Origin of the sequence: Shewanella sp. SM32 (assembly GCF_025654235.1) — a bacterium.
Lineage (GTDB): Bacteria > Pseudomonadota > Gammaproteobacteria > Enterobacterales > Shewanellaceae > Shewanella > Shewanella oncorhynchi.
Genome location: NZ_JAKKRO010000039.1, coordinates 1 through 48,895, shown reverse-complemented (window position 1 = coordinate 48,895; position 48,895 = coordinate 1). Strand labels below are relative to the sequence as shown.

Here is a 48,895-nt window from a genome sequence, read left to right as displayed (position 1 = left end):
TCTGGGCCGTGTCTCAGTCCCAGTGTGGCTGATCATCCTCTCAGAACAGCTAGGGATCGTCGCCTTGGTGAGCCATTACCTCACCAACTAGCTAATCCCACCTAGGTTCATCCAATCGCGGAAGGCCCGAAGGTCCCCTCCTTTCCCCCGTAGGGCGTATGCGGTATTAGCAGTCGTTTCCAACTGTTATCCCCCTCGACTGGGCAGATCCCTAGGCATTACTCACCCGTCCGCCGCTCGCCRCCTCAGRAGTAAACTCCCTTGYGCTGCCGCTCGACTTGCATGTGTTAGGCCTGCCGCCAGCGTTCAATCTGAGCCATGATCAAACTCTTCAATTAAAGTTTTGTTGCTTCCGTCTTACGACTTCAGCGGCTCAATGAATTCTGATTTTTTGTTCCCACTTAAAAGCAGAAACAAACTGTACATATTGTTATGAACACTCATTGTTACATTGATTTAAATTTTTGACTGCCAACCCAAAGGTTAAGCAGTTTCGATTAACTCAACACCTGTGAGTGTCCACACAGATTTGCTTGATAAATTGTTAAAGAGCGTTGACCACACACTGAGTTTTCAGCGGGTCAGGGCTGCGTATTCTACGCATTCCCGTTAGTGCGTCAAGTAGTTTTTTCAACTTTCTCAACACTCATCGTTTAGCTCGCTAACCGATGAACTGCTTGGCTTTCTTTGCTTAACTTGCGTTACGCTGTCTGCCGTGTCAGTGGATGCGCATTATAGGGAGATTGAGAAAGTCCGCAAGGGCTTTTTTGAGAAAAATGGATCTTTTTTTAACACTTTCAGTTAGTCACACAATACCCCCACTTTATCCTCAGACTTATCCACAAAATGGGTTTTAACGGTTAAATTTGCTACAGCGGCGGGTTAACTTTAGTGGCTATAGATAAGAGTGAAATGATGTTCAATGGGGAATAACGACGATTAGCTATATAAAGAAGAGTAAGAATGTAATCCGGATGACACGAGAGTAAGCGCTAGGCTTATTAAAGAGGAAATAAAAAGGCAACTTAAATAAGTTGCCTTTAGTGTACGTTTTATTCTACTTATTCAGTAGGCTTAATCTGTCAGCAGATTAACTTAACTTGCCGTGACATTGTTTGTACTTACGACCAGAGCCACAAGGACAAGGATCGTTGCGACCCACTTTGTCACCATCACGGATCATAGGTGCTTGCGCAGTGACAGCTTCATGCTCATCATCACCGCCAACAAGCGACTCTGCCGCTGCGTGTTGATAGTCGCGCTGGATCTTGGCATCTTCTTCACGACGACGCGCTTCCATTTCTTCCACATCTGACTGAGCTTGCACTTGTACTTTCGACAGCACACTGATGACGTCGTGTTTCAAGGTGTTCAGCAGTTGTTGGAATAACTCAAACGACTCACGCTTATATTCTTGCTTTGGATTCTTCTGCGCGTAACCACGTAAGTGGATACCTTGACGCAGATGGTCCATCGCCGCTAAGTGTTCTTTCCACAGACCATCGAGCGTTTGCAGCATAACGGCTTTCTCGAACTGGCGTAGCACTTGTGCGCCAACCATTTCTTCTTTTGCCTTATACGCATCGCCCCAAGCAGTGATAATACGCTCACGTAGACTCTCTTCATGCAGATCGTCTTCTTTATCTAACCATTCTTGGATAGGTAATTTGAGCATAAATTCTTGGTGTAGACGTTGCTCTAAACCCGGGATATCCCACAACTCTTCTACCGATTGCGGCGGAATATATTGATCGATTACCGCGCCAATTACATCGTCTTGGATGTTTTGGATAGTATCTTCAATACTTTCGGCATCCATCAACTCATTGCGCTGGGCGTAAACCACTTGGCGTTGATCGTTAGCGACGTCATCAAATTCGAGTAATTGCTTACGGATATCGAAGTTACGGGCTTCAACTTTACGTTGAGCGTTTTCAATTGCGCGAGACACCCATGGATGCTCGATCGCTTCGCCTTCTTCCATACCCAGCTTTTTCATCATGCCAGAGACACGATCCGAGGCGAAGATACGCATTAAGCTATCTTCCATCGACAGGTAGAAGCGTGATGAACCCGCGTCACCTTGACGACCCGCACGACCACGTAACTGGTTATCGATACGGCGTGATTCGTGACGTTCTGTGCCTAGGATATGTAAACCACCCGCAGCAACGACTTCATCATGACGAATTTGCCAATCGGCTTTGATCTTAGCTTTTTGCTCTGCTGTTGGATTATCGAGTTCATCGATTTCCATGTTCCAGTTGCCGCCAAGCACGATATCGGTACCACGACCTGCCATGTTCGTCGCAATAGTCACAGAGCCAGTACGGCCAGCTTGCGCGACGATTTCAGCTTCTCGTTCGTGGAATTTAGCATTTAAAACTTCGTGCGGGATCTTTTCCTGCACCATTAAGCGCGCTAACAGTTCAGACTGTTCGATTGATACTGTACCCACCAATACTGGCTGACCACGTTCACGGCAATCTTTAATGTCTTTAATCAAATAAACTAAATCCGCCATATCCTTACGCACCATTGGACGGTTAGTCGGCACAACGACTGTGTCTAATCCATAGATGTGTTGGAATTCAAACGCTTCAGTATCGGCTGTACCTGTCATACCTGCCAGCTTCTCGTATTGACGGAAGTAGTTCTGGAAAGTGATCGAAGCCAATGTTTGGTTTTCGTTTTGAATGTGTACGCCTTCTTTGGCTTCGACAGCTTGATGTAAGCCTTCTGACCAACGACGACCCGGCATAGTACGACCCGTGTGTTCATCGACTATGATGACTTCGTTGTCTTGTACTATGTAATCCACATCACGCTCAAACAGCGTGTGCGCACGAAGCGCCGCGTTGACGTGGTGTAATAGGGAAATATTTGCAGCAGAATAGAGTGAGTCGCCTTCGGCTAACATGCCGCGCTCGATCAGCAGGTTTTCTACTTTTTCTTGGCCACGCTCGGTGAAATGCACTTGTTTGGCTTTTTCATCAATGCTGTAGTCGCCCTCACCCACAAACTCTTCCGTATCTTCTTTATCTTGACGGGTAAGATTAGGGATCAAGGTGTTGATCTTGATGTATAGCTCAGAGCTATCTTCGGCGGCGCCAGAGATGATCAGCGGCGTACGCGCCTCGTCGATTAAGATTGAATCCACTTCATCGATTAGGGCGTAGTGCAACGGACGTTGGACCCGTTCTTGCGGTGAAAACGCCATGTTATCGCGCAGATAATCGAAACCAAACTCGTTGTTGGTCCCGTAAGTGATATCGGCGTTATAGGCCGATTTCTTCTCATGTTGGCCAATACCAGCGACGTTGATTCCTACGGTTAAACCAAGGAACTCAAACAGTGGGCGGTTATTCTCGGCATCACGACGTGCCAAGTAATCGTTCACTGTAATCACGTGAACGCCTTTGCCTGTCAATGCGTTTAAGTAAGCGGGTAAGGTTGCCGTTAAGGTTTTACCTTCACCCGTACGCATTTCAGCAATACGGTTGCTGTCGAGTACCATACCGCCGAGTAACTGTACGTCGAAATGACGCATATCAAATACACGCTTAGACGCTTCACGCACTGTCGCAAAGGCTTCAGCCATGATGCTATCTAATGAAGCTCCAGCAGCTAAACGCTCACGGAACTCTGCGGTTTTCGCCTTTAATGCTTCATCGGTTAATTTTTCATAATCAGCTTCTAATGCGTTAATGCTAATAACGATCTTTTGAAGCCCTTTAAGGGTGCGGTCGTTGCGACTACCAAATACTTTTGTCAGTAATTTACCAAACATCTGAATCACTTATTCTCTGTAGGCCAAGTCCATGATGGAAACTAGAAGCCAATGTTTCAATTAACTTGCTTTGCGGTAGACAAATTTTTGTGGATCTATCTGCTGTCCGCCGCGCAACACTTCATAATGCACATGAGCCCCAGTTGAGCGCCCAGTGCTTCCCATACTGGCGATAGCATCGCCTTTTGCGACCACATCACCTACAGTCACTGACAAAGCTTTATTATGGCCATAACGCGTATGCAAACCGTTACCATGGTCGATTTCAACCAATTCGCCATAACCGAACATATTTCCAGCAAAAGTCACCACGCCTGCAGCAGTCGCAACAACTTTAGCTCCTTCTCGACCGGTAAAATCAATCCCCTTATGCACAGACCTGCGACCGTTGAAAGGGTCATTACGTAATCCGTAGGGCGACGATAACCAACCTTTATCGAGCGGGATACCTGATATATAACGTTCATCATCTATATGGTGGTTAGATGACACTGTTTCAAGTAGTGAAAGCTGAACATTATTATTGTCAATTCGTGATGCCAACTTATCCATATCGTCGATAAGCTGTCCGAGCTCGATGTTAGTGCCTAGTTCGCTCAAACCACCCACACCAACCTCGGATGAAAAATCAAAATCTTCATCCAACTTATTCTGCTGGGCGACCTGTTGACCTAAAGCTTCGAGACGGGTGATCTTGGCTTGCATACGTGCAACATGAGTCACAAGCATAGCCAGTTGAGACTCAGTAGCACTTTTAAGCTCTAAGACTTGTTTCTTTTGTTGTTCGCGCACGAGACGATCGTTATCGACACTGGCTTGCTGATCTTGAAATCGAGCGGAGTTGTGTTGATAAATACCGGACCCAGTGGCCAACAATAGTATTGGAAGTAGCAACCAGCGTTTACTGGGCTGCCAGCGTGTGACGCCATTCCGACCTTGAATAAATACTGTTACACTCATAGCCTAATTCAGCCATCTTATTATCATATGAAAAAGCCCCCTCAAGATCTCAGCCAATTACTGCATCAATCGGGAAAATTACCCGACCTTGCTGAGAAAGCGGAACTACTTATGTATCTGGATCAGCATGTGAAGCAGATTATTGCAGGTCCTGTTGCGGAGCAACTAAAAGTCGCTAATTTCCGCCAGGGTGTTCTTGTGGTTGAAACCACTTCGGCAGCTTGGGCTGCGCGAATTAATTTCCAAAAGCCGAAGCTATTAACCCAGCTTCAAGCAGAAACGCTCCCAATCCTTACCGCAATTGAAGTTAAAGTCAACCCGAGATTAGCAATGTATGACGCAAAGCCTAAACAGGGACATAAAGAATTAAGCCCAGCAGCAGCAGAGCACATTGCAGCATTAGCGGAAAATATTGGCGGTTCACTGGGTGAAAAACTAAAACGGCTGGCCTCATTGGCCAGCCGTAATAAATAATCTTATCGCTTTTTAAGCAAATACAGCGCCACCTGGTACGGTAAAGCTGACTGGGACATCGGCTTCTTTTTCGAAGCTGACCAACTCCCACGCATCTTGTTGCGCGAGTAAAGCACGCACCAATTGGTTGTTCAACGCATGACCGGTTTTATACGCAGTGAACTCACCTAAAATAGCGTGCCCAGCCACATATAAATCACCAAACGCATCTAGAATTTTGTGCTTAACAAATTCGTCCTCATAACGCAGGCCGTCGGGATTAAGGACGCGATATTCATCAAGTACAACAGCGTTTTCCATGCTGCCGCCCAACGCTAGGTTGTTGGCTCGCAAATATTCGATATCACGCATAAACCCAAAAGTACGTGCGCGGCTGATATCTTTCACGAAAGCAGAAGTTGAAAAGTCCATCACCACATGCTGTTGGCTACGAGCGATTTCTGGATGCGCAAAATCAATTTTAAAATTGACTCTAAAACCTTTAAACGGTTTTAACTCGGCCCATTTATCGCCATCTTCAACGCGCACAGGGCGCTTAATCTTTAAGTACTTCTTAGGCGCGGCCTGCTCTTTAATACCCGCAGACTGCAACAAGAAGACGAATGGGCTTGCACTGCCATCCATAATAGGAATTTCAGGCGCGTCCACTTCGATTACAGCGTTATCTATGCCTAAACCCGCAAGTGCTGCAAATAAATGCTCAATGGTCGAGATACGAATACCTTCGTCATTGACAAGTGCCGTACACATAGTGGTTTCACGAACTTGCTCCGCCTTCGCTGGGATGGCGACGGCAGGACTCAAATCGGTGCGCACGAGTACGATCCCTGAATTAACGGGCGCGGGCATAATGCTCAAAGTGACCTTGTTGCCAGAATGCAATCCGACACCAGTTGTTTTCACCATTTTCTGAACAGTTCGTTGAAATATCATTCAGTTACCCGTTTATATGCCAATTATAAAGCCTAATATTTGTACACTCAGCGTCGGCAAATCGAGCCGCACTGGTCCAACATAATAACATAACTTTATTATGTCACACAAATGCAGCTATGTTGTGGTATTGCCCAAAACGAACAACACCTCACATATTACGCTGGACTCAAACGCTCTCGCTAGTCGGCTTGCTTACGCAAAAATGCTGGAATATCAAGATAATCCAATTCATGCTTTGTCGATGGTGCAGGCGTAGGAGCTGGCTGCGGAGCCGCTGGCAACACGTTGCCTTTTGGCGCTGCATAGTTCACATGTGCAGCTTCTTCGACATAGGCTTCGACTTTTGGTTCAACAACTACAGGCTCTGGACGAGGTGCAGGTTTAGAAACCAATTGGATATCTGGACGCTTTTCAGCACCAATACCAGTCGCAACAACCGTTACACGCAACTCATCACTCATTTCAGGGTCGATGACAGCGCCAACAACCACAGTCGCGTTGTCAGAGGCATAAGCCTTAACATGATTACCGACAGTTTCGAATTCTTCGATACTCATGTCCATACCCGCAGTAATGTTAACTAACACACCACGCGCACCGGCTAAGTCGATGTCTTCTAATAATGGGCTGGCAACAGCAGCTTCGGCCGCTTCTTCTGCACGGTCTTCACCGCGAGCGACGCCTGTACCCATCATGGCATTACCCATTTCAGACATCACAGTCTTCACGTCGGCGAAGTCGACGTTAATCAGACCAGGACGAGTGATAAGCTCGGCAATACCTTGTACCGCACCAAGTAACACGTTATTCGCTGCGGCGAACGCATCGAGTAAAGAAGTACCACGGCCCAATACTTTTAATAATTTTTCGTTCGGGATCGTGATTAACGAATCCACGTGTTTAGCCAGCTCAGCAATACCTTGCTCAGCGTAAGCCATACGTTTTTTCCCTTCGAATGGGAAAGGCTTAGTCACAACCGCAACGGTCAGAATACCTTCTTCACGTGCGATTTGAGCCACAACAGGTGCAGCACCTGTACCTGTACCACCGCCCATACCGGCAGCGATAAAGATCATGTCAGAACCTTTGATTGCCGCGCGAATGTTTTCGCGGTCTTCTTCAGCTGCAGCACGACCCACATCTGGGTTTGCCCCTGCTCCAAGACCTTTAGTGACATCGCGTCCTAATTGAATTGTTGAGCCAGCGCCTGATTTTCTCAGGGCCTGAGCGTCTGTATTGGTAACGATAAACTCAACACCTTCAATGTTGTGTTTGACCATATGTTCGACAGCGTTACCGCCGCCGCCGCCAACGCCGATGACTTTAATCACCGCGTCGTCTGAGTGAGTATCCATGATCTCAAACATTGTCTGATCTCCGTGTTGCCTGCGTTATGAAAATTAAAATTCGCCCTTAAACCAGCTTTGGACCCGATTCCAAGCGCTAGTTACCCCTTGGCGCTCAGGACGTTCGAACTGACGTTCGATCACCCGTCGTGCGCCGTAATGAAGCAGTCCGACTCCAGTGGAGTAAATAGACTGGTCCACGTATTCATATAAACCTTTGATCGGTAGCGGTGACGCTACGCGAACTGGCATGCCAAAAGTCGCTTCCGCAATATCGACCACACCTTGAATCGACGCTGTGCCACCTGTGAGCACAATACCTGCGGCGATTTGATCTTCTAACCCACTGTCTTTCAACTCTTTAAGCACAAGCTCAAACAGCTCTTGGTATCTTGGTTCAACCACTTCGGCGAGCGTGTGACGTGACATACTACGCGATGGACGACCACCTACCGATGGCACTTCAATACTGTCTTCGCGGCTCACCATAGAACTGCGCGCACAGGCGAACTGCACTTTAATTTGTTCAGCATGCGACGACGGCGTGCGGAAAATCTTTGCGATGTCGTTCGTCACTTGGTTACCTGCAACCGGTACAACCGCACAATGACGCAAGGCGCCATTGGTATATACCGCGATATCCGTAGTGCCACCGCCGATATCGACGATACATACACCTAAATCTTTCTCATCGAAGGTCAACACAGCATCTGCCGAGGCAATCCCCGAGAACACTAAGTCGTCGACCTTAAGGCCACAACGCTCAACGCTCTTAGTAATATTCTTCGCCATATCATTGGCGCAGGTCACTATGTGTACCTTGGCCTCCATACGCATACCGGACATACCGATTGGGCTGCGAATACCGTCCTGAACGTCGATTGCATATTCCTGCGGCAGCACGTGTAAAATGCGACGTTCGGTCGGGATCTTCACCGAGCGAGCCGTATGGATCACGTTATCAACATCTTCCTGTGTCACTTCTTCATCATTGATCGATACCATGCCGTTTTCATTTTGGCAGGCGATGTGTTTACCCGAAATACTCAAGTAAACCGATGACACTTGGCAATCCGCCATTAATTCCGCTTGATCGAGCGCGCGTTGCACACTACGAACTATCGAATCTAAATCGTTCACGCCACCTTTATCCATGCCCCTTGAGGGATGGTTACCAAGGCCGACTATGCTAATTTCGCCATCGGGCAGAACTTCGCCTATGATCACTGCGACCTTAGAGGTTCCTATGTCCAATCCGACGATAAGGTTTCTATCTTGGTTTTTGATCATTAATTATCGGCTCTCTTGTTTGTGCATCGCCCCAGCCTACGGCCAACCCTGTGTCGTAGCGCAAATCTACTCTGGCAACGGATTTCTCTTGTTTCGCCAAAACCGGATAAACAGTAATAAATCGTTGTATCCGTGCAATTTTATCTTCTCGACCCAAATCTAAAACGATACCGTTTCCAAGGGTCGCGTGCCACGCATGTCGTGGCGTTAAATTCAAACTGGCTAAGGTAAAGCCGTTAATCTTTAGTAGGGAGTTGATCTGTGCATAGACAGTCAACACCTCAAGGCCCATATCATTTGGTCCAGATAACTGCGGTAAATGCTCAAGCTCTGGGTGCGATGGCGCTTCGAATACTTCTCCATGCACGTTCAACCACAAGTCACCATTCCAATGGGCTGCGGGTTGTTGCTCTTGCAAATACACCCTGAGTTTCGCTGGCCACTCACGCCTTACCGATGCGCGATACACCCAAGGTAAAGCTTCTAACGCCTGCTGCACTAAGGTAATGTCAGCACTAAAAAAACTGCGCTGCATTAAATGCTGTAGTGCTACTTGTATATCTTTATCTGTGGTGTAAACCCGCTCACCTTTGATGGCAACGGCCTCAATCGGCAAGTTGCTGGCATCATTCAAAAATTTATGTAACTGATAGCCACCAAATACAAAACTGGCTACGATGAAGAATAAAAAGCCAGCCCCGCTCCATTGATACCAATTAAACCGTGACATTCTTGCCCGCCAGTGCCGCCTCTTATCACTCCAAGACACGCTTCATCCCACCTTTAACGACACCCATTAAAAACCACAGAAAACCGGCCATTATATAGACCAAAATCCTTTGGTCAAAATTTCCTTTTTCTCGCAGATCAAGCGCTAAAGATCAGCTTGCTTGCGCAGGTAATTCCACCACAGCAAACCCTAATCCAGACGACGCTAACTGTCGTGACAGGGCGCCAATATTACCCGCACCTTGGGTGAGTAATAAATCCCCGTCCTGCAATACATCGGGCAACACTTCTGCAAGCAGATCTGGGCTTGCGATAAAGATCGGATCTAGCTGACCACGCAAGCGAATTGAACGACATAATGCGCGACCATCCGCACCTGTGATCGGCGCTTCACCCGCACTATAAATATCGAGTAACAATAAGCAATCCACTTGCGATAACACTTCCACAAAATCCTCATACAAATCACGGGTACGAGTGTATCTGTGCGGCTGATACGCCATGACTAAACGTCTATCAGGCCATCCTGCACGCGCAGCTTTAATGGTCGCCGCAACTTCGCTGGGATGATGACCATAATCATCCACTAACATGACTTCGCCCTTCGGCGTGGCAAATTTGCCTAAATGCTGGAAACGACGCCCTATACCTTGGAACTCCACTAGAGCCTGAGTAATAGCGTTATCGTCGATTTCATCTTCAGTCGCCACCGCAATGGCAGCTAACGCATTGAGCACATTATGTTGGCCCGGTAAATTCAACACCAGATCGAGATCTTCTTTAGCTTTACGTCTGACAGTAAAACGGCACTGATGACCTTGCTGGCTAAAATTAAGTGCTTGCACGTCCGCATCGTCACTGAAACCATAGGTCACGTGTTTACGGCCAATACGCGGCAGAATCTCACGCACGACGGCATCATCAATGCACACCACAGCGACACCGTAGAACGGCAAGTTGTGTAGAAAATCCACAAAAGTCGATTTCAGTTTTTCAAAATCACCGCCATAAGTATCCATATGATCAGCTTCGATGTTGGTCACCACACTGACCATAGGCTGCAAATGCAAAAAGCTCGCATCACTCTCATCGGCTTCGGCAATCAAATAACGGCTGGTGCCTAATCTGGCATTGGTACCGGCACTGTTGAGCAAGCCACCAATCACAAAGGTTGGGTCCCGCCCAGCTTGGCCATAAACGCTGGCGATAAGGCTCGTTGTCGTGGTTTTACCATGGGTGCCCGCAATCGCCACACCATGTCGATAACGCATCAACTCGGCTAACATCTCAGCACGACGCACAATAGGAATACGTAATTCTTTAGCGGCAAGGATTTCTGGATTTTCCAGATTAATCGCGGTTGATATAACGACCACATCCACTTGCTGCACGTTTTCAGCGGCATGACCAATTTGGATCTTGGCTCCGAGTAAACATAATCTGTCGGTCACGGCATTTTGCGCAATATCCGAACCACTCACCTGATAGCCTTCGTTCACTAACACTTCGGCGATCCCGCCCATGCCCGCGCCGCCAATGCCGACGAAGTGAATACGCTTAATACGGCGCATTTCTGGGATCATGCTTCTCAGTTGTGCGTATCTTTCTGTCTTAGTCATGCTTATCCTTTCTCAGCAAGGCTGATGCACACTGCGGCAACTTGTTCAGTCGCATCCAGTACAGCAACGTCTCTCGCTCTTTGGCCCATAAGGGCTAATTCTGTTCTGTCATTGGCGAGCAACTGTAATTTGTTCGCCAGTTTATTCACGTCCAAGATGGCCTGTGGCAATAGGAAAGCTGCGCCAGCCTCAACCAATACTTGAGCGTTACGGGTTTGATGATCATCCACTGCATGGGGATAAGGTACCAGAATACTCGGTAGCCCCACCGCCGCTAACTCAGACACAGTCAAGGCGCCAGCTCGGCACAATACCACATCAGCCCAGCGATAGGCGGCTTCCATATCGTCGATAAACTCAGCGATATTCACGCCACCATCTTGTCCTTGTTGCTGATATGCCGCCTTCACGCCCGTAAGATTATCTTTTCCCACTTGATGCCAAACCGTCACTGACTGCTGCTGACTCAGTATCGCGACCGCTTCTGGCATAAGATCGTTAAATACTTTGGCGCCAAGGCTGCCACCGACCACGAGCACTTTTAAAGCTTTATCAGCCTCATGCTTAGGTTCTGCACCTAAGGCAATCAGTTCTTGGCGAATCGGATTACCAACAACCTTGGCCTTCACTGTGGTAAAGGTATTTTTAAAGGCACATAACACTTGCGTCGCAATCCGCGACAACAACTTGTTCGTCATCCCTGGAATGGCATTTTGCTCATGCAGCACCAGTGGAATACCGGCTAATCTTGCCGCAACACCACCTGGGCCACTGGCGAATCCGCCCATGCCAAGGACCACATCGGGTTTAAACTCAGCAATCACGGCCTTAGCCTGCAATATTGAACGAACCACTTTAAAGGGCGCCGCAAGTTTTCGGATCAAACCATTACCGCGCACACCTTTGATATCGATGAAATCAATATCAAATCCATACTGGGGCACTAAACGCGCCTCCATACGATCGGCCGTGCCTAACCAACGCACTTGCCAACCCTGTTGAGCTAAATACTTAGCCACCGCCAGTGCCGGGAACACATGTCCTCCCGTACCACCCGCCATGACTAAAATACGTTTTCCTGTTGGAGTCATCACTTCAATCTCCCTTGCACGGCCTGAACTAATGTCATGCGCCGCTCGTAATCAATGCGCAGCAACATCATCGCTGCCGCAGTCATGACCCATAAACTACTACCACCGTAACTGATAAAAGGTAATGTCAGCCCTTTGGTTGGTAACATGCCGATACTCGCGCCGACATTCACCACAGTCTGGAAACAAATCCAAATACCGATGGCATAACCTAAATAACCTTCAAATGGCTTATCCATGGCTAAACACAAATTACCTAAACGAATCGATCTCAGCGCCACAAATAGCAGCACAGATAACACGGCGATAATGCCGATAAAGCCCAATTCTTCCCCGATCACGGCAAAGATAAAGTCAGTGTGCGCTTCGGGTAAATATTCTAATTTTTGAATACTATTTCCGAGCCCTTGGCCGAACCAATCACCTCGACCATAGGCCATCAAAGATTGAGTCAACTGGTAACCGCTACCGAAGGGATCTTGCCAAGGATCCATAAAGGAGGTCACTCGGCGGATACGATACGGTTCCAATAGCACTAGGGCCACAAACGCCAATACGCCCGCAAAAATCAAGGCAAAGAAATCGAGTAAACGCGCACCGGCTAAAAACAATAGACCAACCGTTCCCACAAATAGCACCACCACAGTACCTAAGTCGGGCTGCATCAAAATCAGCACAGCGTAAATCGCAAATACTGCAATCGGCTTATAGAAGCCTTTAGCATTCTCGCGCACTTCCTGATGACGCCTCACTAAGTAACCCGCCATATAGATGGCGAAGGCAAATTTAGCGACTTCCGCCACCTGGATACGAATAGGGCCTATGGATAACCAACGCGTTGCACCGTTTACCGTAGTACCGACCACTAGAACCGCCAACAGCATCAAACCCACAATCAACAACAACATGGGGCTCCAGCGCTGCCAAGTCTGCATCTCTACTCTTAGCACAAATGCCGCAATGAATAAGCAACCCACTAAATAACCCACATGGCGAGTCATAAAATAAAATGGGTTCCCCGTGAGCGTTTGCGCTTCAGGCATAGAGGCTGACATCACCATTACAAAGCCGAAGCTAATCAAAGACAACACAGCCGCGAGCAAAGCACGGTCGTACAATTGCACGCCCGGGACTTCGGTATCACGTTGCCAATTGGGTATTGCTAAACGCAAACGCCCAAATAGGCTAAGTTGTCTTGCATCACTCGCCATTAAGTTGTCCCACGAGGTTTCTAAAATCATCACCTCGAGCCATGAAGTTACTGTACATATCTAAACTGGCGCAGGCTGGCGATAATAAAACGATATCACCAGAGGTTGCCAATTCAGCGGCTTTCGCTACCGCAGCAGCCATAGTGTCGACTCTTATCGAGCCGTCTTTCAATGCAGCAATCTTTTTACCATCGCGGCCTAAGGTGATGAGGTGTGTGACTTTAGCTAAAGCCACAGCTAAAGGCTTAAAATCAGCCCCTTTACCGTCACCGCCAGCAATCAAAATAATATCGCCTAAGTGGTCACTCAAGCCATCGAGTGCGGCGACTGTGGCACCGACATTTGTCGCTTTAGAGTCATTGACATAGGTCACGCCATTCTTAACACCAACCACTTCACAGCGATGGGATAAGCCAGTAAAAGTACGCGCCACTTTTGCCATAACGTGCTTGTCGACACCCACGACATCCACAAGCGCCATCGCCGCAAGTAGGTTGGCATGGTTATGACTGCCAATCAGCGACACTTCAGTGATCGGCATTATTTCGCTGCTGCCGTGATAAATCTTGCTGTCGCTGATGCCCCATTCGTCCGCTTCTGGCGCAGCTAAACCAAAACTGTTTTGGTTCATTGGTTCTGGCGGTACGGTCAGTTTATCGTCACGATTAAAGAGTACGGCACGGGTTTGTTTGTATAAGCGTAATTTAGCCTCGCGGTAGGCATCAATGTCACTGTATCTGTCCATGTGGTCTTCGCTGATATTCAAACAGGTCGCCACCACACACTTAAGACTGTGGGTGGTTTCCAATTGAAAGCTCGACAACTCAAGCACAAATAAGTCCGCATTTTCATGCAGTAAATCCAGCGCAGGCACACCGATATTACCTCCGACGGCAACAGCAATACCCGCTTCCCTTGCCATCTCGCCCACCAGCGTAGTGACGGTCGATTTTCCGTTAGAGCCAGTAATCCCAATCACACAAGGTTTACGGTCAGCAATTTCACGAGCAAATAGCTCAACATCACCAATCACTTCGATACCCATATCCACCGCGGCACGTACCTCTGGGGTATAAGTGGCAATGCCTGGACTGATAATGATCTGCGTCGCTTGCACAAGATAACGGCAATCGAATCCGCCAGAAATCAGCTTTACATCAGGAAAAGACGTCGCTAACGTTTCGGCGCCCGGAGGCTGCCGACGACTGTCCATCACCAATGGCGTAATGCCCTTTCCACACAAATAGCGCACCACGGACAAGCCCGTGGCCCCCAAACCTAACACTATGTGTGAATACTGATTTTGCATAACCAATTACCTTAACTTCAACGTGGCTAAGCCAAGTAAGACTAGGAATATCGAGATAATCCAAAAACGCACTATCACTCGAGGTTCAGGCCAACCTTTTAACTCATAGTGATGGTGGATCGGCGCCATGCGGAAAATACGCTGTCCACGTAACTTGTACGAACCCACCTGCAGAATGACTGACAGGGTTTCCATCACAAACACGCCGCCCATAATCACTAACAAAATTTCTTGGCGAACAAGCACTGCGATCGTGCCCAGTGCAGCACCTAATGACAGTGAACCCACATCGCCCATGAAGACTTGCGCGGGATAAGTGTTGAACCATAAAAAGCCCAGACCCGCACCGACAATGGCGGTACAGACAATCACAAGCTCACCCGAACCGGGTAAATGCGGGATATGTAAGTAATTCGCAAACTGAGCGTGACCCGACAAATAAGCAATCAACGCAAACGCCGCCGCGACCATTACCGTCGGCATAATCGCCAAACCATCGAGACCATCGGTTAAGTTCACCGCATTACTCGAACCCACTATCGTGAAGTACGCCAATACGATAAATACGGCGCCGAGTTGCGGCATCACGTCTTTAAAGAAAGGCACCACTAACTGGGTTTCACCTGGATTTGCCGCTGTGGCATACAGAAAAAAAGCAATAAGCAGCGCAGCCAAAGATTGCAGAATGTACTTCCAGCGCGCGATCAAGCCTTTAGTGTCTTTACGCACCACTTTGCGGTAATCGTCGATAAAGCCGATCAAACCGAAACTGCCGAGCACAAACAGCATGACCCACACATAGCGGCTACCCAGATCGCCCCACAGCAACACGCTGATGAAAATAGCAGCCAATATCAGCAAACCACCCATAGTCGGTGTGCCACGCTTACTAAAATGTGATTCTGGACCATCGTTACGCACAACCTGACCAATTTGCAGTAATTGCAAACGTTCAATCAGTTTAGGGCCAAACCATAAGCTAAAAACCAATGCGGTCAATAAGCCTAAAATGGCTCGAAATGTCACATAGGAAAACACGTTAAACCCGGTATGAAAACGGGTTAAATACTCGGCCAGATATACCAGCATTTACACTAACTCCCCACGCCCGAAGGCTACTGTTAGGCCATCCACGACCCGCTCCATGGCGGCGCTACGTGAACCTTTAACGAGAACCGTTACCTGTCCCGGCAACTGGTTTATATGCTTTATAAGTTTTTCTACTAACGTCGCCACACTGTCATAGTGCTCCGCACCGAAAGCTTGGCTCGTGTGCTGACTTAAAGTTCCGGTACAAAACAAGGCATCAATCCCCTGTTGCTTGGCCAGTTGCCCTAGTTCAGCGTGTAAAAGGGGCGCATTGTCGCCTAATTCTCCTAAATCTCCCAGTACCAGACAGCGATTTTCAGAAATTTCCTTTAACCAAGCGATAGCAGCGCCAACGGAGACAGGATTTGCGTTATAGCTATCGTCGATTAGACGCACGCGCCCCAATTGACTCGGCTGCATACGTCCTTTCACTGGCGTTAATTGGCTCAAGCGTTCAGATATTTCAGTCAAACTCAATCCCAAAGCAATACAAACACTTGCAGCGGCGAGTGCATTACTCACCTGATGACGACCCGCCAACGGCAATACCACTTGGCAAGATTCACCTAAATAATTGAGCATAAAACGATAGCAACCATCCGCATTAGTCTTATGGCCTGTCGCTATCACGTCGATATGACGTTTAGCGGCGCCATCTTGCTGGGAGAAGCTCAGTTGCTTATAAGGTCTTGCCTTAACGCTCATAAAATCAGCGAAGGCATCATCGGCGTTAATGATGGCAGTGCCATCGGTCTGCAGATGATTAAAAATCTCTGACTTCGCCTGTGCGACACCTGCTTGTGATCCAAATCCTTCTAAATGGGCGCTGCCGACGTTATTCACCAGCGCGACGTTTGGACGCACAAGTCCCGAGGTGTAATCGATTTCACCTTTATGGTTAGCGCCGAGCTCGAATATCCCAAACTCATCCTCTGGCGTTAAACGCAGCAAAGTGAGCGGCACACCAATCTCATTATTAAAATTGCCAGCGGTATAGAGGATTTGATGCTTTGCCGACAGAATGGTCGCGATCATTTCCTTCACGCTGGTTTTGCCGTTTGAGCCAGTCAAAGCAACACAAATCGGATTGATCTGGTCACGAACATAAGCACCAATCGCACCCATGGCTTTTTGACAATCAGCCACTATGAGCTGCGGGATATCAAAAGCTAACTCACGCTCAACCATTAACGCCGCTGCGCCGTTCGCAATAGCTGTAGCTGCAAAATCATGGCCGTCAAAGCGCTCACCCTTTAAGGCAACAAACAGGGTTGCAGCGCCGATTTTGCGGCTATCACTGCTTAAATCTTGGATGGTGACGTCGTCACCGACTCGATGCACGCCTAAGTGTTGACTTAGAGTCTCGAGAGAAAGAGGGATCATCTTGATTGCTCCGATAACTGGCGTGCCAGGGCGCGTTCATCATAGTCATGACGCACACCTGCCGCCTCTTGGTAAGTTTCGTGGCCCTTGCCCGCCAGCAAGATCACATCGCCAGGTTTAGCCAATGCCACAACCTCTTTAATCGCTGCAATACGGTCAACCTGAGTCAATGCCTGCTCTGGTGTTGCAAGCCCTTGGATAATATCGGTAATAATTTGCGCGGGATCTTCACTGCGCGCATTGTCGCTGGTCACCATAATGCGGTCGGCATACTGTTCTGCAGCTTGACCCATCAAAGGACGCTTGCCCTTATCACGGTCGCCGCCACAACCAAACACGCACCATAAATCACCGGCACAATGGCGACGTAGCGCGTTTAACGCTTGTTCGATCGCATCGGGTGTATGGGCATAATCGACCACTAAGGTGATGTTATCCGCTGTAGTGAAACGCTCCATACGACCTGCAACGGGCGTTAAATATTGCACCTGCTCGGCTAACGCTTTCATATCAAAACCTTGCAGATACAAGGCCGATAACGCCGCGAGTAAATTAGAGAGATTAAAGGCACCAAGAAGTGGCGAGTGGATTTGAGTCTCGCCCTCGGGCCACACTAAGGTTGCACTGACACCTTGCTCGTCAAACTTGGCATTTTTAGTATAAAAAGCAGCACCTTGATGACCTTCAATGCTAAAACCCCAAATCTGCGCAGGCACAGGCTTAAGCTCAGTCAACCAAGAGGCGCCAACTGCATCGTCGAGATTCAATAAACCGTGACCTAACGTGCTGAAACGAAATAGGCTTTGTTTAGCGGCGGCATAGCTTTCCATATCGCCGTGGTAATCGAGGTGATCGCGCGTCAGATTAGTGAACACGGCAACATCAAATGGTACTGCGTCGACGCGGCCTTGCACTAAGCCGTGGCTCGACACTTCCATGGCGCAGACGTTCGCGCCTTGGGCTTCAAACTCATGCAACTGACGCATTAAGGTAATCGCATCGGCTGTGGTGTTACCACTATCAACAAGCTCGCCCCAGAGACCATTGCCAAGGGTGCCCATGACGGCGGCTTTGCGCCCCAATGAAGTCACCAGTTGTGCAATGAGTTGACTCGTAGAGGTTTTACCGTTAGTTCCAGTAATACCGATAACCCCAAGGGATGGCATAACGGCAGACTTGTGCGCTAAGGGATAACGCTGGGCGGCAATTGCCGATACCTGACGACTTAACTGAAAGAAATAAATCTGCACACCGTGCTCGGCATTATCGCCCAGCAACACTTTGCCATGTTGGTCAGCATCATCCGTGTGAACTAATACGCCTGCGGCACCTAAATCTAAGGCTTTTTCAATAAACTGTCTGCCATCGACCTTATGTCCTGGCAGCGCCAAAAACACATCGCCGCGACGTATTGCGCGGCTATCTAAGGTCAGATCATTGAAGGACTGCGCGCCAGCATAATGTAGCCAAGGCGCTAGCAAATCCCGTAATAACATCATTCTGCTCTCCCAGCGGCGATTCCCGCCAATTGCACTTGTTCTTTATCGGTAATGGGTTCAACGTTTAACATTTGCAGTGCGCCAGACATGACTTTGGCAAATGCAGGCCCCGCCACTGAACCACCATAATAGAGATCGCCCTTAGGCTCATTCACTACCACCACTATCGCTAATCTAGGATTATTCGCAGGAGCAACACCCGCAAATAAAGCAACATAATCATCACCATAACCACCAGCAACTGCCTTACGACTTGTGCCAGACTTACCTGCAACTGGATAACCGTCGATGTGTGCTAAGGTGCCAGTGCCACCTTTTTCCGTTACACCGACCAGCATTTGCATCACATCGTGGGCCACATTTTCAGAAATGACTCGCTCACCGACAGGTGGCTTTTTCAGTTTCATTATCGAGACAGGGAACAAAGTACCGCCATTGCCTAAGGTGGCGTACATGCGCGCAAGTTGAAGTGTTGTTGCCGTTAAGCCGTAACCAAACGACAAGGTGGCACGTTCAAAGTCTGACCAACGGTGGCGATCTTGAATCAAGCCAGCGCTTTCACCCGTGAGGTTAATTCCCGAAAAACTACCAAGTCCCATGGATTGATAAGTGCCGAGCAGTTGCTGCACCGGAATAGACAAAGCCAATTTACTGATGCCGACGTTACTGGATTTAGCCAAAATACGCGCCAAACTCATATCGCCGTAGTTCGCGGGGTCACGTACTTGGCGACCACCTAAACGCATCCAACCCGGTGAAGTGGCAATAATATCGGTCGATTTAACTGTGCCAGCTTCAAGCGCTGCGGCTACCACAAATGGCTTAATGGTCGAACCCGGCTCAAAGGTATCTGTCATAGCACGGTTACGCATTCTGAAGGTTTGCAGATTGTCGCGCGCATTGGGGTTATACGAAGGCGTATTCACCATTGCCAAGACTTCACCTGTATGAATGTCGAGGACGACAATCGAACCCGAAGTCGCTTGGTTCATCTCAGTGGTGCGTTTTAGTTCGCGATAGGCTAATTGTTGGATCCTATGATCGATACTCAGCACGAGATCGTTAGGGCTCTCACCTTCCTGCACTATATCCAGACGCTCGACGACATGACCATCGCGTGACTTACGCACTTTTTGCTTGGAAGGCGTACCTGTTAACCAACTATTGTAAGCATTTTCAACACCTTCAATCCCAACATCATCTATGTTAGTGATGCCGATTAACTGAGCTGTGATTTCACCACCAGGATAATAACGGCGGGATTCAGACTTTAAAAATACACCGGGTAATTTAAGTTGAGTAATATAGTCCGCAACCGCAGGGGTAATTTGGCGTTTCAAGTAGGTGAAGCGTTTGGTGGGGTTACTGCGCACTCGCTCTAACAAATCTTCGAGGGGCTCATGCAATACATCGGCTAAGGCTTGCCAGCGGCGCATATCGGCAAAACCATTACTATCATTGACTTGTTTTGGATCGGCCCAGACGGCTCGTACAGGTACGCTCACGGCCAGCATGTCGCCATTACGGTCAGTGATCAAGCCACGCTGCACTTCACGACTAGTGGTCCGCAATGTTCGCATGTCACTTTCGTGACGTAATTTGTCGGGCTCGATAATTTGAATGTAAGCTGCGCGTCCCACTAGGCTGCAAAACAACGCACACACAAACCCGACCACTACGTATAAACGCCAGTGGATCAATTGAGGTTTTTGCGGTTTGCTTACCCGTTTGATTTTCGCTTGCCTAGTCATATCTTCCCTATACTCACGGCACCTTTACCACAACTTCTTCGCTGGGTAACGGACGACTCATGTTGAGTTCCTTAGAGGCAATACGCGTAATACGACTGTGCTCAGTCTGCGATTGCTCTTCTAATAATAAATTGCGCCACTCAATATCTAATCTATCTCGCTCCTGCAGTAACTGGTCCCACTGGGTTGTCAGTTGACGGCTAACATGACTGCCATAAACCACGGCAACCGCATTACTCAGCACAAGCAAGGCTAATAACAAGATCCATTTGTGCAGCCATAAATCATGTAAAACGATCCGTGGCAGATTAATCGAGGGCTTACTCACAGTGCGCCCCTTAGTAATCTAAACGCTCGGCAATGCGTAACACTGAGCTGCGAGCTCTGGCATTGCGTTCGATTTCTTCGTCGGATGGCATAATCGCCTTGCCCACGGCACGTAACTTACGCGACTTGTTAATTTGATCTTCAGTCACCGGAAAACCGTGCGGTACACTTTCGCCTTGGCTATGACGACGAATAAAACGCTTCACGATACGATCTTCTAAAGAATGAAAACTGATGACCGACAAACGTCCTTGGGGAGCAAGCACATTGACGGCTCCTTCAAGTGCCTGATCAATTTGATCTAATTCACTATTGATATAAATGCGGATCGCTTGAAACACCCGAGTCGCAGGGTGCTTATTACGTTCTTTATTTTTAGTGATACGCGCAATTAAATCGGCTAAATCTTTGGTACGTAAAAAAGGCGTTTTCTCACGGTCGGCAGCAATACAACGGGCAATATGGCGAGCATTTTTCTCTTCACCGTAGGTTTTAAATACCCAAGCCATATCTTCAATTTCGGCACGAGCCAACCATTGCGCAGCCGTTTGGCCTTGACTGTTATCCATACGCATATCGAGTGGACCATCGCGCAAAAAACTAAAACCGCGTTCAGCATCGTCGAGCTGGGGTGAAGACACACCTAAATCGAGTAATACGCCATCAATTTTGCCCACAAGCCCAAGCTCTTCGACATAATCGGCTAACTGACCAAAGCCACCATGCACGATTTGAAAGCGTGGATCGTCAGCAAATTGTTTGGCCGCTTCAATCGCTTGAGGATCACGATCGATGGCGATCAATCGACCATGTTCACCGAGTTGTTGTAATACTTGTCTTGAATGACCACCGCGGCCGAACGTGCCATCGATATAGATGCCATCGTCTTTGATGTTTAAACCGCCAACCGTTTCTGCTAGCAGTACGGATAAATGGGCAAATTCTTGACTCATTACTCTCTTCTTATTTAGTTATCACGACTCGTTAAAGTGAAAAATCCGCGAGGCGCTCATTATTAACGAGATCCTCACTTCGAATCGTTTCCTGACATTCATCAATTTGCTGCAGCCAAGATTGCTCATCCCACAGCTCAAATTTATTCAATTGCCCCACCAGCATGATGCGCTTATCTAAATTGGCATATTGCCTTAACGGTGGCGGCAGTAATATGCGCCCATTACTGTCGAGCTCCACTTCGTGGGCGTAGCCGAGTAACAGGCGTTTTAAAGATCTCTGGGTTTTATCGGTATCTGAAAGCTTCAACAACTTAGCTTCGATCAATTCCCATTCGTGAATGGGATACAAGAGTAAACAGGCGGATTGGATATCGACGGTAATCACGATGCGGCCTTGGTGCTCAAGCTGCAAAGGTTCGCGGTATCGCACTGGAATAGCGATCCGTCCCTTTGTATCTAAGTTGATAGCACTGGCTCCACGAAACACGCTAATTCATCCTATCCTTTGATTTTTGATCCACAAATATCCACTATTTCCCACAACTGCTAAGTTTAGGGACAGTCGACAAGCATTGTCAAGGGATGGGATCCTTTTATAAATCCAGTCGGCAAGCGGGTTAGCCGCATGTTGAGCACTTAACCTCGCGACAAACTTTTGACAAGAAAAACCATTAGAGATTGACTAAACAGAGGAAACAACAGGAATAAATAGCGCCGATATATTCAGCAACCTTTTGCTTTCAGGTGCTTGCGATGAAAAAAATGGGAAATTATTTCTGTATTTGTGGGATTTTACGGGTCGAGAAATAACGTCAAACTCAAAAACGCAAGAAAACAAACTTACGTCCATCCTTATTCGACAGTCAAAAAAGAGTTGAAATCAGCATAAAAATCTAAATTTTTATTCCAAATAAAGACGTTCATCTTTTTACTAATGGCTGAATATTAATGTCGCGATTGCGAGAAAGATCAAAAATCCCACGTAAAATCCACCAAAAGAACCACTTTATCCCTATACATTCACCTTATACCCGCACTAGCTACCTAATGGCTCGCCTTATTCGCCTTAACAAGTTAAACGGCGTATAGTCTAAATATTGACCTACTTCAGCCGATATCATATTAAGAGGTGTAATAACAAGGAGGCGTTATGAGTGGATTGGATAGCATTTATGCCATGCTGGCACAGCCAGTAAAAGCCGTGTTTCACCCTAAACGGGTTGTTGACCAAGTCAGCAGCGCAAGCGCAAATGCCCCCGATAGCCATGAAACACCGCAGTCGCAGTTACCTCCAGCGTTAGAAAGCCGCAATACTAAAGTCAGGGAAAGACGCAAAGAATCAGATAACAATAAAAATAAGAAACGCCGTGCATCGGATGAAACCGAAACGCTAAAACTAAAAGAAGGTGTCGTACTTGAAGTGACCGATGATTCCGCAGAAATCAAGAAGCCACCGAGCCAACATATCATTGATGTAGAAGTATAAATCCGTACTGATATAAAACGGAAAAGGCGCAATCCCATTGGATTAGCGCCTTTTTATTAGCCTCTTTTTAGCAGCACTATCGAGCATGTCTGAAATCAGGCCAGATTTCGAATCATGCGATACCTCAAATTAAGTTTTATCTCAAACCAATGCCGCCTCAAGGCGTATTGTTTAAGTTCGAGTTCTGGCCACCGCGTCCTGCCAACCTGTGTATAGCTGTACTCGAGTCTGGGCATCGATATTAGGGACAAAATGCTTATCGATACAGGCTTTGTGCTCAAGCTCTATCACACTCTCCCAAAAGCCCACTGCCAACCCAGCTAAAAATGCCGCACCCAAAGCGGTTGTCTCACAAACGCTTGGCCTTAACACTTCGACATCGGTAATGTCGGCTTGAAATTGCATCAAAAAATCATTAGCGACCGCGCCGCCATCCACCTTTAAACGCTTAAGGCTGACGCCACTGTCTTTGATCATGGCATCGAGTAAATCTTTACTCTGGTAAGCGATGGATTCTAACGCCGCCCGAATAATATGATTACGATTCGCCCCGCGTGTCAGACCAAATAGCGCACCACGGGCATTGGGATCCCAATAGGGCGCACCGAGTCCCACAAAAGCGGGCACCAGATACACGCCATTAGTATCGGCGACCTTAGAGGCAAAGTACTCAGTATCACTGGCATCACGAATAAGCCCCAGTTCATCTCGCAGCCATTGAATGGTCGCGCCGCCCATAAAGACTGAACCTTCAAGGGCATAGTTCACTTCACCCTTAGGCCCCACGGCAACTGTAGTCAATAAGCCATGGTTTGAGCGCACCGCTTTGGTCCCTGTATTCATCAATAAAAAACAACCAGTACCGTAGGTATTCTTCGCCATGCCGGGCTCGACACATAACTGACCAAAAAGCGCAGCCTGTTGATCGCCCGCCATTCCTGCAACTTGGATTTCACTGCCTTCGCCAGCAATCCGTGTTGTACCATACACGCTGCAGGAAGGTTTAACTTCTGGCAACATAGACGCCGGAATATCTAAGGCTTCGAGTAACTTATTATCCCAAGTCAGGCTATGGATATTGAATAGTAGAGTGCGGGCAGCATTGGTGGGATCGGTGACATGCACCTTGCCCTCGGTTAACTTCCACACGAGCCAAGTATCGATAGTGCCGAACAACAACTCACCACGCTCAGCTTGCTCACGGGCATTGGGCACATTATCTAGAATCCATTTGATCTTAGTGCCTGAAAAATAAGGGTCGAGTAATAAACCGGTATTCTCACGCACATATTCTTCTAACCCTTGAGCTTTGAGTTGCTCACAAATCTCAGCGCTGCGACGGCACTGCCACACAATCGCGTTATAAATAGGTTTACCTGTGGCCTTCTCCCATATAACAGTGGTTTCCCGCTGATTGGTAATGCCAATGGCGGCCACTTCATCGCTGTGAATACCCGCACGCGCCAATACTTCAATTAACACTGAACTTTGGCTTGCCCAAATCTCCATGGGATCATGCTCGACCCAACCCGGATTAGGGTACAACTGGGTAAATTCCCGCTGGGACACGCTGACAATGTTTGCGTCGTGATCGAACACTATCGCCCTTGAGCTGGTCGTGCCTTGATCTAAGGCCACCACGTATTTTTTCTGCACACTACTATCCTATCTGAACTCTCCGCCGCCTTTTTATGCTAGGGAGAATTAACATGATCCACCGACTTATGCAGTGAATATATTCGGAATTTACCGCCGTGACCAGCAAGCAAGCCGTAAAACAAGATAACGCCACCATGCTATAGCCATAAAAAAGCCCTGAAAATTCAGGGCTTTTTTTAACATACTGAACTTACATCTTGTAGCTCATTTGGATACCCGCAAGCCATACATCGCCGCTTGCTTCGCCGTTAAAGTTAACAGTCGCGAGGTTCAATAGGTTTTGCTGTTCGTTGATTGGCGCATCGCCAGTCGCTTTAATATAAGTCACAGCAAAATCAACGTTCAGGTTCTTAGTTGCCTGATAACCTGCCCCCACAGAGAACCACAGACGGTCAGAGTCTGGAATTGTGGTTGTGCGCCACTCGTCATTTGCCGCCGTTTTATCTAAAGCAACACCGGCACGCACTAACCAGTCGTTATTCACTTGATAAGTCGTCCCTAGCGCGAAGCGCCAGTTATCTTCGAAGTGCTCTTCTTTAACTAAATCAGACTCTAAGCCGCCCTTAGGCTTAACTTCACAAGGGAAATAAGCCACTAGTTGATCGAATACACTCCAATCGGTCCAGTTCACACTCGCATGCATGGCCCAGTTATCGGTCAATTGGTGATGGGAAGCTATCTCTGCAAAAGCGGGCAATTCAAGCGGTAAATAACCTTCAATGGACACATCTTGGCCGCCAGTGTACAGCACACCAGAGGCATGACCATCCAAGTCCAGTTGCACGCCGCTGTGATAAGCAAAACCCAAACGGTGAGCAGGATTAATTTGCCAGCTTGCACCTAACTGCCAGCCATAACCCACATCATCACCCTTCATACTTTTCAGCTCAGTGCCACCTGGAGGTAACACAGCCTGCACAGGAGCCGGCAGAGCAGGTTTGATACCATCAACCCAACCTGGTAATGAGGCACCAATTTCGCCTTCACCATAAACGATACGTACACCAGCACCAACGCTGACAGCATCATTGATGCGATAAGCAATGTTTGGATTAAATTCAACGGTCGTAACCGAAGTCTTGTTACCAAAAATAGCCGCTGCGTGGGTCGCGGGTAATTCAGTGGCTAGACCATAATTAGAGTTTACCGCTAGCCCCCAAGTCCATTGATCATTTAGCTGATTTGAATAATAAAAATTTGGCACAAGTGCGTCATCGGCCACATCCAGTGCATCGCCACCTTTCATAACAACAGGATTTGGACCAATTAACGGTGAGCTAAGGCTCACATCACCAGTCACATCGACGTTTGGCATAACGTAAATACCACCCGCGGACAACTGACGTCCTTCTAAATAAGTGAGCATGGCAGGATTTCGACCTTGAGCCGAAGCGTTATCCGCCATAGCGGCTTCACCCGCAAAGGCGCGACCTAAACCTGTAGCAGAGTATTCCGCAAGTTGAAAACCTGCGGCATGGAGTTGAGTCGTTGAACTTAGCAAGGCTGCAGTGACAGCCAAAGTCAGAAGACGTTTTTGCATTGTTATTCTCTAATCATATTATTGTTATCTGTACTACTTAGATGAGTACTGCGGCGTTCAGGCAAAATAGAGCAAACACTCCATATTGAATGCGCAGCAGTTTACTTATGCAGAAGATGTTTGCAACCAAAGGAGATAAAACAGACAAAAACTCTAAATAAATGCGACTTTAAAACAGATTTAGTGACATACATCACAATTCAAACAAAAGCCAACCTTTAAACACTCAAAAATCATTCACGACAGTCGTGAGATTTAAATTAAGAAACCAACAAATATCAATATTAAACAACAAGATAAAAAATTAAAACTTTGGAACACCTGTAAATCATTTAAACTCGACAAATTCAGCATAAATCACTGCAGAGAATAAAATTTTCTAGTATCAAAACGACAATAAAAATTTATTCTTTAAAATACAATCAATTAAATTAAGAGAGTATTGGGATTCAAAACAAAAACGCCTAGGTATTAACCTAGGCGCTTAAATATAGACTCAACACGAGTACAAATGTGCGCTGAAAGTTTAGCGGCGCCAACCTTGGATTTGAGTTTCGTACTGACTGATTTGAACAGCATGGGACAAGGTCAGCCCAATAGCATCTAACCCATTGAGTAGCTTATGTCTCGCCGACTCTGCCAGCGTAAAACTAAACTCGGCACCTGACGGTGCAATCACTTTACAGCTTGTGAGATCAACCGTGATTTGCGCGCCTTCTTCTGCCGCCACTTCATCCATCAACTGACGCACCTGCGCATGGGTTAACGCCACAGGCAATAGGCCATTATTGATTGAGTTGCCGTAAAAAATGTCGGCAAAACTCGGTGCAATAATGGCGCGCAAACCAAAGTCCGCCAGCGCCCAAGGCGCATGCTCGCGGCTTGAACCACAACCAAAGTTTTCCTGCGACAAAAGAATTGAAGCGCCTTTATAACGAGGCTGGTTCAATGAAAACTCAGGATTAGGCACATCGCCCGCATCATCTAAATAACGCCAGTCATGAAATAAGTGCACGCCAAAACCATCGCGCGTCACCTTAGACAAAAACTGTTTCGGAATGATCTGATCCGTATCGATATTAGTGCTGTCGATCATGACCGCAAGCCCGGTATGGGTCGTAAAAGGTTGCATTAACTTCTCCTCTTGGGTTTACGGTAATTAGTAAGGTTTACGAATATCGACAAAATGCCCAGCCACCGCAGCAGCGGCGGCCATTGCCGGACTCACCAAATGGGTACGACTGCCACGGCCTTGGCGACCTTCGAAGTTACGATTACTGGTCGACGCACAGCGATCGCCCGCTTCTAATCTGTCATCGTTCATCGCTAAACACATAGAACAACCCGGTAAACGCCACTCAAACCCGGCTTCGATAAAGATTTTATCTAAACCTTCGGCTTCGGCTTGGGCTTTCACTTGACCAGAACCAGGTACTACAATCGCGGTGACGCCACTCGCGACTTTACGGCCTTTGGCATGTACGGCGGCGCTGCGTAAATCTTCAATCCGTGAGTTAGTACAAGAACCGATAAACACCTTGTTGATACTGATGTCTGTCATCGGCGTACCCGCACTCAGGCCAATGTATTCTAAAGCCTTTTCCATACTAGCTCGGGTGCTTGGATTAGCTTCACTAATGGGATCGGGTACTTTGCCATCGATTGCCACTACTTGGCCTGGGTTAGTACCCCAAGTCAATTGCGGCGCAATATCGGCAGCATCTAACTCAACGACAGCATCAAACACCGCGCCGTCATCGGTTTTAATGGCTTTCCAGTAAGCGACAGCCTCTGCCCAATCTTCGCCCTTAGGTGCAAATTCACGGCCTGCTAAATAGTCGAAAGTGGTTTGATCCGGCGCGACCATGCCCGCCTTAGCGCCCATTTCAATCGCCATGTTGCACACTGTCATGCGGCCTTCCATCGACAGGGCTTCAATCGCCTCACCGCAGAACTCCACCACGTAACCCGTGCCACCATCCATGCCGATTTTGCCAATAATAGCGAGGACGATATCTTTGGCGGTCACGCCCTCGGTGACATGACCACGCACTTCAATCTTCATGGTTTTAGCTTTTAACTGACGCAGCGTTTGCGTTGCTAGAACGTGCTCAACTTCCGATGTACCAATCCCAAACGCCAATGCGCCAAAGGCGCCGTGGGTGGCGGTATGGGAATCACCACAGACAATCACAGTTCCCGGCAAGGTGATACCCAATTCAGGGCCCATTACATGCACAATCCCTTGATTAGGATGATGAATGTCGTATAAACGCACGTCAAAGTCTTTACAGTTTTGCGCTAGGGTTTCAACCTGTGTGCGCGCCATTGGGCTTAGCGCATCCAAGCTGGCGCTACGGGTCGAAGTGTTGTGATCCATAGTGGCAAAGGTTTTTTCCGGTGCACGCAGTTTGCGGCCCGCCACTTTTAAGCCACTGAATGCTTGGGGGGAAGTCACTTCATGGACTAAATGTCTGTCGACATAAATGATCGGCGCTTCACCTTCAGGAATCGCTACAACGTGGGCATCCCATACTTTTTGATACAGCGTTTTTGCCACCGCGTTTTTTGGCACAGTCGTCATTACACACCTTCCTTTATAGCATTGGCGATAAAGTCACCCATCTCGGCGGTTGATTTAGCTTGGCTACGCTTGTCGCTGCTCAATAGCTCACCGGTTAAGTAGCCAGAATTTAATGCTTTGCTTACGGCACGCTCAATCGCACAGGCGGCTTCTTCTTGCTTTAAGCTGTGGCGCAGCATTAATGCCGCCGACAGAATTTGGGCGATAGGATTTGCAATGCCTTTGCCCGCGATATCGGGCGCACTGCCACCCGCAGGTTCAAATAAACCAAAGCCAGTGCTGTTCATGCTCGCCGATGACAACAAGCCCATAGAGCCCGTTAACATGGCGATTTCGTCGGATAAAATGTCGCCGAACAGGTTAGAACATAGCATCACATCGAACTCATCGGGACGACGTAGCAACTGCATGGTCGCATTATCGATATAGATGTGTTCAAGCTCGACATCGGGGAAATCTACCGCGACTTCTTCAACCACTTGGCGCCATAACACTGAACAGGCGAGCACGTTGGCTTTATCCACTGAGGTCACTTTTTTACGGCGACCACGGGCGGCTTCGAAGGCGATACGGGCGATACGGCTAATTTCACGGCGGCTATAACGCATGGTATCGAAGGCTTCTTCATTCTCGCCTTCACCTTGGCGACCCTTTGGCTTACCAAAATAAATACCGCCGGTTAACTCGCGCACACATAAAACATCAAAGCCACGGGCAGAGATATCGCTGCGCAGCGGTGACATATGCTCTAGGCCATCGTGCAGTTTGGCTGGGCGCAGATTGCAAAACAGTTCGAAGTGACCACGCAGAGGCAATAGCGCACCGCGCTCAGGTTGTTCATTTGGCGGTAACTTTTCCCACTTAGGGCCACCGACTGAACCAAATAGGATCGCATCGGCCGCTTCACAGCCCTTTAGCGTGGCATCGGGTAGTGGGCAACCGTGGTTATCAATGGCAATACCGCCAACATCGAATTCAGTGTATTCGATACTCAAATCGAAACGCGCTTCAACCTCACGCAGCACTTTACGCGCCTCTGCCATCACTTCAGGGCCGATCCCATCCCCTGCTAATACTGCTATTTGATAACTCATACGCCAGCCAACTCCTTTAAATGTAAATGCTTTATGCTCGACCTTGCTATTCTTTGGATGCTTTTAGCGACTAAACGCCGCCTAGCTCTCGATTTTTTTGCATGCTTTGTTTGTAATCGGCAACCTTGTCTGCGCGGCACGTTAAGTTCATCACATGCACTAAAGCGCGTGCCGAGGCTTCAACCACATCGGTTGCCAAACCTACGCCGTGAAAGTTTTGCTCGTGGTAAACCGCGGTAATATCCACTTGGCCTAAGGCATTTTGACCTACGCCCTTAGCACCTAACTTATAGCTGATGATATCGATTCGACGATCAGTTGCGCGGGCAATCGCGTTATAGGCAGCATCAACAGGACCATTACCCGTTGCGGCTTCGGTTTTAATTTCGCCGCCCACTTCGATACGCACAGTCGCCGTAGCAACGCCTTCAGTTGAGTCAGACTGCACCACTAATTGCTGCAATTGATAGTGATTGTCTTCTTCGGCCTGCGCTTCCATAAAGGCTAAGGCTTCTAAATCATAATCAAATACTTGGCCTTTTTTATCAGCCAATTTTAGAAACTCTTCATACAGAGTATCCATATTGTAATCGTGCTCGCTATAGCCCATTTCTTCCATGCGATGCTTGATCACATGGCGACCCGAGCGAGAGGTCATATTCAAGTTATTGCGATTCAAACCTATACTTTCTGGCGTCATGATTTCATAGGTATTTTGTGCTTTTAACATGCCATCCTGATGGATGCCCGACGAATGGGTAAAGGCATTCGCACCGACAATCGCCTTGTTCGCCTGCACTGGCATATTGCATAACTGGCTGACTAAATTAGAAGTACGGTGAATTTCTTTGGCATTAATGCCCGTTTCTAACCCTAACATCCCCTTACGCGTCGCTAAAATCATCGCGATCTCTTCCAGCGAACAGTTACCCGCACGCTCACCTATGCCATTGATCGTACATTCAATTTGACGCGCACCGTGTTGCACTGCGGTTATCGAGTTAGCCACAGACAAACCTAAGTCATCGTGGCAATGCACTGAGATCACCGCTTGGTCGATATTCGGCACCCGATTAAACAAAGTTTGAATGATATTGCCAAACTCGCTTGGCACTGTGTAACCGACCGTATCGGGAATATTAATGGTGCGTGCGCCCGCGCGAATGGCGGCTTCTACCATACGACATAGATTATCGATGGGCGTACGCCCCGCATCCTCACAGGAAAACTCCACGTCATCAGTAAAACGGCGGGCATACTTCACTGCGCCCACCGCCATCTCTAACACTTGATCGAAAGAACGCTTCAACTTGCTCTCAACGTGAATCGTTGAGGTCGAGATAAACGTATGGATACGGAATTGATCTGCAACTGACAAGGCCTGCGCCGCAGCATCTATGTCCTTTTCAAGTGCACGGGATAAAGCACAAACACGGCTATTTTTGATGGTACGCGCTATGGTCTGCACTGACTCAAAATCACCGGGTGAAGAAACCGGAAAACCCACTTCCATCACATCCACACCCAGACGTTCCAGCGCCATAGCGATCTGTAGTTTTTCTTTGACCGACAAACTTGCGGCTAACGCCTGCTCACCATCACGCAAGGTAGTATCAAATATTATGACTCGGTTAGACATCTCGCTTCTCCATGGAACGTCACCGTTCGTTAGTTAATTTTTGCCGTATTCAGATACAAAAAACCCCGCAACATCGGTGCGGGGTTTGTGAATGCTTTGCCTCTTTATCGAGCGTGCAACACTAAGACCTCCGCGTATAAACCGCGAGAGAGAGAAGGAGGAGGTCGAGTTTGCGGCTAATAATATTCATTTAATCTGTATATTTATTCTGTTTGAATTATTGAGGACGGTTAATATTTAACTTGCCTAGCCGATAGTGTCAACCCTAATTTTTTCATGTTCCACTCATTCAACCTGTCTTAAGGCTAATAACGGTGAGTTTCATCCCCAAATTAGTGATCGATTCCACAGAATTAACCGGCTGTTTGGATTCAGAAATCACTGGGATGTGTTAACTTATTCCCCTTAGAAAAAAATAGTTTTTTATGCAAAAAACGATTAAGAAAAGTTATAATCCCGCCTTAGTGATTAGGGATGTTAGAACTTACGCATTTTATATGGAGCACAAAATGGATTTTCGCGTCTTGGTACTGAGCCTGTTGTTATGGCTGTTTCCCTTTGGGGCCAGTGCTATAGACCAATTAGATGAACTCACTGAACTCGTCTACCAATATCCCAGTAAAGCACTCACTCAAATAACAGCGTTAGAAAAACAATTTGCGACCAGTGCAAGCTCGGATATCAATCGACTCAGATTAAGTGTGTTGAAATGCCAAAACCTACTACAAATAGGGGAAAATGAAGCCGCTATCAACGTCGCTCAATTAGGCGAAGCAAACGCTAAACAACTTAAGCTAGATCAAGTACGACCTTACTTTTTGATTTGCCAAGCCGATGCCAACCTTAGCTATAACAATATTCAAAATGCGCTGCCCTTGCTTGATTCAGCCATTAACCTCGCGCGACGTTACCAGCAACCACAAGCCTTAGTCGATGCTTTACGCTTACGTGGCCAACTCGATACTGACACTGACAACTTCTCTTCTGCTATCGAAGATTTACGCCTCGCGATTGATATTTATCCGGATATTCATGCTCAAACCCAAAATTGGATTTGGCCACCACAGGCCTATGTGTATGCCGCGATGGGAAATTTACTTTATGCCACCCATGATTTCCCCCAAGCCATGTATTACACCAACTTAGGTATACAAAGTGCCGATGCAAAAGGGAAAGTTTTACACTTTATTTTACGCAATGCAGCTCGGATAGCGCTTGATAATCAAGAGTTTGATTACAGTGATAAACTCGAACAACAAGCTAAAGCGCTTTTACCTGAGCTCGGTTCGCCACTTGAACTCGCCTACAGTTATGCCATTTTGGCCTCAATCGCGCTCGATAAAGGCCGCATCGATAATGCCGAAGAATATCTTTCTATCGCGATTAATACGTTTAAAAAACAAAATCAACAATTAGCGACAATGCGTTCAACTCGCCTACTCGCCCAAATTCGTTTTGCTCAGCATCAAGAAGATGCCGCTTTAATCCTCATGAATCACGCTATTGAGCAAGCTGAAAACCTAAAACAATACTCAGATCTTAAAGGGTTTTACGGGATCATGAGCGATCACTACTTAGAAAAAGGGGATTTTAAACAAGCCTATTCTTTCTTGCTCAAACGTTATCGAGCGGCCGAGCTCACCAATCAAGCGATGAATAATGCTCGGATATTGCAATTTAAGGCCCGCCTAAATCAACAAGATCTGCAGCAGGAGCCAAATAGCACTGCACCAGAAAAAGATTCAATCTTACAAGAGCTAAATGTCGATTGGGCCTATAGCACACTGTTCTTAATCGCGATGGCATTATTGGGCGGAGCTATTTGGTATTTGATTGATAAACAGAATAATCGTGCCCCACATATTGAAGGTAATGAACCTGCTGAAACGCTGCTCCAACAAGTCACATCAGCATTAAACAGTGCCAAACAAGGTAATTACCCACTGTCTTTATTATTGTTTAATGCGAGTCAGATCCGTCAAGTTGACCTGCCTCTCTTACAGGATGAGCTACAACACAGACTACGGGAGCAAGATAAGTTAATCCGATATTCGATGGATGAAATTGTCATTATCCTGCCGCATACCTCGGCAACTGGTGCTAAAAGAGTCGTTAGTCAGTTAGTTGCTTGCATTCAGCCTTGGCAGGGTTCAAGTAAGGTCAATATTGGTATAGCGGCGATGCAACAGTTTGATACCTTAGAGTCTTTAATTAAGCGAGCCAGTATCAATCAATTGGGCAAGGTTAAAGTCAATGAGAATAATCCAAACTATTATTCTCCCGCTAAATAAGCCGCGATTTCATCGAGAAAAGCGTCACCGAAACGACTCAGTTTACGCTCGCCAACCCCGTTGACGGCGAGCATTTCCCCCGCGCTCGTTGGCATCATGGCTGCCATTTCTGCGAGGGTAGCGTCGTTAAAGACTAAATACGGCGGCACATCCTGCTGCTCGGCAATGGTTCTACGCAATAACTTCAACCGTGCGAACAACTTACGGTCATAATTCAACGGTGCTTTAGACTGACTCGCCTTACGTTTTGTGGTTGTTAACTGAATACGCGGTTCAGCAAGCATTAGCGCCACTTCCCCTTTGAGCACAGGTCGTGCTGATGGGTTTAGGGTAATAGATGAACCGCGAGTCACATCTTGACTCGCCAGTCCCAAATGAATGAGTTGGCGGATCACACTCAACCAATATTCATGGCTCTTGTCTTTACCAATCCCCCAAGTCGTGAGTTTGTCATGCCCTCGATCGACTATCGGCGCGCCTTTCGAACCGCGCAACACTTCAATTAAATGATTGATACCAAAACGCTGGCCTAAACGGAAAATACATGACAGCACCTTCTGCGCATCTTCGGTGCCGTTATAACGCTTAGGCGGGTCGAGGCAAATGTCGCAGTTACCACAGGGCTCTAATGCACTCTCATCAAAGTAATGCAGCAACACTTGGCGGCGACAGGTCTGCGCCTCAGCAAAGGCAGCCATAGTATTAAGTTTGTGGAATTCGACCTGTTGCTGCGGTCCTGGCTCGGACTGTTCAATCAAATGTCGCACCCGACCAATATCGGCGGGATCGAACAACATAAAAGCTTCTGCATCGAGCCCATCACGTCCTGCTCGGCCCGTTTCCTGATAATAGGCTTCGATACTTTTCGGGATATCGTAATGCACTACAAAGCGCACATTAGACTTATTAATCCCCATACCGAAAGCCACAGTGGCAACCACAATATCAATTTGATCTTTAAGGAAACTATCCTGTACTGCACCACGGTCTTCCTGCGTCATTCCCGCATGATAGGCCTTGGCATTAAAACCTTGCAGGCATAAACGGTCAGCCACTTCATCGACACGGCGACGACTGCTGCAATAAATAATGCCGTTAGTACCATTCTGCTGCGTTAAAAAATGTCGTAACTGATTAGCTGCATTAAGCTTTTCGGCGACTGTATAGCGAATATTGGGCCGATCGAAACTTGAAAGTAAACGGAATGGGTCAATACCGAGCCGCTCACAAATACTCTGCCGAGTCGCCTGATCTGCTGTTGCGGTCAGCGCCATCATGGGCACATAGGGGAAGAGTTGCTTTAACTGGCCGAGCGCCGCATATTCTGGGCGAAAATCATGACCCCACTGACTGATACAATGCGCCTCATCGATGGCAAACATCGCGAGCTGGAGCGACTGCATGCGCTCAATAAAATCAGCGGTTAATAAACGTTCAGGTGACACATAAAGCAGTTTTAACTCACCGTGGCGTAGCTGCCTTAATACTTCGGCACTCTGCTCGCGCGGCAATGAGGAATTCAGATAAGCCGCAGCAACACCGGTTTGCAACAAGCTATCGACTTGATCTTTCATCAAAGAAATCAATGGGGAGACGACAATAGTGATGCCATTCATCATCAAGGCAGGTAACTGATAACACAGACTCTTACCGCCGCCCGTTGGCATGATCACTAAGCAATCTTGCCCGCCGCAGACACGTTCTATCACCTCCCGCTGACCGTCCCTAAAGTCACGGTAACCAAACACCTGTGCGAGGCGTTGCGAGAGCGGATCATCATGCGTGTCGAGTACGAGCTTTTCCATGGATCTTCTATGTCAAAAGTGAGGGGGCCTATTCTAAAGGACTGAACCGCTCCTGTCTTGCGCCATCTTGTCGTAAACCCATTCTGGATAAATGTCATCGACTAAGATCGCCCTCCCTCAACTAACCATAATGCCCATAGCCAATTTATCTTCAATCTAGCTTAAGTTGCATTCTGCGCACGCTTCACTGTAGATTAATTGCTCTAAGCCGCACTTTGTTAATCTAAGTGTTGATAACAAATCCAATTACGCCTAATACCGTCACTCAGTGACAAGGATGAGAAACCATGACAAACCCAATCCAAGCCGAGATATTAAGCCGAGTGGCAGAAGTCTTTGATCAACATGTCCCTTTTCATAATCTGCTCGGGCTCGATATTAAACGCTACGATGTCGACGGTGTCGAAGTGGTCATCAATATGAAACCAGAACTTATTGGCAATATCCATCAACAGATCCTCCACGGCGGTGTCACAGCTACAGTACTAGATGTGGTCGGCGGACTCACCGCATTTGCAGGACTGGTTGCAAGCCGTGAAGATTGGACGATTGAAGAATTACAACAACGCCTCCAAACTTTAGGGACGATTGATATGCGCGTCGATTATCTGCGGCCGGGACGCGGCCTCACCTTTACGGGCACGGGCAGCGTCATTCGTGCGGGTAATCGAGTTTCAGTATGCCGCATGGAACTACATAATGAGCAAGGCACGCATATCGCTTTTGGAACAGGGACTTATATGGTGGGTTAGGTGGTTAAATTTAGATGTGTATTAGTGCCTTAGGGCTCAAAATTGACTAAGGTAAACGTCTTAATTAACAGGATGGTTACTCACTTTAATCGCCCATTCAATCTATTGCGGAGATATTCTGTAACGAAAAGAACACGGCGATGCCCTTGAGTCAGCGGTCAGACACACCTACAATCGCCACCTTGTTGTTCTTCGAAGATGTCTCATGCCAGATCTTGAATACCGCAAAGGGATCCTACTTGCCGTCAGTGCTTACTGTATGTGGGGTTTTGCGCCTTTATATTTCAAATTACTCAACCATGTTTCCGCCACCGAAATTTTGCTCCATCGAGTGATTTGGTCATTCGTGTTTATGCTGATCATTATACAGTTTATCGGCGGTTTTTCTCGCTTACGCTTACTGTTTAAACAGCCTAAACAGTTGATGGTTCTCACCATTACTTCCATACTGATCGCGGGAAACTGGCTACTATTTATCTGGGCGGTAAATAACGATCACATGCTCGATGCCAGCCTAGGTTACTTCATCAATCCTTTACTCAACGTCTTACTCGGTATGTTATTTCTAGGCGAAAGATTGCGTAAACTGCAATGGTTTGCGGTTTCACTCGCCAGCGCTGGCGTATTGATCCAGTTAATCTCTTTTGGCTCAATTCCCATCGTCTCACTGGCACTCGCGGGCACCTTTGGTTTCTATGCGCTACTGCGAAAAAAGGTCAATGTGGATGCTAAGGCCGGATTATTGGTCGAAACCGCAGTGTTATTACCGGTAGCGCTGATTTATCTCGTCGCAACCTTAGACACAGCCACAGCGAGCATGCTGACTAATGATTGGCAATTGAATCTGATGTTAATGGCGGCTGGGATAGTGACTACCATTCCTTTGCTGTGTTTTGCAGGGGCAGCGGTACGTATTCCATTGTCTATGCTCGGCTTTTTCCAATATATTGGCCCGAGTATTATGTTTATCCTCGCGGTGAGTCTATTCAATGAGCCCTTCGATGCCGAAAAAGGCGTGACCTTCGGATTTATCTGGAGCGCGCTGCTCGTCTTTACCTTAGATATGGCCTATAAACGCAAAACGGCGTGAGCATTATCACGCCGATAAACACAGTGGCAGAAGTGATGACATATGATGATTACTTCTGTAACTGTGCTAAAAACTCACTCCCTTGCGGTACTGTCAGTAATAAACTGTAGCCTTTAGTCGTTGGCACTAACACTAACTGCGATTTATCTGTTATCGCCAAAAATGCCCTGCCTTTCCCCTGTAGATTAAACCAGCCCAATTGAAATCCTGGCATGCCTATACCGTTGGTTTTAAAGCTCGGCGTTAAATCTGCCTCTTGTTGCAAATCGACTATGCGTGCCTCGGCGGGCAATAAATCCACGCGGGATAACTGCACTTTATAGAAGGGAACATCCAATGTGAGCTCTGTATCGGTTAACACTAATTCGGCGCTATTCGATTGATAGAAGACCCAAGAAAATCCGCCCATCATCACCAGCAATATACCTAAACTCGCTGACTTCGCTATCTTAGGCATATTTTTTAGCCATAACATCAGTAAGATACCCGCTAAACCGAGCAATAAGACGATAAAACTGAAGATAGAGGTTTGGGTTAAAGGGGCGAGTTCAAAAAATTGAGGACTCATTGGCAGTATCTCCCGTGCAGTGAAGTCTTAATCTGCCAATAAAGACATATTATGTCAATAAAAATGCCAGCGCTAATATGAGTACTAGGCTGGCATTGATTGGATTGATTTAGAACGGCTTAAAGATCGAGCGCGAGAATTTTTGAGCGGCGTTGATAGTTATACAACTGCTTCTTCTTCTGTGGCAGTGCTTCAACATCTTCAATCACAAAACCATGCTCGAGGAACCAATGAATGCTCCGAGTTGTCAATGCAAACAAGCGTGAATAACCACGGTTTCTAGCCTGATTGATAATGTTCTTCAGCAGTAAGCTCCCTCTGTCGGCATCGCGATAATCGGGATGCACCACTAAACAAGCAAACTCACCCGCATTGTCCTCTTCAAAAGGATAGAGCGCAGCGCAACCAATCACTAAACCATCACGTTCAATCAACATGAACTGTTCGATTTCAATCTCAAGCTGCTCACGACTACGACGCACCAGAATGCCTTGTTCCTCCAATGGACGGATAAGGTTCAACACACCGCCAATATCGGCGATTGACGCACAGCGTAAACGCTCAGCACTCTCAGTGACGATTTGTGTGCCTATCCCTTCGCGAGAAAACAGTTCCTGCAACAAGGCACCATCTTCGAGGTAGCTAACTAAATGACAACGCGGTACGCCATTGCGGCAAGCATCGATACTGGCTTTGAGAAACGCCATAGTGCCAACACAAGCAGACCCTTGCTCGGCCAGCTTGTTCATGATGTTTTGCGCATCATTTGGCATCAACTCGGCAATTACATCGCCATTACGATCGAGAATACCGTTCTGTGAGCTAAAGCCGATCATCTTGTCGGCTTTAAGCTTAATTGCCACTTGAGTCGCGATTTCCTCAGCGGTGAGATTAAAACTTTCACCAGTAACCGAAGCCGCAATCGGCCCCATCAATACGATGCAGTGATTATCTAACTGACGTTTTAAGCCTTGCACATCAATACGACGCACTTTGCCACTCAGGCAAAAGTCCACACCATTATCCACACCCAGTGGTTGAGCAATCACAAAGTTGCCGCTCACTAAGTTAATTTGCGCACCTTGCATCGGCGTATTACTTAAACTCATGGATAAACGCGCTGTGATATCAAATTGCAGTGCACCCGCAACTTGCTTAATCACTTTGAGCGAATCTTCATCCGTGATACGCACACCGTCGTGGTAGGCAGGCGCAATACCGTTGGCGGCTAATGCAGCATCAATCTGCGGCCTAGCGCCATATACCAACACCACTTTGATCCCTAAACTGTGCAGCAGGGCGACATCATTTAAGATGGCGCGGAATTGATTTTGAGCCAAAGCTTCACCACCCAGCATGACCACAAAAGTTTTACCTCTGTGGGCATTAACATAGGGGGCAGAATGACGAAATCCATCAACCAGTTCAGTGGTACGCACGCGTTATTTACACCTCATTTTTGAGCTGGCAGCGTCACTATGACACACCAGGAATGAATCGCTAACTTTCGCGTATGGTATTGCATTTTAATTCACATATAAAGAATTTATTCTCACTAAAGTGCAGATTTGATGATTTAAAGTGCTTAGAACTGCACTATTTTATATTTTCAGTAAGTGTTCACACTTTTTTAACTTCACAGGGGATGATTCAGCGGCATCAGTTTGCGAGGCAATTATCTCAACTTGATGACTAGCCACTAAAAAAATGCAAAAAAAAGCCCCTTAAATAAGGGGCTTTTCTCGAAACACTAACCAAGGATTACTTGATTTTGGCTTCTTTGTAGATAACGTGCTGACGAATAACTGGATCAAATTTTTTGATTTCCATTTTTTCAGGCATGTTACGCTTGTTTTTTTCAGTTGTGTAGAAGTGACCAGTCTTAGCTGTAGAAACTAATTTGATCTTCTCACGATTACCTTTAGCTTTAGCCATGATCTATTATACCTTCTCGCCACGGGCACGAAGTTCAGCAACAACAACTTCGATACCTTTTTTGTCGATCAGACGGATACCTTTAGTAGATACACGTAACTGTACGAAACGCTTTTCTTCTTCTAACCAAAAACGGTGGTTTTGTAGGTTAGGTAAAAAACGACGACGGGTCGCGTTTTTTGCATGCGAACGGTTGTTACCAACCATCGGCTTCTTGCCAGTAACTTGGCATACTCTTGACATGTCAATCTTCTCCAAAAACAATTTTAACGCTCGAGCATTAATGTGCCTCGTATGGCCGTCGCCCGAGGCACAAAGAGGGCGCATTTTATACACGATCACAGAGTGAAGATCAAGTGTTAGATTAATTAATCCAGCCTCGTTCTGCAAAAGAAACTATCTCTCGATCACCTACAACCATATGGTCCAACAAGGATACGTCTATGGTTGCTAACGCATTTTTTAATCGCTCAGTTATTCGTCGGTCAGCCTGACTGGGCTCGGCAATACCAGACGGATGATTATGACAAACTATAACTGCTGCGGCCTTTTTCTCCAGCACTAAGCTCACCACTTCACGTGGATATACTGAGGCTGAGTCTATTGTGCCGCGGAATAATTCGACAAATTGAATCACTCTATGCTGGCTATCCAGCAGTAAAACTGCGAACACTTCATAGGAGCGATCGGCCAATTGTCGCATTAAATAGTCCCGAGTTAAATCGGGATTTGTCAAAACCTGACCTCTTTGCAGATTTTCCTGCGCTACACGCCGCGCTAATTCGGCCGCAGCTTGAAGCTGGGCGTATTTTACAGGTCCTACGCCCGGAAGTCGACACACCTGATTTCTTGGGGCACAGAGCAGGTTTCTGAGGCCGCCAAACTCGCAAATAAGCGACCTAGCAAGGTCAACCGCGTTTAATCCAGCTAAACCGTTACGCAGCAATACTGCCAGTAATTCAGCATCCGAGAGATGCGCAGCTCCTTTTTGTAACAGTTTATCTCTGGGACCTTCGCCCTCAGGCCAATCTTTAATCCCCATGCGACCTCCCTGTCATCTCACATATTTTCACTTTACTGAGTATGGACGAGATTTTTTGAACTGGGATAGTCACTAAAATTCACCGCTTTGTGATATTGTTGCCGGCATTATTTCTATCTCGGATGATGTCTGTGAGTCTGACAAATAAAAACGTCCTGCTGGGCATTGGCGGCGGTATTGCGGCCTATAAAAGTGCTGATTTAGTACGTCGCTTGAAAGAGCGTGGTTTTGATGTGCGCGTGGTGATGAGCCAAAGTGCGATGGAATTTATCACGCCTCTGACGCTGCAAGCGTTGTCTGGACATCCAGTGGCATCTAGCTTGCTCGACCCCGCAGCAGAAGCAGCCATGGGTCATATAGAACTCGCTCGTTGGGCAGATCTCGTCATCATCGCCCCTGCAACCGCAAACCTATTGGCGCGGATTAATGCAGGCATGGCCGATGAGCTAATCACCACCACGTGTCTTGCCACTGAGGCGCCAATTGCCCTGTGTCCAGCAATGAACCAACAGATGTACCGTAATCTGGCAACTCAAGCTAATTTAACTAGCCTAGCATCACGTGGTTTTACACTTTGGGGACCCGCCAGTGGCAGTCAGGCCTGTGGTGAAGTGGGTCCTGGTCGTATGTTAGAGCCATTAGACATAGCGGAACTGGCTACACAATTTTTTGCCACGCCTGACGCCGTTGAATTTAAGCCACTCGCAGGACAGTCGGTGCTGATTACCGCCGGACCAACCCGTGAAGCAATTGATCCCGTCAGATACATTTCAAATCACAGTTCTGGAAAAATGGGCTTTGCACTGGCCAAAGCCGCGGCAGATATGGGGGCAACAGTCACCTTAGTCTCAGGCCCAGTAAATCTAAGCACCCCAGAAGGCGTGACACGCATTGATGTTGAATCGGCGCAAAATATGCTCGATGCTGTTATGGATAACGTTGATAAAAAAGATATTTTTATTGGCTGCGCCGCCGTTGCAGACTACCGCATTAGCGATATTGCTACCTGTAAGATCAAAAAATCGACCGAAGAAATGCAACTTGCGCTGGTGAGGAATCCTGATATCTTAGCCACGGTTGCGAGCTTACCTAACCGTCCTTTTGTGGTGGGATTTGCCGCCGAAACCCATGATGTAGAAGCCTATGCGCGTGATAAGCTCAAACGTAAAAACTTGAACATGATCGCCGCAAACGACGTTTCCATTGCTGGCCTAGGCTTTAATGCCGATGCTAATGCCCTGCGTGTTTTCTGGCCGCACGGCAGTCAAGATTTGCCTGCTACTGACAAACTCACGTTGGCACGGCAATTACTTTCGTTGATAGTGAAAGAAAAAACAAATACATGAAAACACCGATTGAATTAAAAATTCTCGACTCCCGTATCGGCTCAGAATTTCCCTTGCCCGCTTACGCCACCGCAGGCAGTGCAGGCATGGATCTTCGCGCCATGATAGACACGGCTTTAACCATAGCACCGGGTGAAACAGTGCTCATTCCCACGGGGATTGCCATTCATGTGGCCGACCCAGGACTTGCAGCGGTGATTTTACCGCGCTCAGGCCTTGGCCATAAACACGGTATCGTACTGGGGAATCTAGTCGGACTCATAGATTCAGATTACCAAGGCCCCTTAATGGTATCTTGTTGGAATCGTGGTGACAGTCCATTCACCTTAGAAATGGGCGATCGTCTCGCGCAACTGGTGTTTGTTCCTGTGGTACAAGCACAATTCAAACTCGTTGATGAGTTCGACAGCTCAGACCGTGGTGAAGGCGGATTTGGCCATTCAGGCACTAAATAATCCCCTAAGTCGTTATTGAGCCAAGGATACTGCAATGGCTGTAAGCCCAAAAATTAATCGTCGTGAACACATTCTGCAATGTCTAGCGCAGATGCTAGAAACCAACCCAGGACAAAGGATCACCACAGCGAAACTGGCCTCAGAAGTCGGTGTATCGGAAGCCGCACTGTATCGCCACTTCCCGAGTAAAGCGCGGATGTTCGAAGGCCTAATCGAATTTATCGAAGAGTCGTTATTGTCGCGCATCAATTTAATCATGGATGACGAAAAAGACACCATGAAGCGCTGCCAGTTGGTACTGCAACTGCTGCTGATCTTTGCCGAGCGTAACCCAGGAATTTCCCGCGTTCTCAACGGTGATGCTCTACTCGGTGAAAATGAACGCCTGCGAAGCCGTATTGGTAACTTATTTGCCAAAATTGAAACCCAGTTAAAGCAAATTTTACGGGAAAAAACCCTGCGAGAAGGTAAAGGCTTCAACTTAGACGAAGCCATATTAGCCAATTTACTGTTAGCCTTTGCCGAAGGCCGAATCGCTCAATTTGTACGAAGTGAATTCAAACTCAAACCGACGACACACTTCGATGAACAGTGGCGTTTTATCCAGCACCAACTTTTACAAAGCTAATGATTTTTCAACATAAAGGACGGTAACTATCGTCCTTTATTTTCGATATTCCTTCCTTGTTTCGCCCCATCTTTTGTTTTATCCTCGAAAAACATTTTAAGAACAAAAAACACAATGATTTTACAAGGATGTCAGATGAAACTCTTCCGATTAGCCATGTTGGCGACACTTTGCTTACCAATACTTCCAATATCCACCTTTGCAGCCAATAGCTCCAACGCGAATGCGTTATCGCAAGCACAGTTATTCAGCAAAGGTGATGAGTACTCGGATGTAAAAATATCGCCTACTGGTAAATACTTAAGCGCTATCACAAGTGTCGAAGGTAAAAACGTTCTCTTAGTCTTAGATACCCAAACCAAAAAACTCCTCAATGCGATACGTTTTCCCGATAATGCTCAAGTCGGCGACTATGAATGGGCCAACAGTGAGCGACTGGTACTGGCAAAAGAATACCTAAAAGGCTGGCAAGACACACCTATCTACTACGGTGAATTGATGGCGGTAAATGCCGATGGTTCACGAAAAGCGTATTTATTCGGCTTCGAGAGTGGCGAGCAACAAACAGGTTCAAATATCAAGAAAAATACCCCTATGCGGGCGAGCGCGTTTATCCTCGATCCTCTGCCAGATGATGAACGCTACATGTTAGTTAATGCTATTCCATGGAATGATAGGATCAATCTTGACTTTGAACTATCACAAGATGTCTATCGCGTAGACTTGTTCAATGGCACACGTAAACGCATCACAGGCTCACCTATCGGCCGAGCCCGTTTTATGACAGACCATCAAGGTGAAGTCCGCTTCGTTGCCGGTGAGGACAATAAAAACATTACTAAAGTGTTCTACCGCAAAGACGGTAACTGGGTAAATACCGATAAACTAAATCTAGGTCTTGCTGATTTTAAACCACTCTCCTTTGCCGATGATAAAAATACGATTTATGCCGCCGGTCGATCCCAAGGTGAAACCTTAGGGGTTTACAAAATTAATCTCGAAACGGGCGATAAAACTGAAATCATTCAGGATGAAAACGTTGACCCTAGCAACTTTTGGATTAACGGCACCAATAAACAACTTTACGCCGTCGAGTTTGAAAATGGTTACCCAAGTTATGCCTTTGTCGATAATGAGGATTCGCACGCTAAATTACTAAAAGATCTGCTTGGTGCTCTCCCCGGCCATCAAGTACGAATTGTTAGCGAAACCCGAGATGCAGAAAAACTCGTTGTACTTGCGTTTAACGATCGAAACCCTGGCGATTACTACATATTTGATACGAAAACACTAAAACTTGAATATCTAGCCGCCGCTAAAAAATGGCTCAACCCAGAGCAAATGGCTGATGTTAAACCCATCAGTTTCACCAGCCGTGATGGTAAACAACTCCATGGATATCTAACGCTCCCCTTTGGTAAAGAAGCTAAAAACCTACCCTTAGTCGTCAATCCACACGGTGGTCCACACGGTATCCGTGACTGGTGGGGCTTTGACCCACAAAACCAATATCTAGCAAGCCAAGGCATAGCCGTTTTACAGGTCAACTTCCGTGGTTCAGGCGGATATGGCGATCAATTTGAACGCGCTGGCTATCAAAAATGGGGCTCAGATATTCAGCATGACATTATCGACGCAACCCAGTACGTTATTGACCAAGGTTTTGCCGATAAGGAACGCATCTGTATTGTTGGCGGCAGTTTTGGTGGGTACAGCGCCTTGCAGAGTGCTGTGCTTGCGCCAGATATGTTTAAATGCGCCATAGGTGTAGCTGGCGTATATGATCTTGAATTGATGTTTAATGAAGGCGATGTCGCCAACAGCCGTTCTGGTACTAGCTATCTCAAGGATGTGCTTGGCCAAGATAAAGCGGTACTTAAAGCAATGTCTCCTTCTGAAAACGTCGATAAACTCAAAGCAAACATACTATTGGTGCATGGTGGTGAAGATGAGCGAGCGCCAATTGAACAACTCGAATCCCTCGAAAAAGGCCTAAAAGCTCACAATTATCCTTACCAAAAACTGGTGATGGACAATGAAGGCCACGGTTTTTATAACGATGAGCATAGAGCGAAATACTATGAACAAATGCTCAGTTTCCTAAAAACCAATCTGAAACTTTAGAATTGACTCAAACTTGCCGACACTGCTAGGCTAAACTCGATTGGCAGTGGCAGATTTAAAGCCGATATCCGATAAGGACTATCGGCTTTTTCATGTGGCCTATGCGCGTTTTTCGGTATGAATTGTCTGCAATTCGCGCTATCCTCCTCCCCCTATTCTTGCCCTAGCGAGAATAGCAATAATTTGTATCTGATGCTGAACAGCCCAAGTACCACGCGATGATCAGCATAGGTTTTCTGTTATAGCCGCTACGACGTAGTGGAGGATAAGATGGCATTAAGTGAAGCAGCAGTAAAAGTACAAGCCGCGTTATTAGAACGTGGACTTGAAACCCCAATGCTCCCAAGCGTTTACAGCAGTGAAGAACGTAAAGACAAGATTGAACATCATATGAAAGAAATCCTGACATTAATGTCATTGGATCTGTCAGATGATAGCCTTGCCGATACGCCGCGCCGCATTGCTAAAATGTACGTCGATGAAATCTTCTCCGGCTTAGATTATGCGAACTTCCCTAAGATCACGGTTATCGACAATAAGATGGGCTTCGATGAAATGGTGCGAGTGCAAGACATTAGCCTTACCAGCACCTGCGAACATCATTTAGTGACTATCGATGGCACTGCGACCATAGCTTATCTACCACGCAAAAAAATCATTGGTTTATCAAAGATTAACCGTATTGTGCGTTTCTTTGCCCAACGTCCACAAGTGCAAGAGCGTTTGACTCAGCAAGTGTTAGTCGCGCTACAAACCTTGCTCGAAACCAAAGACGTTGCCGTTAAAATGGATGCCGTGCATTACTGCGTAAAATCCCGTGGCGTGATGGACTCCACCAGTTCGACCACTACCACAGCGCTGGGCGGTATTTTCAAATCTAACCCTGCGACCCGCGCCGAATTTTTGCACCAGTCTAAATAAATGTATTGAAACTTAACGCTATTTAAAACGTGTCGAAATCAATAGCAACCAATACAGCTCAATAAAAAACGCTGCGATTCCTTCTATAAAGAATCGCAGCGTTTTTTGTTTTTATACCCACTCAATCAACCCCTTCTCAACCTAGCTAAGATCAATGCTGGCTGATTAACTGATTTCACCAAGCCTGCGATAGCCGCTTGATCAATACCAGCCGTCAAACACTAGACTTAAATGCCATATTGCTCGCGATATTGACTCACGGCGGCAAGTTGCACTTCCATTCCAGGCTTTTCAGACAGATAACTGATTAGGTCGGCGAGTTTAATAATTGCTACTATTCCGCAGCCAAAATCACGCTCAACTTCTTGGATGGCCGATAACTCGCCCTTGCCTTTCTCTTGCCTGTCTAAAGCAATCAACACACCCGCTAATTGTGCCTTATGGGCTTCGATGATTTCCATCGACTCACGAATCGCAGTACCCGCAGTGATCACGTCATCGACGAGCATCACGCGGCCTTTCAGCTCGCTACCGACTAAGCTGCCACCTTCACCGTGATCTTTTTTCTCTTTGCGATTAAAGCAGTAAGGAATGTCAATATCGTGATGCTCACACAGGGCAACGGCCGTAGTCGTAGCAATCGGAATACCTTTGTAAGCAGGGCCAAACAGCAAGTCGTAATCAATGCCAGAGTCCACTAACGCAGCGGCATAAAAACGACCTAAACGCGCTAAGTCACGGCCAGTATTGAACAAACCCGCATTGAAGAAATAAGGACTGATACGGCCCGATTTAAGGGTAAATTCGCCAAATCGCAACACCTGACGTTCTAGGGCAAATTCAATAAACTCACGTTGATAAGCTTTCACAATATCTCCTTACGACTTTGTATTTTATTGGTTTTTATTAGGTAATGTTTTATTGGGTAACATTTAATTCGGTACAGGGCTTGTCTAACACTAGCATCTTGCTGCAAATAAAAAGTTGCAGTTAATAAAAAGCCCCGCACTCTATAACATGACGGGGCTTTTTCATCACCACAATATTAGTTCAGTGCGGCTTTCTGCACATCGACGATTTCACGAATGCTGTTCTTCGCCAATGCCAACAGTTCGAGTAATTCTTCGTGGCTGAATGGCTCGCCTTCGGCGGTGCCTTGAATTTCGATGATCTTACCCGTTTCTGTCATCACGACGTTCATGTCAGTTTCAGCGGCGCTGTCTTCGATATATTCTAGATCGCTTATCGCTTCACCCTTGTAAATACCTACGCTGACAGCAGCGATAAGGAATTTCAGCGGGTTAGATTTAATGATGCCTTTACCACGCGCCCAGTTCAACGCATCCACTAAGGCCACACAGGCGCCAGTGATAGAGGCAGTGCGTGTGCCACCGTCAGCTTGGATCACATCACAGTCGATCACGATAGTGTTTTCGCCTAGGGCTTTCATATCCACACAGGCGCGTAGGGCACGACCGATAAGACGTTGAATTTCTTGCGTACGGCCAGATTGCTTACCGCGAGCGGCTTCACGATCCATACGGCTATGGGTCGAACGTGGCAACATGCCGTATTCCGCCGTCACCCAGCCTTGACCCTGACCTTTAAGGAAACGTGGCACACCTTCAGTAAAACTGGCGGTACAAAGCACTTTGGTTTCGCCAAATTCCACTAACACAGAACCTTCGGCATGGGCCGTAAACTGGCGAGTGATAGTGATGGGACGAGTTTGTGCTGGCGTTCTGTTACTTGGACGCATGCGAGATTCCTGTATTCTGAGTCATTGACCGATTTTGGCTGCATATTATAAGGGCTTGAGCCTTAGGATGCCATGCTTAGGGTGATTCTCTGGCAAACTCATCACACTCAAACACCTAATCCGTGTCCTTATACCCAAACAACCTGAAGATGCAGAATTCAGCGGGAGTTTAACGCACTTTAGGCAAGGCCATTTATTGCTCCTGCATAAATGGCATTCACGCCATATATGGACCCATCCGGTTTGCAAGACATTCGATATCAATTTTGAGAAGAGTTCATTGCACCCATATATTCGGCCTGTTATTGAGGTATGCCTCTGGCCCTGATGGATATCTGCTTCTACTGTCCTTATCATCCTTGCGGCTTCATTATGAGCCTATGGCGAGCTAAGGTTTTTAGTAGATCAGTCTGACTG

41 protein-coding genes and 1 rRNA gene are annotated in these 48,895 nt (G+C 47.1%); 10 read left to right on the top strand and 32 right to left on the bottom strand.

Annotation, left to right across the window (positions count from 1 at the left end; all coding sequences use genetic code 11):
• The 3 genes from L5M10_RS15570 to L5M10_RS15560 form a co-directional block, all read right to left on the bottom strand.
• A 16S ribosomal RNA gene (locus L5M10_RS15570) occupies nucleotides 1-338 on the bottom strand; the annotation flags it as partial.
• Nucleotides 339-1,090: 752 nt separating this feature from the next.
• The gene (gene secA, locus L5M10_RS15565; RefSeq protein WP_263255538.1) at nucleotides 1,091-3,790 is read right to left on the bottom strand and encodes a preprotein translocase subunit SecA; all 2,700 of its coding nucleotides are present in this window, start codon (nucleotides 3,788-3,790) and stop codon (nucleotides 1,091-1,093) included.
• Between the two features lie 60 nt (nucleotides 3,791-3,850).
• A complete protein-coding gene (locus L5M10_RS15560) occupies nucleotides 3,851-4,750 on the bottom strand; it encodes a M23 family metallopeptidase (RefSeq protein WP_105251201.1) in 900 nt (299 codons plus the stop codon).
• Nucleotides 4,751-4,777: 27 nt separating this feature from the next.
• Here L5M10_RS15560 and L5M10_RS15555 point away from each other — a divergent pair, with 27 nt between their 5' ends.
• Nucleotides 4,778-5,224, top strand: coding sequence for a DUF721 domain-containing protein (locus L5M10_RS15555; protein WP_106648311.1), 447 nt, complete (start codon nucleotides 4,778-4,780; stop codon nucleotides 5,222-5,224).
• A 12-nt stretch (nucleotides 5,225-5,236) separates the two neighbouring features.
• Here the strand turns inward: L5M10_RS15555 and lpxC are convergent, their stop codons facing one another.
• The 15 genes from lpxC to mraZ all read right to left on the bottom strand — a co-directional run bounded on the left by lpxC (nucleotide 5,237) and on the right by mraZ (nucleotide 22,247).
• On the bottom strand, nucleotides 5,237-6,157 hold the full coding sequence (gene lpxC / locus L5M10_RS15550; RefSeq protein WP_011845621.1) for a UDP-3-O-acyl-N-acetylglucosamine deacetylase: 921 nt from the start codon (nucleotides 6,155-6,157) through the stop codon (nucleotides 5,237-5,239).
• Nucleotides 6,158-6,339: 182 nt separating this feature from the next.
• Nucleotides 6,340-7,527, bottom strand: a complete 1,188-nt coding sequence (gene ftsZ / locus L5M10_RS15545) for a cell division protein FtsZ (RefSeq protein WP_106648312.1) — start codon at nucleotides 7,525-7,527, stop codon at nucleotides 6,340-6,342.
• Between the two features lie 33 nt (nucleotides 7,528-7,560).
• Nucleotides 7,561-8,796, bottom strand: a complete 1,236-nt coding sequence (gene ftsA, locus L5M10_RS15540; protein WP_006079897.1) for a cell division protein FtsA — start codon at nucleotides 8,794-8,796, stop codon at nucleotides 7,561-7,563.
• Nucleotides 8,777-9,526 carry a cell division protein FtsQ/DivIB gene (locus L5M10_RS15535; protein WP_168826587.1) on the bottom strand — a complete coding sequence of 250 codons (750 nt, stop codon included), beginning with the start codon at nucleotides 9,524-9,526 and terminating at the stop codon, nucleotides 8,777-8,779. Before L5M10_RS15535 ends, ftsA begins: the two co-directional genes overlap by 20 nt.
• Before the next feature lie 151 nt (nucleotides 9,527-9,677).
• The gene (murC, locus tag L5M10_RS15530; protein WP_105251197.1) at nucleotides 9,678-11,144 is read right to left on the bottom strand and encodes a UDP-N-acetylmuramate--L-alanine ligase; all 1,467 of its coding nucleotides are present in this window, start codon (nucleotides 11,142-11,144) and stop codon (nucleotides 9,678-9,680) included.
• A gap of 2 nt (nucleotides 11,145-11,146) precedes the next feature.
• Nucleotides 11,147-12,235, bottom strand: a complete 1,089-nt coding sequence (murG, locus tag L5M10_RS15525; RefSeq protein WP_219251394.1) for an undecaprenyldiphospho-muramoylpentapeptide beta-N-acetylglucosaminyltransferase — start codon at nucleotides 12,233-12,235, stop codon at nucleotides 11,147-11,149.
• The gene (ftsW, locus tag L5M10_RS15520) at nucleotides 12,235-13,446 is read right to left on the bottom strand and encodes a cell division protein FtsW (protein ID WP_113941076.1); all 1,212 of its coding nucleotides are present in this window, start codon (nucleotides 13,444-13,446) and stop codon (nucleotides 12,235-12,237) included. The genes murG and ftsW overlap by 1 nt, the downstream gene beginning before the upstream one ends.
• The gene (gene murD, locus L5M10_RS15515) at nucleotides 13,436-14,755 is read right to left on the bottom strand and encodes a UDP-N-acetylmuramoyl-L-alanine--D-glutamate ligase (protein WP_131525724.1); all 1,320 of its coding nucleotides are present in this window, start codon (nucleotides 14,753-14,755) and stop codon (nucleotides 13,436-13,438) included. The genes ftsW and murD overlap by 11 nt, the downstream gene beginning before the upstream one ends.
• 6 nt (nucleotides 14,756-14,761) lie before the next feature.
• A complete protein-coding gene (gene mraY / locus L5M10_RS15510) occupies nucleotides 14,762-15,844 on the bottom strand; it encodes a phospho-N-acetylmuramoyl-pentapeptide-transferase (RefSeq protein ID WP_006079891.1) in 1,083 nt (360 codons plus the stop codon).
• Nucleotides 15,845-17,227 (bottom strand): UDP-N-acetylmuramoyl-tripeptide--D-alanyl-D-alanine ligase, encoded by a 1,383-nt coding sequence (locus L5M10_RS15505; protein WP_263255537.1) that lies wholly within the window; start codon nucleotides 17,225-17,227, stop codon nucleotides 15,845-15,847.
• Nucleotides 17,224-18,726 carry a UDP-N-acetylmuramoyl-L-alanyl-D-glutamate--2,6-diaminopimelate ligase gene (gene murE, locus L5M10_RS15500; protein WP_263255536.1) on the bottom strand — a complete coding sequence of 501 codons (1,503 nt, stop codon included), beginning with the start codon at nucleotides 18,724-18,726 and terminating at the stop codon, nucleotides 17,224-17,226. The genes L5M10_RS15505 and murE overlap by 4 nt, the downstream gene beginning before the upstream one ends.
• On the bottom strand, nucleotides 18,723-20,477 hold the full coding sequence (locus L5M10_RS15495) for a penicillin-binding transpeptidase domain-containing protein (RefSeq protein WP_105251191.1): 1,755 nt from the start codon (nucleotides 20,475-20,477) through the stop codon (nucleotides 18,723-18,725). Before L5M10_RS15495 ends, murE begins: the two co-directional genes overlap by 4 nt.
• 13 nt (nucleotides 20,478-20,490) lie before the next feature.
• Nucleotides 20,491-20,805 (bottom strand): cell division protein FtsL, encoded by a 315-nt coding sequence (gene ftsL, locus L5M10_RS15490; protein ID WP_105251190.1) that lies wholly within the window; start codon nucleotides 20,803-20,805, stop codon nucleotides 20,491-20,493.
• Nucleotides 20,806-20,815: 10 nt separating this feature from the next.
• Nucleotides 20,816-21,757: a 16S rRNA (cytosine(1402)-N(4))-methyltransferase RsmH gene (gene rsmH, locus L5M10_RS15485; protein WP_105251189.1), complete on the bottom strand. Its 942-nt coding sequence runs from the start codon at nucleotides 21,755-21,757 to the stop codon at nucleotides 20,816-20,818.
• Between the two features lie 31 nt (nucleotides 21,758-21,788).
• Nucleotides 21,789-22,247, bottom strand: coding sequence for a division/cell wall cluster transcriptional repressor MraZ (mraZ, locus tag L5M10_RS15480; RefSeq protein WP_105251188.1), 459 nt, complete (start codon nucleotides 22,245-22,247; stop codon nucleotides 21,789-21,791).
• A gap of 663 nt (nucleotides 22,248-22,910) precedes the next feature.
• On the opposite strand from mraZ, the gene L5M10_RS15475 reads away from it, so the two are divergent.
• Nucleotides 22,911-23,246, top strand: a complete 336-nt coding sequence (locus L5M10_RS15475; protein WP_168826581.1) for a hypothetical protein — start codon at nucleotides 22,911-22,913, stop codon at nucleotides 23,244-23,246.
• A 171-nt stretch (nucleotides 23,247-23,417) separates the two neighbouring features.
• Here L5M10_RS15475 and glpK read toward each other — a convergent pair whose 3' ends face one another.
• From glpK to leuA, 6 genes are all read right to left on the bottom strand, one after another.
• Nucleotides 23,418-24,902: a glycerol kinase GlpK gene (glpK, locus tag L5M10_RS15470; RefSeq protein WP_263255535.1), complete on the bottom strand. Its 1,485-nt coding sequence runs from the start codon at nucleotides 24,900-24,902 to the stop codon at nucleotides 23,418-23,420.
• 193 nt (nucleotides 24,903-25,095) lie between these two features.
• Complete coding sequence (locus L5M10_RS15465) at nucleotides 25,096-26,445, bottom strand: outer membrane protein transport protein (RefSeq protein ID WP_263255534.1); 1,350 nt, start codon at nucleotides 26,443-26,445, stop codon at nucleotides 25,096-25,098.
• Nucleotides 26,446-26,971: 526 nt separating this feature from the next.
• Entirely contained in the window at nucleotides 26,972-27,577 is a 606-nt protein-coding gene (leuD, locus tag L5M10_RS15460; protein WP_113941084.1) for a 3-isopropylmalate dehydratase small subunit, read from the bottom strand.
• Between the two features lie 27 nt (nucleotides 27,578-27,604).
• On the bottom strand, nucleotides 27,605-29,005 hold the full coding sequence (gene leuC / locus L5M10_RS15455; protein WP_263140900.1) for a 3-isopropylmalate dehydratase large subunit: 1,401 nt from the start codon (nucleotides 29,003-29,005) through the stop codon (nucleotides 27,605-27,607).
• A gap of 23 nt (nucleotides 29,006-29,028) precedes the next feature.
• Nucleotides 29,029-30,123 (bottom strand): 3-isopropylmalate dehydrogenase, encoded by a 1,095-nt coding sequence (gene leuB / locus L5M10_RS15450; protein WP_263255533.1) that lies wholly within the window; start codon nucleotides 30,121-30,123, stop codon nucleotides 29,029-29,031.
• Between the two features lie 70 nt (nucleotides 30,124-30,193).
• Nucleotides 30,194-31,762 (bottom strand): 2-isopropylmalate synthase, encoded by a 1,569-nt coding sequence (gene leuA, locus L5M10_RS15445; RefSeq protein WP_113941087.1) that lies wholly within the window; start codon nucleotides 31,760-31,762, stop codon nucleotides 30,194-30,196.
• A gap of 509 nt (nucleotides 31,763-32,271) precedes the next feature.
• Here leuA and L5M10_RS15440 point away from each other — a divergent pair.
• A complete protein-coding gene (locus L5M10_RS15440) occupies nucleotides 32,272-34,053 on the top strand; it encodes a diguanylate cyclase domain-containing protein (protein WP_212601183.1) in 1,782 nt (593 codons plus the stop codon).
• On the opposite strand, the gene recQ is transcribed toward L5M10_RS15440, so the two are convergent.
• The gene (gene recQ, locus L5M10_RS15435) at nucleotides 34,035-35,858 is read right to left on the bottom strand and encodes a DNA helicase RecQ (protein ID WP_263164969.1); all 1,824 of its coding nucleotides are present in this window, start codon (nucleotides 35,856-35,858) and stop codon (nucleotides 34,035-34,037) included. The two genes, L5M10_RS15440 and recQ, sit on opposite strands and share 19 nt — an antisense overlap.
• Before the next feature lie 287 nt (nucleotides 35,859-36,145).
• Here recQ and L5M10_RS15430 point away from each other — a divergent pair, with 287 nt between their 5' ends.
• Nucleotides 36,146-36,610, top strand: coding sequence for a thioesterase family protein (locus tag L5M10_RS15430; RefSeq protein WP_131525639.1), 465 nt, complete (start codon nucleotides 36,146-36,148; stop codon nucleotides 36,608-36,610).
• A gap of 205 nt (nucleotides 36,611-36,815) precedes the next feature.
• Entirely contained in the window at nucleotides 36,816-37,700 is an 885-nt protein-coding gene (rarD, locus tag L5M10_RS15425) for an EamA family transporter RarD (RefSeq protein ID WP_263255532.1), read from the top strand.
• Between the two features lie 49 nt (nucleotides 37,701-37,749).
• Here the strand turns inward: rarD and L5M10_RS15420 are convergent, their stop codons facing one another.
• From L5M10_RS15420 to radC, 5 genes are all read right to left on the bottom strand, one after another.
• The gene (locus tag L5M10_RS15420; protein ID WP_219255932.1) at nucleotides 37,750-38,268 is read right to left on the bottom strand and encodes a PH domain-containing protein; all 519 of its coding nucleotides are present in this window, start codon (nucleotides 38,266-38,268) and stop codon (nucleotides 37,750-37,752) included.
• A gap of 119 nt (nucleotides 38,269-38,387) precedes the next feature.
• Entirely contained in the window at nucleotides 38,388-39,707 is a 1,320-nt protein-coding gene (gene argA / locus L5M10_RS15415; protein ID WP_105251176.1) for an amino-acid N-acetyltransferase, read from the bottom strand.
• Between the two features lie 322 nt (nucleotides 39,708-40,029).
• Nucleotides 40,030-40,203, bottom strand: a complete 174-nt coding sequence (rpmG, locus tag L5M10_RS15410; RefSeq protein WP_006079871.1) for a 50S ribosomal protein L33 — start codon at nucleotides 40,201-40,203, stop codon at nucleotides 40,030-40,032.
• A 6-nt stretch (nucleotides 40,204-40,209) separates the two neighbouring features.
• Nucleotides 40,210-40,446 carry a 50S ribosomal protein L28 gene (gene rpmB / locus L5M10_RS15405; RefSeq protein WP_006079870.1) on the bottom strand — a complete coding sequence of 79 codons (237 nt, stop codon included), beginning with the start codon at nucleotides 40,444-40,446 and terminating at the stop codon, nucleotides 40,210-40,212.
• A 121-nt stretch (nucleotides 40,447-40,567) separates the two neighbouring features.
• Nucleotides 40,568-41,245: a RadC family protein gene (gene radC / locus L5M10_RS15400; RefSeq protein WP_113941095.1), complete on the bottom strand. Its 678-nt coding sequence runs from the start codon at nucleotides 41,243-41,245 to the stop codon at nucleotides 40,568-40,570.
• A gap of 122 nt (nucleotides 41,246-41,367) precedes the next feature.
• Between radC and coaBC the strand changes: the two genes are divergently transcribed.
• The 5 genes from coaBC to folE all read left to right on the top strand — a co-directional run bounded on the left by coaBC (nucleotide 41,368) and on the right by folE (nucleotide 46,719).
• A complete protein-coding gene (gene coaBC / locus L5M10_RS15395; protein ID WP_173497931.1) occupies nucleotides 41,368-42,591 on the top strand; it encodes a bifunctional phosphopantothenoylcysteine decarboxylase/phosphopantothenate--cysteine ligase CoaBC in 1,224 nt (407 codons plus the stop codon).
• Nucleotides 42,588-43,046, top strand: a complete 459-nt coding sequence (dut, locus tag L5M10_RS15390) for a dUTP diphosphatase (protein ID WP_105251173.1) — start codon at nucleotides 42,588-42,590, stop codon at nucleotides 43,044-43,046. Before coaBC ends, dut begins: the two co-directional genes overlap by 4 nt.
• A gap of 34 nt (nucleotides 43,047-43,080) precedes the next feature.
• A complete protein-coding gene (slmA, locus tag L5M10_RS15385) occupies nucleotides 43,081-43,674 on the top strand; it encodes a nucleoid occlusion factor SlmA (protein WP_113941097.1) in 594 nt (197 codons plus the stop codon).
• Nucleotides 43,675-43,809: 135 nt separating this feature from the next.
• Entirely contained in the window at nucleotides 43,810-45,798 is a 1,989-nt protein-coding gene (locus L5M10_RS15380; protein WP_263255531.1) for an alpha/beta hydrolase family protein, read from the top strand.
• 270 nt (nucleotides 45,799-46,068) lie between these two features.
• Nucleotides 46,069-46,719 carry a GTP cyclohydrolase I FolE gene (gene folE / locus L5M10_RS15375; protein ID WP_006079864.1) on the top strand — a complete coding sequence of 217 codons (651 nt, stop codon included), beginning with the start codon at nucleotides 46,069-46,071 and terminating at the stop codon, nucleotides 46,717-46,719.
• A 227-nt stretch (nucleotides 46,720-46,946) separates the two neighbouring features.
• Here folE and pyrE read toward each other — a convergent pair whose 3' ends face one another.
• Both pyrE and rph read right to left on the bottom strand, forming a co-directional pair.
• A complete protein-coding gene (gene pyrE, locus L5M10_RS15370) occupies nucleotides 46,947-47,588 on the bottom strand; it encodes an orotate phosphoribosyltransferase (protein WP_006079863.1) in 642 nt (213 codons plus the stop codon).
• Between the two features lie 176 nt (nucleotides 47,589-47,764).
• Nucleotides 47,765-48,478, bottom strand: a complete 714-nt coding sequence (gene rph / locus L5M10_RS15365; protein ID WP_006079862.1) for a ribonuclease PH — start codon at nucleotides 48,476-48,478, stop codon at nucleotides 47,765-47,767.
• Nucleotides 48,479-48,895: the final 417 nt, after the last annotated feature.

Bases quoted from the DNA above. Each gene is read 5' to 3' on its own strand.
- secA (WP_263255538.1), bottom strand. From the start codon at position 3,790: ATGTTTGGTAAATTACTGACAAAAGTATTTGGTAGTCGCAACGACCGC.
- L5M10_RS15560 (WP_105251201.1), bottom strand. From the start codon at position 4,750: ATGAGTGTAACAGTATTTATTCAAGGTCGGAATGGCGTCACACGCTGG.
- L5M10_RS15555 (WP_106648311.1), top strand. From the start codon at position 4,778: ATGAAAAAGCCCCCTCAAGATCTCAGCCAATTACTGCATCAATCGGGA.
- lpxC (WP_011845621.1), bottom strand. From the start codon at position 6,157: ATGATATTTCAACGAACTGTTCAGAAAATGGTGAAAACAACTGGTGTC.
- ftsZ (WP_106648312.1), bottom strand. From the start codon at position 7,527: ATGTTTGAGATCATGGATACTCACTCAGACGACGCGGTGATTAAAGTC.
- ftsA (WP_006079897.1), bottom strand. From the start codon at position 8,796: ATGATCAAAAACCAAGATAGAAACCTTATCGTCGGATTGGACATAGGA.
- L5M10_RS15535 (WP_168826587.1), bottom strand. From the start codon at position 9,526: ATGTCACGGTTTAATTGGTATCAATGGAGCGGGGCTGGCTTTTTATTC.
- murC (WP_105251197.1), bottom strand. From the start codon at position 11,144: ATGACTAAGACAGAAAGATACGCACAACTGAGAAGCATGATCCCAGAA.
- murG (WP_219251394.1), bottom strand. From the start codon at position 12,235: ATGACTCCAACAGGAAAACGTATTTTAGTCATGGCGGGTGGTACGGGA.
- ftsW (WP_113941076.1), bottom strand. From the start codon at position 13,446: ATGGCGAGTGATGCAAGACAACTTAGCCTATTTGGGCGTTTGCGTTTA.
- murD (WP_131525724.1), bottom strand. From the start codon at position 14,755: ATGCAAAATCAGTATTCACACATAGTGTTAGGTTTGGGGGCCACGGGC.
- mraY (WP_006079891.1), bottom strand. From the start codon at position 15,844: ATGCTGGTATATCTGGCCGAGTATTTAACCCGTTTTCATACCGGGTTT.
- L5M10_RS15505 (WP_263255537.1), bottom strand. From the start codon at position 17,227: ATGATCCCTCTTTCTCTCGAGACTCTAAGTCAACACTTAGGCGTGCAT.
- murE (WP_263255536.1), bottom strand. From the start codon at position 18,726: ATGATGTTATTACGGGATTTGCTAGCGCCTTGGCTACATTATGCTGGC.
- L5M10_RS15495 (WP_105251191.1), bottom strand. From the start codon at position 20,477: ATGACTAGGCAAGCGAAAATCAAACGGGTAAGCAAACCGCAAAAACCT.
- rsmH (WP_105251189.1), bottom strand. From the start codon at position 21,757: ATGAGTCAAGAATTTGCCCATTTATCCGTACTGCTAGCAGAAACGGTT.
- L5M10_RS15475 (WP_168826581.1), top strand. From the start codon at position 22,911: ATGAGTGGATTGGATAGCATTTATGCCATGCTGGCACAGCCAGTAAAA.
- L5M10_RS15465 (WP_263255534.1), bottom strand. From the start codon at position 26,445: ATGCAAAAACGTCTTCTGACTTTGGCTGTCACTGCAGCCTTGCTAAGT.
- leuD (WP_113941084.1), bottom strand. From the start codon at position 27,577: ATGCAACCTTTTACGACCCATACCGGGCTTGCGGTCATGATCGACAGC.
- leuB (WP_263255533.1), bottom strand. From the start codon at position 30,123: ATGAGTTATCAAATAGCAGTATTAGCAGGGGATGGGATCGGCCCTGAA.
- leuA (WP_113941087.1), bottom strand. From the start codon at position 31,762: ATGTCTAACCGAGTCATAATATTTGATACTACCTTGCGTGATGGTGAG.
- L5M10_RS15440 (WP_212601183.1), top strand. From the start codon at position 32,272: ATGGATTTTCGCGTCTTGGTACTGAGCCTGTTGTTATGGCTGTTTCCC.
- recQ (WP_263164969.1), bottom strand. From the start codon at position 35,858: ATGGAAAAGCTCGTACTCGACACGCATGATGATCCGCTCTCGCAACGC.
- L5M10_RS15430 (WP_131525639.1), top strand. From the start codon at position 36,146: ATGACAAACCCAATCCAAGCCGAGATATTAAGCCGAGTGGCAGAAGTC.
- rarD (WP_263255532.1), top strand. From the start codon at position 36,816: ATGCCAGATCTTGAATACCGCAAAGGGATCCTACTTGCCGTCAGTGCT.
- L5M10_RS15420 (WP_219255932.1), bottom strand. From the start codon at position 38,268: ATGAGTCCTCAATTTTTTGAACTCGCCCCTTTAACCCAAACCTCTATC.
- rpmG (WP_006079871.1), bottom strand. From the start codon at position 40,203: ATGGCTAAAGCTAAAGGTAATCGTGAGAAGATCAAATTAGTTTCTACA.
- rpmB (WP_006079870.1), bottom strand. From the start codon at position 40,446: ATGTCAAGAGTATGCCAAGTTACTGGCAAGAAGCCGATGGTTGGTAAC.
- radC (WP_113941095.1), bottom strand. From the start codon at position 41,245: ATGGGGATTAAAGATTGGCCTGAGGGCGAAGGTCCCAGAGATAAACTG.
- coaBC (WP_173497931.1), top strand. From the start codon at position 41,368: ATGATGTCTGTGAGTCTGACAAATAAAAACGTCCTGCTGGGCATTGGC.
- dut (WP_105251173.1), top strand. From the start codon at position 42,588: ATGAAAACACCGATTGAATTAAAAATTCTCGACTCCCGTATCGGCTCA.
- slmA (WP_113941097.1), top strand. From the start codon at position 43,081: ATGGCTGTAAGCCCAAAAATTAATCGTCGTGAACACATTCTGCAATGT.
- L5M10_RS15380 (WP_263255531.1), top strand. From the start codon at position 43,810: ATGAAACTCTTCCGATTAGCCATGTTGGCGACACTTTGCTTACCAATA.
- folE (WP_006079864.1), top strand. From the start codon at position 46,069: ATGGCATTAAGTGAAGCAGCAGTAAAAGTACAAGCCGCGTTATTAGAA.
- rph (WP_006079862.1), bottom strand. From the start codon at position 48,478: ATGCGTCCAAGTAACAGAACGCCAGCACAAACTCGTCCCATCACTATC.